Source organism: Aquibacillus rhizosphaerae (assembly GCF_030282825.1).
Taxonomy (GTDB): domain Bacteria; phylum Bacillota; class Bacilli; order Bacillales; family Amphibacillaceae; genus Aquibacillus_C; species Aquibacillus_C rhizosphaerae.
In genome coordinates this window covers 1-57,671 of the sequence record NZ_JASTZU010000037.1, presented here as the reverse complement: position 1 = coordinate 57,671, position 57,671 = coordinate 1, and the positions used below count along the sequence as shown (strand labels likewise).

Sequence of the window (57,671 nt, the reverse complement as noted above, 5' to 3'; positions counted from 1 at the left end):
GCAAGTGTTTATAGATATTGTACCAAACATTTGACAAAAAGCGACAAAAATTTCAGAAAATCGCTAAATTTTCGACAAATTAATTTGGGTTGTACATAATAAACCACAGATTTTAAGGAATGCTAAAAAGAAATCATAAAAAGAAAATAGGTGAAGAAATGGATTTTAATCTTTCTATGTATAAACCGGGAGATGTTGTCTATGTTATTATTCGAAATCCCCATGTACAGGGAACAGCGAATGTTCAGGAAGCAGCGGTAGTAAATAATCCGGATCATCCAGGGGAGTTAGCCCTCTTTGTTTATGAAACGTATTATCCGCTAACAGATGAAGTAGCCATTTATCAATCTCAAGTAGAAGCAGAAGAAGAATTTCAACAAGTATTTGGTTCTTCTGATTCAGGAGAGTGGAATTATTATGGTTAAGCCATTTGTACCACAGTTAGTTTATTTTGAACCACGTGCTTTAGAATACAAACTGGGCAAGGAACTTAAAGATAAGTTTGAAAAAATGGGATTGGATATCCGAGAAACAACTTCCCATAATCAAGTCCGTAACTTGCCTGGTGATAATGAATTTCAGAAGTATCGAAATGCAAAGTCAACATTGGTTGTAGGGATAAGGAAGACGCTAAAATTTGATACGTCCAAACCTTCTGCTGAATATGCTATTCCATTTGCAACTGGCTGCATGGGTCATTGCCACTATTGTTATTTACAAACAACGATGGGAAGTAAGCCCTATATTCGCACCTATGTAAATACAGACGAGATATTTGATGCAGCAGAAAAGTATATGAGTGAACGAGCCCCTGAAATAACAAGGTTTGAAGCATCTTGTACCTCAGATATCGTTGGTGTTGATCATTTAACCCATACATTAAAGCAAGCCATAGAGTATTTTGGAAAGTCAAAACATGGTTTACTAAGGTTTGTAACCAAATTTGCTCATGTAGATCATTTGTTAGATGCTAAACATAACGGTAGAACAAGGTTTCGCTTTAGTATTAATGATGACTATGTAATAAAGTTTTTTGAGCCAGGAACTTCTCGGTTACCAGAGAGAATCGAAGCGGCAGTAAAGATTGCGGAAGCTGGGTATCCGTTAGGTTTTATTATTGCTCCCATTTATTTGCATGAGGGTTGGAAAGAAGGTTATGGAGAAATGCTAGAGCGATTGGAGGCTGCGTTGCCAGATTTCGCAAAAAAAGATTTAACCTTTGAGTTGATCCAACATCGCTTTACACAGCCAGCTAAACGAGTTATTCAAAAAAATTATCCAATGACCAAACTTGAATTAGATGAATCCAAGAGAAAGTGGAAATGGGGAAGATATGGAATTGGAAAATATGTGTATAAAGACAATGAACAGGAAGATATGAAAGAGACAATTGGTGGATATATTAACCGTTTATTTCCTGATTCCAAGATAGAATATTTTACTTAAAGGAATTAATTGGGTATAAGTTGACAATTAAAAAATATAGTGTTTAAGTAGAGATGTAAACAATATAGGAAGTCCACTAGGGGCGCTTTTTGGCTGAGATAAGGTAACTACCTTTGTCCCTTTGAACCTGAACTGGTTAATACCAGCGTAGGAAAGTGGAGACGGGATTAGTATGGTAGAGGCATGATACTATCTAAAAACAAACCGCTCCAGTTTTCGGTAGCGGTTTTTTGCTATGCTTTAAATTAAAGTGTAGTTGTACTAAACCTGAAACTACTTTGGGCTTTCTCTAAAAAAGAGGAGGAGTTCATATGTCATTTTCAACACAATTAAGAAAAGAGTCAGATGTTATTTTTCAAGGAATCTTCAAACACCCGTTTGTGGATGGATTAGGTAAAGGAGAATTACCGAAAGAAGCGTTAATTCATTACGTGAAAGCAGATTTTGAGTATTTAAATGCTTTCATCAATATTTATGGATTAGCGATTGCGAAAAGTGACACGAGAGAAGATATGCAGTATTTCCAAGAAAAGATTGGGTTTATCTTAAATAGTGAGATACATCCACATAATAATTTATGCCAAGTAGCGGGTGTTAACTATAATGACTTAAAAGGGTTCCCATTACCACCGACAGCAGATCATTACGTAGGACATATGAAAAGCACGGCGCAACAAGGAAGTATGGGTGAATTGTTAGCGGCTTTATTACCATGTCCTTGGACATATTTAGACATTGGACACTATTTAAAGGATAGTTTTAACCCCGGTCCGGAGCATCCTTTTTATGAGTGGATTACTTTTTATGCTAAACAAGAGACTGCATCTGTTACAACGGAGCTTCGCGACAGGTTAGATCGATGGGCAGAAACAGTTGGTGAAATTGAAAAAGAAAAAGCAAAACAAGCATTTATAAAAAGTTGTCAACTAGAGTATGCTTTTTGGGAGATGGCTTACACGCAAGAAAAATGGCCGTTTACAATGGTGACGGAGGAGGTATAAGAATGGTAGAGGTCGCAAGCGCGCTGACTATTGCAGGGACAGATCCAACTGGTGGAGCAGGGATACAAGCAGACTTGAAATCCTTTCAAGAGCGAGAGGTGTATGGTATGAGTGTAGTTACATCAGTAGTAGCACAAAATACATTAGGCGTTGATGATATTTATAATCTACCAGTCTCCTTCATTGAAAAGCAATTAAACTCTGTGTTTCAGGATATTGTTCCAAATGCTGTGAAAACTGGAATGATTGCCACAGTGGAGATGATGGAGATGGTTGCGACAGTATTAAAAAAACAATCAGTGGATTATGTTATCGACCCTGTAATGATAGCTAAAAGCGGCCATTCATTAATGGAGGAGCCTTCTAGAAAGGTTATTCGTGAAGTCTTGGTTCCCCTTGCAACAGTGGTAACACCGAATGTTCCTGAGGCAGAGATATTAGTAGATTTTAAGATTACTAACACAGATGATGCCAAGCGAGCAGCTAAAGTAATTGTAACTGAATTAGGTGCAAAATCCGCTGTGGTAAAAGGTGGTCATCTTATGGGTGAAGCTATTGATGTGTTATACGATGGTGAAAACTTCCATTACTTTAAATCAGCCCGCACGGACACCAAGCATACACATGGTACGGGGTGTACATTTTCGGCGGTAATCACTGCTGAACTTGCAAAAGGAAAATCAGTAGTAGACGCAGTGGCTACCGGGAAACAATTTATAACAGATGCCATTCACTATACACTTGGTGTAGGTAAAGGGAATGGTCCTACGAATCATTGGGGTTACCGCTTAAAGGGATTACCAAACCAAATTAGAAGGAGGTAATGATAAATGAGTGAGATCCCTACATTAATAAATCAAGTTAGAAATAAACAACCATTGATTCACAATATTACCAATCAAGTCGTTGTTAATTTTACTGCAAATGGCTTATATGCAGTGGGTGCAGCGCCTGTTATGGCAAATGCAATTGAAGAAGCTGCAGATATGGCAAACAATGCTGATGCATTAGTGTTAAATATAGGAACGTTAACAACTGTTCAAGTTGATGCGATGATTATGGCAGGAAAAGCCGCGAATAAAAAAGGAATACCAGTTGTATTAGACCCAGTAGGTGTAGGTGCAACACCGTTTAGAACAGATGCGGCCGAGAAAATTATTAATAGTGTAAAGCTATCTGTTATCCGTGGAAATGCAGGAGAGATAGGTCATCTAGCAGGTTTAAAATCTGATATGCGCGGAGTCGATGCTGTGTCTCAAGCGAATAATCAAGAGGTAGCAATAGAAGCATCAAAGCGTCTTGGAATTCCGGTTATCGTGACAGGGGTTGATGATGTCATTACAGATGGACAGGAAGTATTCGTTGTTCATAATGGTCATTCCTTGTTGACTAAGGTAACTGGTGCCGGTTGCTTATTAAGCTCTGTGGTTGCCGCATTTTTAACAACAGATGGAGGGTTATTAGAAGCTAGTACTGCGGCGGTTAGTTTTTATGGAGTTGCAGCTGAGGTTGCAGCGGAACATACTAGTGGACCAGGGACTTTTCAAACAGCATTCTTAGATGCATTATACCAATTAAACAGTGATGTAGTTAAAGATACAATTAAATTGGAAACCTATACGGTTACTGCAAAGGAAGCGTAGATAAATGGAATTAAAAAACAATCTGCGTACTTATTTCATTATGGGAAGCAACAACTGCAAAGGAGATCCTTTGGATGTGTTAGAAGCAGCATTAAAAGGTGGTATCTCCCTGTTCCAATTTAGAGAAAAAGGTGAGGACGCAGAGATAGGTAAAGAAAAAAAGGATCTGGCCTTTCAAATGAAACAATTGTGTACCAAATATAATGTTCCGTTCATTGTTAATGATGATGTTTCTTTAGCATTAGATGTAGGTGCAGATGGGGTGCATGTTGGACAAGAAGACGAATCTGTATCAACAATAAAGAAATATAGTCCGGTAGACTTTATTGTCGGCGTCTCCGCAACAAATGTGGATGAAGCGATTCAAGCAGAGAAGGATGGAGCAGATTATATAGGAATTGGACCAATTTATCAAACAAGTACAAAAGCGGACGCAAAGACTCCGATTGGGTTAGATGGCATCTCGCAAATTCGAGAGTATGTTGGTGGTATTCCTTTAGTCGCTATTGGTGGTATAAAACCAGAACACGTAAGGGATATTATTGAGTCGGGAGCAGATGGCGTTTCTTTTATTACAGCTGTTAGTCAAGCTGGCTCACCTGAGAATGCAGTAATAGAAATTAAGAAATTAGTTGATAGTGTAGTCTATTAAAAATATTTTTTATAAAAACAGCGCCCATGTATTGGCGCTGTTTTTCGTATTAATGCTTACAAATCATTCGTTGCCTCTTTTAGAAACTTAATAAAAGTGATTACTTCATTTGTCTCCACTTTCGTCAATGCATAGGTACAAGATATTGGTGCATCGATTTTAATTGAGTTTAGCTTGACCAATTTTTCTCCGTTTATTTCCTCTTTAACCATAGTTAAAGGTAAATAAGAAACGCCTAGACCTTTTTCTATAAATCGTTTGGTGGCTTCTACTTGATTAACTGTCATTGTTCGGACCGCAGGATAATGCCTCTTAATATCATTTAATAGAAGATCCCAGTAATCTGGATGATTATCGATTATAAGTCTGTATTTATGTAACGCCGTTGTCTCATCAAGCTCAGTTTTTTCTTGGTGAAACTTAGGACCGACTAAAACGACAGATTCCTTATGTACTAATTCGGTTTTTATATTCGTTTGTAAAGGACGTATTCTACTTAATCCTAAATCAGCTCTGCCAGAACTTACTTCCTCTCCTATATCATAGGATTTTACTACATTTATGATAACTTCTATACTGGGATTCTTATCGATAAACTTTCGCAATAAACTAGGTAAAAATGAGGATGCAATTTGTGGAGCTGCAGAAATAATTAACTTTTGATCATATCCTTGTTTCCATGATTCAAAATTGGCCATTCCTTGTTCATACTTTTCTACAATCTCACTTGCATAGGGCAGAAACTTATAACCTGCTGTAGTGAGTGAAACAGTTTTCCCTTTCCTTTCGAATAATTCAATGTTAAGCGTCTCTTCAAGCCGTTTAATGTGTTTTGTAACAGCGGGTTGTGTTAAAAAAAGCTCTTCAGAGGTTTTTCGGAAGTTCTCATGTTTTGTTGCGATAAGAAATGTTTGAAGCCATCTAATATACACCGAATCCCCCCTAATAACAGTTTGTTATTATAATTAACTATTTTAATTAATATTAATTATATAATTTCCCCCGTATAATTCAACTAACATAATTAATTTAATGATAAGGGAGAGAGTCGTTATGAAGCTTAACAAGTTGGATAGCTGGAATGCTCATTTATATGATGAAAAACATGAATTCGTTTCTAGGTTTGGGAAAGACTTAATTGATTTGTTAGCACCGATGAAAGGGGAACGAATCCTTGATATTGGATGTGGAACTGGGGATTTGGCATATGAACTTGATAACCTTCAAATTGACATCGTGGGGGTTGATAAATCTGCAAATATGATTAATCAAGCAATAGCTAAATATCCACATATAACGTTTCAGGTAGATGACGTGACTGATTTAAAATACCAAAATGAGTTTGATGCTGTTTTCTCTAATGCAACGCTTCATTGGGTGAAGTCACCTGGCCGAGCTTTGAATTGTATTTACAATAGTCTAGATTCAGGTGGGAGATTTGTTGCAGAGCTTGGTGGTAAAGGGAATGTAAAGTTAATAACTGATGAGATTATTAAACAATTAGATATTCTGGGAACAGATTATAACCCTGGAAACTTCCCATGGTATTTTCCAAGTATAGCAGAATATTCAACTTTGATGGAAGAAGCGGGATTTAGGGTGGTTTTTGCACAACATTTTGATAGGCCAACACCTTTGGAAGGGAAAAATGGTTTAAAGACTTGGATTGAGATGTTTGCAGGTAGCATGTTTGGTGAACAGGCAGATGACACAAAAGAACTTGTAGTTACTAAGGTAGAAAATAATTTAAAAGAATTTTTATACAAAGATGGTAGTTGGTTTGCGGATTATAAAAGAGTTCGTGTAGTTGGTATAAAAGACTAAACAAGTGAGGAAGGGGAGACCCCCTTCTTGTTGCTGTCTAGCAATTATCATTCAATTGCCTGGGTTAAGGGGAGGAGAAAAAGACCTAAATGTTGAATTGTTTATTTGAGATAGGATGTGAAAGGGTGGCAGGATGGCAAATTATATAGCAGACTTAAGAAAAGATGTTGGGTCGAGACCGATTATTATGGTTGGGGCTGGAATAATGGTTTTTAATAGTCAAGGTGAATTACTTCTACAATTGCGTACAGATTCAAATGATTGGGGATTGCCAGGTGGCGCAATGGAGTTGGGAGAAAGCTTTGAGGAAACTGCTAAAAGAGAGCTGCTAGAGGAAACAGGCTTAACAACAAGTAAATTAGACTTTGTTGAGCTCTTATCTGGAGAGCATCTTTATTTTAAATATCCAAATGATGACGAAGTGTATAATGTGATTGCGCTTTTCAAAACAAATAAAGTAAGTGGAGAATTACAACTACTAGATGGTGAAAGTCATGACTTGAAGTATTTTTCTCTCAAACAATTACCTGAACCTATACATAAAGTTACAAAAATTATGATTGAAGCTTACTATCAAAGTGTCCACAATGCTAGAAAGTAGAGTTGGGCATATAAAGGGTGTTCAGAAAGGGGCGTTGTTAGCTGGAAGTGTAGTTAGATGTGAGAAAACAAAAACTTCAGATTTAGAAAAAACTTACTTTTGGTAATAACTAAAAAGGTAATTTGAAGGTCTTCTATTTCTAGGTAAGCGTAATGTTCTGTGTAAATGTGTATGTTTGTTACAATAATAGTAAGGAAGCTAAGGAGGTAAACGTATGCGTTTAAACAATAAAAAAGTAATTGCTCTAGTAGAAGATGATTTTGAGGATCTTGAGTTGTGGTATCCTATATTGCGTCTTAGAGAAGAAGGTGCAGAAGTACATCTAGTAGGAAAAGAAGCGAACAAGAAATATGTCGGTAAATACGGCGTTCCAGCTGAATCGGATTATGCATTTACAGACATTATTGCAAGTGATTATGATGCGATATTAGTACCTGGTGGATGGGCGCCGGATAAATTGAGACGTTATCCAGAAGTAATTGATTTTGTAAAGCATATGAATGATGCACAAAAACCTATTGGTCAAATTTGCCATGCAGGATGGGTTCTGATTTCTGCAGATATTCTAAAAGGTAAAAAGGTAACAAGTACACCAGGTATTAAAGATGATATGACTAATGCAGGTTCTACTTGGTATGATGAAGCGGTTGTTATCGATGGGCATATTATATCAAGTCGCCGTCCGCCTGACTTACCGCCATATGTTAAAGCCTTTGCAGATAAATTAGCTGAATAAAAATAACTTGTCCCTTTCTTTTTAAGGAAAGGGGCTTTCTCTTTGTTATGAATTAAGAAAATATAAAAAATTCAAATATGTCTAGCTCCAGCGCCGGCCTGAGTCAAACATCTATGTGGTAAAGCCCACCACATAGATGTGCGTCTTAAGTTTGTTGGGTTGACCTGCGTTTTTCTTATTTGTTATTAAAATTAGCCATTTAAATGTGTGTTGTTGACTAGGAAATTTGTAAAGTGCGACTTAACTGCTATGTTGATTTCTTGCATAGTTCGTTAGAATAGTGCCCTTCCACTTCGGTACAGCGGATTTTCTATCAGCTGCGAGGATTAAAAAGCAACAATAATTCAGGGGAAATTCTTTAAGATAAAGAAAATTAGAATTGGGTGAAACGGTGAAGCTTTCTATTTCGTATATAGTAACTAAGTTCGCAGCCGCTGGAGTAACACTTTCCCTTTTCTATGTGGTTAATTTAGTTCTGTCTGGTTGGGACTTATCTAGTGTTAATGGCATGCTATCAAATCCATACATATGGCTTGCTTTCTTTGGTTATGCTGTAGTCAGCTCTACTTTTATTGATTATTTATTGAAAAAAAGTAATGGGTCTAGGCCTTGGGTAAGGAAACCTTTGTATTATACAGTAGCAAGTATATTGATTTGGTTGGTGCTTTTTCTTCCATCCTTTACCGATTTCTTTAATTATTTATTCTTGGTTTTATATGCTAGTTTTTTTACTGTCTTGTGTGCTTGGACTTACATGTTGGTTTATGATTTCTTACAAAGAAGAAGGTTATCATTGATTTTACTAATAGTCAGTTTATCTTTCTTGCTTAGTATAGTGATTATACAACCATCGATTCAAATAGGTTGGCGAGAAACTGTTACTGATAATTCTTATCACGCAAGTTTTGAAAGGTTTAGTGGAGAAGAGAAAGAAGGCATGCAGCTTGAGGGAAACCAAACATATCTTATTTCAGTAAATTGGAATATTCAATCAGGTGGGTATGGGTGGAAGGTGAGAGATGAAAATGGCTTCGCGAACTTAGAACAAACAGATGTGGAGTATCAAACCTTACTACATACAACGTACAACGGGCCCTATTACTTTTATATTAATGGCAATGATGCAAAAGGTAGTGTTGAAGTTTTTTGGAAAGAAGTTAAATAGATGAGTCAATTTCATAATTACCTTATACAGTCATCTAAGGGCAATATATAGTTTGGAAATGGTTTTATCCAACTATATATTGTTGTAGGTGACGACAAAATTGGTATTATGAAATTGATTAAGATAATAGATTTTTTAGATTGGAGTTTGTTACATGGATTTATTGATGTGGTTGCTAATCACCGTTTGTTTTGTACTAAGCTTTGTGGGAGTAATTTTTCCGCTTGTTCCATCACCGTTAGTCCTATGGGTTGGTTTTCTTCTATATTTCTTTTTTATTAATGGAGATAATCTCTCGTGGGTATTCTGGACAGCGATGGCGTTTCTTACGATTGTATTAATCGTAGCTGATATTATAGCTAATAGTTACTTCGTTAAAAAATATGGTGGTAGTAAATGGGGAGAAAGAACAGCTGCAATAGCGGTAATCGTTGGCTCTTTTGTATTCCCTCCATTTGGTATTATTGCTATTCCGTTCATCGCGGTATTGGTAGTGGAACTGGTTCAACAAAGATCTACCGAACAGTCCTTTCAGGCGGCAATTGGTTCATTATTAGGATTCCTTGGGGGCGCATTTGCAAAAGTTTTTATTCAAGTGGTAATGATTGTTTGGTTCTTCATATCCGTATGGTGGTAGGAAAACAGGTTATTGCAGAGTTAAGCAATGACCTGTTTTTCTTGCATTGATTTTTGCAGTCTAACATCTAAGATGTAATTTCCGAACGGAATGAAGGCGACGATAATGGAGCCAACTACCCACTTCCAATGCCATCTGGTTGATAAGGTAGTATAAGCAATAACTAAAAGGTAGAGACAGAAGAATGCGCCGTGTAGGGAGCCTACTATGGTGACAACTTCTGGGTGGTTTGCTATGTATTTTATTGGCATTGCGATAAACAATAAAATAACCAGTGAAGTGCCCTCTATAAACCCGGTGATTCGGAACACATTAATTGGTGAAAGAGACATACTTGTAATTCCCCCCGTCATTAATATACTTTATAGTTTAACATGTTAGACATCAATTATTAAGTTATTCCGTATTTGAGGAACTAAATTAAATAATATGAGTTATTAAATCAAAACTAGAAAATAACAGAGAGGTGATTATGTGTCTATTCCACGTGCGCTTACAATCGCTGGCTCTGCGGCTCAAGGAAGTGCTGGTATCCAAGCGGATTTAAAGACATTTCAAGAACGTGATGTATATGGAATGGCTGCAATAACAGCTGTTGTTGCAAATAATTCAATAACAAATAAGGGGATATTTATTCATTCGCTTGAGGAGATAGAAGCCCAATTTCATGCGGCAATTGAACATGTGGGCGTTGATGCAATAAAAACAGGGATGCTCTTTTCAGAGGAGATTATTAAACTTGTGTCTAAGCTATTAAATCGTTGCTCAACGAAGAAAGTCATAGTCGATCCAGTTATGATAGGGAAAATGGGGTCACAGCTTTTGCATAATGATGCGATTGAGACAATGAAAGAACACTTATTTCCAATAGCGACAATTATAACACCGAATTTACATGAAGCTGCAAAAATACTCGGTAAAAAAGAAATTAGAACGGTAGTTGATATGAAAGATGCTGCCAAAGCCTTATATCAGTTTGGACCAAAATACGTTCTCATGAAGGGTGGAGCTTTAACTGAAGAAGCGATTGATGTATTGTATGATGGTCAATCTTTGATGGAATTTAAGACTGAACGCATTGATACCATTCATACTAGCGGTGCTGGATGTAGTTACTCAGCTGCCATCGCAGCGGAGCTTGCAAAAGGTGAAACAGTTATCGATGCAGTTAATATAGGTAAACAATATGTATATGCGGCAATTAAGTATGCACTGTCTTTTGAAAAAGGAATTGGGTCAACATACCATGCGGCATTAAGAAAGCACGAACAACAATAATCTTAAAGAACTATGTCGAAAATATAAAAAAGGACGATTGCTTAAACCAAGCAATCGTCAATAAGAAATAGGTGGGAAACACTATAAAATATTAAACTAACATTAGTAAAGGTTACCCTCCACTAATGGAGTTCATGCAATTAAGATAACTTTTTTTCAGTTGCTGCCGATAAATTATTTAATCGATCAGCTAAAGCGAGTTTTCCTTCTACAGGAGTTGTTTCATTTGTTAACAAGGTTTCTTTTAATTCATATGCATTGGAACCATGTTCGGCAAAATCCAAACCTGATATTTCTTCTTCTTCAGATACTCGGATTGGAGATACTCGAGAAATAATGAATGTAAATGCTCCTACGGTAATCATTGTCCAAGCGATGACTGCGATAACTCCAATTGCTTGTATGCCCAATTGAGTAATTCCGTTTCCGTAAAATAAACCGGAAGAAGTCGAGAATAACCCAACGGCTAGTGTGCCCCAGATACCGCAGATGCCATGAACAGTAATCGCACCTACCGGGTCATCAATCTTAAGTTTTGTATCAAGAAAACGGATACCCTCTACTAGAAGAACACCAGAAATTAAACCAACAATAATCGATCCCCCGAGAGAGATTTCAGCACAACCAGCAGTTATACCTACAAGACCACCTAAAACACCGTTAAGCGATAGGGAGGCGTCCACTCTTTTAAAACGAATCTTTGTATATAAAGCGGATGCTAATAATGCACCAGATGTCGATAGCACTGTTGTACCGATAACCATTGGTACAAGGCTAGGGTCTGCAGCTAATGTACTACCACCGTTAAAACCAAACCAACCTAACCATAGGATAAAAACCCCAAGTGCACCAATTGGAATGTTGTGCCCTGGAATGACGTTAACCTTTTTACCGCTATATTTACCAATACGAGGTCCTAAGAACAGTACAACGGTAAGTGCGCCAACTGCACCAGTCAAGTGAACCACTGTGGAACCAGCAAAGTCACTAAAACCTAATGCTGTTAACCAACCATCACCTTGCCAAATCCAATGACCAACAACAGGGTAAATGACTGCAGTCATAGCGATAACGATAAGTACGTAACTACCTAATTTCATCCTCTCAGCAACAGCGCCGGAAATTATCGTAGCACAAGTTGCAACAAACATTGCTTGGAAAATGAAGAAACCTATATCTTCAACGCCACTTAGCATAAAGCCGTCAGACCCAATAAATGACCCAGCAGAAGTACCAAACATAATTCCGTAACCTACAATAAAAAATAGAATGGCGGCTGCGCTGATTGTTATGAAGTTTTTCATCAAGATGTTAAGTGAATTTTTAGCTCTAGTGAAGCCAGACTCGACCATAGCAAAGCCGGCATGCATGAAGAATACGAGGAATGCAGCAACCATGACCCAAACGAGGTCAATGGATAATTGAAGTGATTCGGTTGTTGGTGCAGCATAAGCAGTAGATGTAAAAGATAAAACAATGATGAATAAAATTGCGCTTTTTTTCAACATGGGTTTTGTTCCTCCTTTTTAGTTGATTAAAGAACTGCTTCTTGGCCCCGTTCACCTGTACGAATTCGTATGGAATCTTCAACAGCGTAAACAAATATTTTTCCGTCACCAATATTTCCAGTGCTGCAACTTTCGATGATGAGGTCAACTATCTCATTTAATTGTGTTTCTTCAACGACCATCTCAACCTTAATTTTGGGCAGTAATTGTATTTGAAATGTAGTACCGCGGAAAATACCAGTTTGCCCTTTTTGTTTACCTGTGCCAGCAGCTTCTGTAACAGTTAATCCTCCAATCCCAATAGCTGATAGCTTATCACGTAATGTTTGGAATTTTTCTGGACGGATGATTGCCTCTATTTTTTTCATTCATATTTCCTCCTTTCATTTAAAATGTAAGGTTTGTTAACACCTTAAGTTATGTTTATTATCATAAGTTGTTGGAGTGGAAATTTCAAGTGTTTTTTCAAATTTTTTAGATAATTAAAAAGAAAGCGCTTGCAATATTGGTATAAAATCATTAGAATAAGGTATTAAGTGTAAAAATTTATTCTCTTTACAGCGAGGGTGGAATAAGATGACTCAAAAAGACAAGCCTACATTTAGTAAGGGAAGAATAACTGTTTATGTTATAGTGGTTGCAATAGCGATTTATTACTTGATATCTGCAATGATCTAGGTATGGGAGAAAACCTCCTATACCTTTTATTTTTCCTTAAACTTCCCCCTGTATGGAAAAAAATATAAAAACTTACATATTGATGAAACTTTTGATTATTTTACTGCGTATGTATATGTGGAATAAATTATAATGGAGGTGTTTTTTTGTCGAATCCCGCAATGCAACTTATTGGATTAAAAAAGACAATTCGTAATAAACCTATCATAAAAGGATTGGATTTTAATATATATCCTGGAGAGGTATTTGGTTTTCTAGGTCCTAATGGAGCTGGTAAAACAACGACGATACGGATGATGGTAGGATTAATGAAAATCACTGAAGGGGATGTATTAATAGAAGGGAAAAGTATTAAAACGGATTTTAAGGAAGCAATCAAGCACGTAGGTGCCATCGTTGAAAATCCGGAAATGTATCCTTTTATGACTGGAAGAAAGAATCTCGAACACTATGCTAGAATGATTCCTGGAATTTCTAAAGAAAGAATTAATGAAGTGATTGCACTTGTTGGTTTGGAAAAGCCAATTAATGAAAAAGTAGGTAGATATTCACTTGGGATGAGGCAACGACTTGGAATCGCTCAAGCATTACTTCATAAACCATCCATCCTTATTTTAGATGAACCGACCAATGGGTTAGACCCATCGGGAATTAGAGAGATTCGTCGTTACATAAGAGACTTAGCAGAACAAGAAAATGTGGCGGTTATTGTTTCAAGTCACTTATTATCTGAAATTGAGTTAATGTGTGATCGGATAGGTATTATAAAAAATGGAGAAATCATTGCGATAAACTCCGTAAATGATACGATGGAACAAACGGAGCTTAACGATGTGTATATCGAATTAGATAATGTGCAAATTGGAAAGCAACAATTGGAACAACAATTTGATAAAGAAGTTAGGATGGAAAAAGACAATATCATTCTATCTGCTAAGAAAGATGAAATACCACAGATTATAAAAAGTCTTGTCAGTGAAAATATAAATATTTATGGTGTTTATGTAAAACGTTCTTCATTAGAAGATAAATTCCTAGAATTGATTGGAGATAATACAATTGAGTAATTTTATCCAGTTAGTTAAAAATGAACAAATAAAGCTGTATGTAAGAAAAGCCACTTGGGTCATGTTTGCTATCCTTGCATTAATTGCTATCCTAGGAGCAGTGATTGTTAGATTTATAGATGATGGTAGTTTACAAGAATATGGAGATGACTGGAGAGAAGAACTGCAGGAAGAAAATCAACAAATAACACAACAAATGGAAGAAGCTAATAGTGATGAGATGGAATTCTCCGAGGCGATGAATCCAGCAACTCTTGAAAGAAATAACTATCACCTTGAAAATGATATCAAACCACAAGGTTATGATGCGTGGAAGTATTTATATGAGAATACATTCCTTGCCTCAGTCATAAGTTTATTTACAATTATTGTAGCAGCGGGCATCATTGCTAATGAATTTAAATGGGGTACGATTAAGTTACTGCTTATTCGTCCAGCATCACGCTTAAAGATATTAGCTTCAAAATATATTTCTATACTTGTATTTGCACTAACATTATTATTATTTTTGATAGTGGTTTCCTGGACTGTAGGTGCTATTTTATTTGGTGTTGATGGATTGAGTTCAAATGCCGTCATACTTCAACTGGATGGGACATATGAACAGATTGATTTATTCAAAGAAACAATTATTGCATATGGTTTTAAAATGGTAAACCTTGTGATGATGGCTACTTTTGCATTTATGATCTCAACTATATTTAGAAGTAGTGGAATGGCAATAGGATTAGCAATATTTTTAATGTTTGCAGGTAATGGTGTTGTCTTATTTGTTTCTCAATATGATTGGGCAAAGTACATTTTATTTGCCAATACAGACTTAAGTCAATATACAGGAGGTAGTGAACCAGCAATTGAAGGAATGACAATGGCATTTTCTATTATTGTGTTACTAGTTTACTATTGTATTTTCCTAGCTGCATCGTGGTGGGCTTTTACAAAACGAGACGTAGCTGGTCAATAATTATTGAAGGAGGAGTAATAAAATGATAAAAAGAACAGGTGAAGTAGTGTTAGGTGTTATTGGTGCCCTTTTTTATGGAATTATGGCAGGTGTAGGTGGATTTTTAGTAGCGTTACAAGGTAATGATGAAATTATGTCAGATTTCGTTGATGAGATGGTTGCCACAGACCCAAATTTAACGCAAGCTGATTTCGAAGGGTTTTTAGATGGTTTTACTAGTATTTCATGGCTAATTCTTATCTCTGCGATTCTTGCAATTGTTCTTGGTATTATAGCTATGATACTTTTAAAAGGAAATAAAAAGCCAAAAGTAGCCGGTATAATTTTAATAGTAACTGCTGTAGTAGTATCATTTAGTAGTTTAGGTTTAGGGATTTTTGCAGGTATTTTCTATCTAATTGCTGGAATAATGAGTCTTGTGCGAAAGCCTAGACAATTAATTGAGTAGAATTTGAATTTTTTATCGTCATAGATAAATGTAGGGGAGGCATTTGAGCCTTCCCTTTACAATTTATAAATATCAGGTCTTCGGTCTGAAAAAATAGGGATAGTATCTCTTACTTTATCCACTTGATTGATGTCAATCTGACCAAATAGGGTTGTTTCATCTTCCCCTGCCTCTGCAATGATTTCCCCCCAAGGTCCAATAATAACTGAATGTCCGCCAAATTCATTGTTTGGATCTGAGCCGACACGATTACAAGCAATCACGAAGCATTGATTTTCGATCGCCCTGCTTAATAGAAGTGCGCGCCAATGATCAATCCGCGGTTTTGGCCACTCGGCTACAACAAATAACATTTTTGTATTATCAAGCATATGTGTGCGTATCCATTCAGGGAAACGGATATCATAACAGATTACCCCTGCGCTCTTATGGCCTTCAAGTTCAAATAACCCATTTTCATTACCTTCAATTAAATGTTTTTCCTCATTCATTAGCCGGAATAAATGCGCTTTGCTATATTCCTTTATTAACTGACCTTCCCGGTTAAATATTAGCATTGTATTCGTTACATGTGAGTCCACTTGCTTAGCAACTGATCCAGCAATGATATTTACCTGATATTTTTGAGCGAGTTCAGCAAGGAATGAGGTTGCTTGCTTGCCTTCTGGGTCAGCAATGTCATCTAACCTTGTTAAATCATAGCCGGTTGTCCACAATTCAGGTAGGACTACTACGTCCGTATTCTTATCGATGGATTCTTTGAAGTACTGCTCGACCTTTAGAAAATTGTCTTCTGGGTTACCAAATGCAATATCTATCTGCGTTAAAGCTATATTTAAATTCATTGAATAGTTCCTCCTTTTAGAGTTTGATAGACAATTTTTGAGTGAGGAGATGGCTTTTTTTACTTCCTAGGCATTATAATAAGAATTATTATTTATATATTCTGACATTATCACATTGGCTTATTTTTATGTCAATTTTATTATTATTTACTTGGATTGAAAGGATGAATAAAGTGCGAAAATTTGAGCAATCAGATACGTTAAGGCGATTACCAGAACAGTTTTTTGCAAGTCTAGTGCATAAAGTCCAAAGCTTAAAAAATCAAGGTTATGACATTATTAATTTGGGACAAGGTAATCCGGATTTACCAACACCTGCTCACATTGTGGAGGAATTAAAAGAAGCTGCGGCTAATCCTTTTTATCATAAATACTCACCCTTTCAGGGGCATTCATTTTTAAAGGAAGCGGCCACGGAATTTTATAAGCAAGAATATAATGTTGATTTAGATCCAAATGAAGAGGTGGCTATTTTATTTGGTGCCAAGACTGGTTTGGTAGAAATTAGTCAATGTCTACTTAATCCAGGGGACCTTGCTTTATTACCGGATCCAGGATATCCAGATTACATGTCTGGAATTGCATTAGCGGATGCTAAGACTGCGCTGATGCCACTGTACCCAGAGAATGACTTCTTGCCAGATTATTCAAATGTATCTCAAGAAGATTTGCATCAAGCAAAACTTATGTTTCTAAATTATCCTAACAACCCAACTTCAGCGACCGCTAACAAGTTCTTTTTTGATGAGACGGTAAAGGTCGCAAAGGAACACAATATATGTGTAGTACATGATTTTGCCTATGGCTCGTTAGGGTTTGATGGAGAAAAACCACAAAGCTTTTTGCAATCAGAAGGTGCAAAGGATATTGGGGTGGAAATATACACGCTTTCAAAGACTTACAATATGGCTGGCTGGAGGGTGGCGTTTGCGGTTGGTAACAAATCAGTAATCGAAAACATAAACTTAATTCAGGATCATGTGTATGTTAGTTTATTTGGGGCAATTCAACATGCAGCGGCCAAAGCGCTGACAGAAGATCAAAAAGCAGCCCAGGAACTGGTGTCGGTATATGAAAGGCGTCGTGATATATTTGTAGGTAAATTAAGAGAAATTGGCTGGGAAATTGATTCACCTAAAGGTACCTTTTTTGTTTGGTTACCTGTGCCTGATGGTTATAGTTCCAATCAGTTTAGTGATTTGCTTTTAGAACAAGCACATGTTGCTGTTGCGCCTGGAAATGGGTTTGGAGAAACTGGTGAAGGATACATAAGGGTAGGGCTTTTGGATGATGAGAATCGGTTAATAGAAGCGGTTGAACGAATAGATAGACTAAAGCTATTTAATTAAAAATTATTATTAGAATAGTAAAATATTGAATAATATCGGGAGACATAGGGCGGCCGCGCTGGTAAAGTGTTTGGTTCGCTTTATGAATTTATTAGAAAGACCCTGGATGACTAAATAATAGCATTAAAATTACGAAGAGTGCCTGTAATGGGGTGCTCTTTTTTGTGAATTCAATCATTGAAGAGGTGAATTGATATTAATAAATGTGATATGCCCGTTCAATCTCCATATTTGCTCCTTCCATCTATATATATCTACTTTCGTTGATGAGATATGCTCATTCCTCCATAATATATCTACTTTCTAGCGATAAATATGCTTATTCAGCTAAAGTTTTCCATTTGTTGTTGATTTATTGTGTTTATGTGTATATATTGTATATATAATATATATACAATAATTCAAATGATAAGGAGATTTCGATGAATATTCTTCTATCTACAACGAGTAAGGAACCACTTTTCCAGCAAATCAAAGAGCAGATTAAACAACAAATATACACGGGCGAGTTAACGGAAGGTGAAGCACTTCCTTCGATGAGGGTACTTGCCAAACAATTAAAAGTGAGTGTAATTACTTCAAAACGTGCTTATGAAGACCTTGAGAAAGAAGGGTTTTTGGTGTCGTCTGTTGGAAAAGGAACGTTTGTAGCTGGCCAGCAACCCCATTTTTTAAGAGAGTGGCAAGTCAGAGAGTTAGAAAATGACTTTGAACAGTTAATTGCAGATGCAAAACGACTAGGGTTAACAAAACGAGATTTGCTAGAGAGATTAGAGATTTTTTTTGAGGGAGATGAGTCGTAATGAATACAGTGGAGCTAAATCATGTTAGTAAGGAATTAAAAGGTTTTTCACTAAAGGACCTATCGATTAAAGTGCCTCAAGGTTATATTACTGGATTTATTGGTCCGAATGGTAGTGGGAAAAGCACAACGATTCATATGATTATGGACATATTAAAGCCCGATCAGGGGGAGATAAAATTATTTGATTCTCCAAATACAGAAGCTCAGCTAAAGCAGAAAATTGGCTTTGTTTATGATGAATTATATATGTATGAAAATTTTACTATTAAAAAAATGAAAGCTTTTATTGCGCCACTATATGACGGGTGGGATGATCAGTTATTTAACAAGTATTTACATGAATTTGATTTACCATTTAGAAAGAAGCTGAAACATTTCTCTAAAGGAATGAAAATGAAATGTTCCTTATTATTCGCGCTCGCACACAACCCCGAATTTATCATCATGGATGAGCCGACCGCTGGACTTGACCCTATTTTTCGTAGAGAACTTATCGACCTATTGCAAGAATTAATGGTAGATGAAAAGCGAACCATCTTTTTCTCCACCCATACTACAACAGACTTAGATCATATTGCTGATTACATTGTGTTTATTAATAAAGGGGAAATTGTCATGCAAAAGAGTATGGCAGACATACAAGAGTATTTTCATATCATTAAAGGTAGGTCAGACATGCTTGATCAAGATATGCGCAGTCTATTTTTAGGTGTTCGTGAAACGGCACAAGGATTTACTGCATTGTTAGAAGGTGATAGCTCCTTGTTTGACGAGTTTAAGAATGATGTGATTATTGAAAAGGCTACATTAGAGGATATTATGTATTTCAAGACGAAGGGGAGTAACTGATGCTACCACTAGTAAAACGTGATTTTTTGCTAAGTAGAGCGACAATAGTTAGCCTCACTATTATATTTGTTAGTGCTTATTTAGTTAGTTTTTTTATAGATACGTCACAATACACATTGTTTATTTATTTGTATCTAATACCAATTTTCTCTTTATTCACATTAGATTACAGAGGTAAAATTAATTGTTATGTAATTAGTTTACCCATAAAGAGATCAACGATTGTTAAAGCTAGATATTTATTTAGTTTTTGTTACACTGTTTTTCTAATTTTGCTACTCTGGATAGTTGATTTAGTTGTAGGCAGTATTCCGAATATACAAATGGAATCCATAATTATGTCAAACAGGATAGTTCTTTTTTCTGTACTAATTGCTCTTCTAGCTATCTTGTTATTGATCCATTATTTAATTCTTTATCTTCTTATAACTGCTTTTGTAAGCTTTGTCACTCTCTTTACATTAATGGTTTGTGGGATAATTGCTACTGCGATGGGATGGCTTGATTGGTTTTACGCTTTATCTAATCACCTTTATTTTTCAACAATTGTGTTGATCTTGGCTACACTCTTATTTTATTTATCAATGAAAGCATCTGAGAAGTTGTTTTCCCAGAGGGAGATATATTAACAAGGCGAGTATATCAAGTTGGTGATGTTTTAACTACTGTTCGATTAAATATAATAAGGTGGTATGTATCATGTTGTTTTTGCTAAAACGAGACGTCTTTTTATATAGTTGGTCGCTTTTGTTTCTTTTTATTGTTTTGCCACTGTTAGCAATGTTTCAACCGGAAACAGGTATTTTAGCTCTGGTAATTGGCTTTGCTATTCATTTGTTTTATTATGATGGTAAATCGTCAGTAAATAGGTATATCGTCAGTTTACCAATAAAGAAAAGTACTGTTATAAGAGGTAGATATTTATTTATATTAATCATTACAATAGTATTAATGTCAGTTCAATGGTTCGTACACTTTTTATTTGTTTATACTAATTCAATAATAGAACCTTATCTTTTTCAGTGGCAGGATATGGTTATATTACTTTCAATTTCACTTATTCTTTTTGCATTAGCTATTCCAATGTATTATCTTTTTCGCTCCTTTATGGTAGTAGTAACTGTGCAATTTGTTATATTTGGAGTTGGAGCTATGGCTTTTTCAAATTTATTGTTAGAAAGTAAGTTTGGAGATAGTATGGGGTTTTATATTGATAATAAAACGATGTTTTTAGCATCGTGGTTAGAAAACACGATTACTATTCAACCCTATATGTTAGTTTCTGTTGGAGCCTTTGTCTGTTACTTTCTTTCCATGAAGTTATCCGAGTGGATTCTGATAAGAAAAGTAAGCTAGTCTTATATGTAAAGGTATTTTTCTAAAAGTTATTGTTTATGACTAATTAATATAGAGTTTGGACTAATTTCCTTTTCTATCTAAGATGAGTGCTAAATCCAGTGCTACGGGAAAATACTCCCTTTCCGGGGGCAGCACCTTAGCCTCCTCGCTCACAAGAACGCTTCTTTGAAAAAGAACAACAATTTTTCTGCGTGCGATGTCATTTCACAGGAGCTTTCCTTACTCTGTGGGGTTTTCGGAAGCTGCTCTTCCCCCAGGAGTGTCGCATTTTTCCTTCGCTAGGTAAACTTGTCCTTTGAGTAAAGATAGTACAACAAATATTAATAACTATCTATCTCTAGGAGAACTCTTAAAAGTGAAGCCGTGCCCGTGGAAAGCGGAGTATTCTGCCGGAACGGAGTATTACCACCCAAAACTCAAAAGAAGTTCATACATTTTAGAATACTAAGTACAAACTTTACATCAACTTCGTAGGTTATAAAACAATATAACTTACGAAATTGAGCAATTAAAAAAACAATTTTTTCTCAAAACAAGCCTTAATATGGTATCTTAAAGTAGGAATTGATTTATTTATGTGAGAGGAAGAGATTTAATGACTAAAGCAAAAGTTGGAATTATTTTTGGTGGTAAATCTGCAGAGCATGAAGTGTCACTACAGTCTGCTAAAAATATCGTTGATGCAATTGATAAAGATAAATATGATGTTGTCTTACTTGGAATCGATAAAGATGGAAAATGGCATTTGAATGATCAGTCTTCCTATTTATTAAATGAAGAAAATCCTAAATTAATTCAATTAAATAAAACAAATAAAGGTGTAGCTATTGTACCAGGAGAGGTAACCGATCAACTTGTTAATTTATCAGGGTCTGAGGCACTCGGGCAGTTAGATGTCGTATTCCCGATTTTGCACGGTACACTTGGAGAAGATGGTAGCATTCAAGGAATGTTGCGTTTAGCAAACTTACCATTCGTTGGTACAGGAGTTTTAGGATCGGCAGTAAGTATGGATAAAGATATTGCAAAAAGATTATTAAAAGAAGCAGGAATATCGGTAGCTAAATCAGTAACCCTGACTAAAAATAAACGCGATCAAATTAACTATGAAGAAGTTAAGACTAAGCTTGGATTGCCAATGTTCATTAAACCTGCAAATCAAGGGTCTTCTGTTGGTGTGAGCAAAGTCAGAAATGAACAAGAATTCAACGCTGGTATTAATGACGCATTTTTATATGATCATAAGCTATTGATTGAAGAAACTGTTATTGGACGTGAAGTGGAGTGTGCAGTGCTAGGGAATGAGAATCCAATTGCTTCGTTACCTGGAGAAATTCTGCCACAAACAGACTTCTATTCCTATGAGTCAAAATACATTGATGAAAAGGGTGCTGACTTAGCGATTCCTGCAGATTTAACGGATGAATTGACGAAGAAAGTACAAGAAGCTGCTGTTGAAGTATTTCAATCACTTAATTGTGAAGGGTTAGCACGTGTTGACTTTTTCTTAAAAGACGATGGTGAATTAGTGGTAAATGAAGTGAATACATTACCTGGTTTCACGAGAATTAGTATGTATCCAAAGCTTTGGGATATAAGTGGTATTAGCTATCCGGAATTAATTAATAAGTTAATCGAATTAGCTATCGAGCGTCATCAGCGTGACCTGCAGCTAAAAAATGCTGTATATGAGGATTAAGGGTTTTAAGTAAGCACATAAGCTGATAAGCGTTCATATTACGCGACGCGATGAGCATAATCCATGTTTCAATAGTCATATTTTCTGTTCGAACGAGTATATCCTCCACTTCAGGAAATAAGAAATTCCTAAACTTTACAGGTGTAGGGATGGTTAATATGGCACAGATTAATGAATGAACAGCAAGAATCTGTTCATTATCCCACAAGGAGTGATCACGCATGGCTAATAACAATAAATTGTTAGTACCAGGTGCAGAGAATGCGATGAACAATATGAAAGAAGAAATCGCTAACGAATTTGGTGTTGAGCTAGGTGCTGATACCACTGCACGCGCAAACGGATCCGTGGGTGGCGAAATGGTCAAACGAATGATCCAGGTCGCCGAACAAAGTCTAGAAAATAAAAACCAATAGCTAGACAAGGAGAAGGAGAACTCATTATGAGTTCTCCTTCTTTGCTATTTCTTGTTTTCTTCTTTTCCATATAATGCGAAATACAAATAGACCGATTAAAGCAAAAAGTAATAGAACAGGTAAATTACCAACAAAAAATACAATTAGCCCTGAAATTGCAGTGAGAAGAAAGTTAATACTCTCCATAAACTGTTGCTTTGTTTTCTCCCATGTATTTAAATCTTCATCATTCACGTTTGGGATATTGACTCTGTTTTCATGAATTTGAATGGTCACTGTAGCGAGAGAGGACTGATTTTCAAGATAATTCATCTTTCCAGTAATTTGTTCGATCTCTTCTTGAACCTTAGCTAAATCACCGGATATGGTTAATAAGTCTTCTGTTTTTTCAGCTTGTTCCATAAAAGATAATAGCCGTTCTTCGACCACTCTTTTAGATTTTAATCGTGATTCGAGATCGACATATTGTTCTGTTACATCTTCACCTGAAACATTTCTTTCGAGAACCTTTACGCTCCCCTCTTCAATAACATCAATAAACGATTGAAATTGTTGTTGTGGTATCCTGACTCTCATCATCCCTGCTGAAAATTCATCCTCTGAACCACCGTAAGTGTTTGATTCTACAATATAACCACCGTTTTCTTGAACTTTAGCTTCGATGGTATTGACTGTTGTTGTATAGTCTTTAACTTCGATATTTAATGTAGCGTTATAAATTACTTTCCGTTCTGTTTGTTCCGGTATGTCTGGAGTTGAATTTTCCTCTGCATTATCGTCTTCCTCTGCATTTTCACCTTCAGCGAAGTTTTCGTTTGCCATACTCATTTCATCTTTTGACTCTTCTCCGTTCATAGTAGCACCAGAGTCCTCTGTTGTTGCTGTGTCAGAGGATTCTTGAGCACTCTCGCCTCCACTACATGCAACGAGTATAATGCTGATAGCGATAATGAAAGTTCCTATCATCAATTTTTTCATTAGACCCACCCTTTTCTTATCTTTTAAATATAGACGTTCAATCAGTTTTTTAGTTACATGATTGTAAAAATAAGATAAAGATGTTTGTATGCCATTGCATAAATGATCAGGATTTATACAAAATATCGAATATTGATTATTGTGAAACTCTAATCTTGATGAAAAATACAGCTATTATAGAAGAAATTTGAATCAATTTATGGTAGTTGAATTGTTGTATTCATAATAAGTGATGTTACAGTTGGGTTCTTTATGTTTGTAACATTGTCCTGGGTTCTTCATAAATTAGTTGAGGAATGTTCTTTAATTAAGGTAATACAAAGAGTTAGCTATCTATTTTTTATAAGAAGTGAAGTACGTTCTATTCCAAGTGATTTATAGTTATTAAAAAAATAATAAAAAAAATTAAAAAGTTATGACTTTACTGTTGAATTAATATACTTAATAGTGCATAATAATTCATACACAATAAATAAATAATGAATCAATAAAATATAAACAAAAATGTTAGGGGAGATTTACAAATGAGTAAAGAAAAAATCGTATTAGCATACTCCGGAGGGCTTGATACTTCTGTAGCAATTAAGTGGTTACAGGACGAATATAATTATGATGTCATTGCAGTAGGACTTGATGTAGGAGAAGGAAAAGATTTAGAATTTGTTAAAAACAAAGCACTTGATGTTGGAGCAATTAAATCTTACACAGTAGATGCCAAAGCATTGTATGCAGAAGAATACGTACTACCTGCATTAAAAGCAAACCTTCTTTATGAAGGGAAATATCCTTTAGTATCTGCACTGTCTCGTCCGCTCATCGCTAAAGTATTAGTAGATATTGCTGAGAAAGAAGGAGCAGTTGCCGTAGGGCACGGATGTACAGGTAAAGGGAATGATCAAGTTCGTTTCGATGTTGCGTTTACAGCATTAAATCCAAACTTGAAAATTGTTGCTCCTGTACGTGAATGGAAAATGACAAGAGATGAAGAGATTGCTTATGCAGAGAAAAATGGCATTCCGGTTCCTGTTAACCTAGATAATCCATATAGTGTTGACCAAAACTTATGGGGACGTAGTAATGAGTGCGGTATATTAGAAGACCCTTGGGCAGAAGCTCCCAAAGAAGCTTTTGATTTAACGACTGATCCATTAGATGCACCTGATCAACCGGAGACAATTCAAATTACATTTGAACAAGGTAAGCCGGTTTCACTAGATGGTAAAAAGTTACCTTTAGACGAATTAATTCTTAAACTTAATGATATTGCTGGAAAACATGGTGTAGGAAGAATTGATCATGTGGAAAACCGTCTTGTTGGTATTAAGTCTCGTGAAATTTATGAGTGTCCAGCAGCAGTAACATTGATTGCCGCCCACCAAGAGCTTGAAGCTCTTACACTACCAAGAGAGGTAGCGGCATTTAAGCCAACGATTGAACAAAAGTTGGCACAAACAATTTATGATGGTCTTTGGTATTCACAGTTAACAGAGTCACTTAAAGCGTTTATTGAACAAACACAAGAATTCGTTTCTGGAACAGTAAAGGTTAAATTATATAAAGGTCTTGCACAGGTAGTTGGGCGTGAGTCTGCTCATTCTCTTTACGATTTTGATCTTGCAACATATAACAAAGGTGATGCATTTGACCATGAAGCAGCACTTGGTTTCATTAAACTGTGGGGTCTGCCAACACAAGTTCATTCTTCTGTTACAAATATGCATGGAAAGAAAGATGCTTCCATTGAGAAAGCTGTAGTTGATATAAAGGAAGCCGTAAAGCAATGAAGTTATGGGGCGGACGATTTACAAAACCAACCAATGAATTAGTTGATGAATATACGGCGTCGATCCGTTTTGATCAAAAACTAGCGCAATTTGATATCCAAGGAAGTCTGGCCCATGTTGACATGCTTGCTAAATGTAAAATCATCCCGGAAAATGACGCTATTAAGATCGCAGAAGGTTTAAAAATAGTAGCTGACAAAATCAAATCTGGCGAAGCGGAATTGACTGAGGCTAACGAAGATATTCACATGAATATAGAGAAGTTGTTAATAGATGAAATTGGTCCTGTCGGTGGTAAATTACACACTGGCAGGAGCCGTAATGATCAAGTGGCACTGGATATGCGTTTATACTTACGTGAAGCCCTTGTAACGATTAGCCAGTTGCTTGTCGACGTACAGCAATCTTTATACAATCAGGCTAAACAAAATTTGGATACGGTTTTACCTGGATATACGCACCTTCAACGTGCGCAACCAGTTTTATTTGCACACCACATGATGGCATATGTGTTTATGTTTCAACGAGACGTAGAGCGTTTAGCTGATAGCTTTAAGCGAGTGAATCAATCACCACTTGGAGCAGGAGCGCTTGCTGGAACGTCGTTTCCAATTGACCGCCATTATGTTGCTGAAAAGCTAAATTTTGATGGTATTTGTGAGAATAGTTTGGATGCCGTTAGTGATCGTGACTTTGTTGTTGAATTTTTATCAAATGCGTCACTTGTATCTATGCACTTATCTCGTTTGTGTGAAGAGTTAGTACAATGGTCGAGTGCAGAATTTAATTTTGTTGAGTTGGATGATGCTTTCTGTACAGGTAGTAGTATGATGCCACAGAAGAAAAATCCGGATGTAGCTGAATTAGTACGTGGAAAAACTGGTCGTGTATATGGACATTTAATTGGAATGTTGACGACATTAAAAGGCTTACCACTCGCTTACAACAAAGATATGCAAGAAGATAAAGAAGGCATGTTTGATACGGTAGAAACGTTAAAAGGTGCGCTTGCTTTATTTGCACCTATGATTGAAACAATGGATGTTAAAAAAGAAAATATGTATGAAGCGGTGGCTAAAGATTACTCCAATGCTACTGATTTAGCTGATTACCTAGTTGGAAAAGATTTACCATTTAGAGAAGCGCATGCAGTAGTTGGTCAGGTTGTCTTACACTGTATAAACGAGAATAAATATTTGCTTGATTTATCAATAGAAGAATTCCAACAGTTTTCGTCGTTAATTGAAACAGATATTTATGATGTGCTTTCACCAAAAGCGGTTGTAAATGCTCGTAATGTTGCTGGAGGAACTGCAAAAAATCGTGTGGAAGACCAAATTGCAAAAGCAGAACAATTATTTGAATCTAGTGCAGATTGGATTGAAAAACACGCAAAACAAATTGAAGCGATGTCTACTCACCAGTAGATATCCATAATAGTTGAAAATAGAACTAAGTCTCTGCCTCAAAGAGAGGCTTAGTTCTTCTTTTATACTCATTTATCAAATCCTATTTCATTAGAAAACTTTAGCTCATAAAAAGAGACTTTATAAGCTAAGGTTTTCTAATACAACAACTTGTATAATTATTAGTTTACCGGTATAAATATTAAAAATACAAAAATGAAGGTTAAATTGATATAGATTTTGGGGAGGGCTAAAGCGTGAAAGAACAAACAGGTTATCTAGTATTAAATACAGGGGATATTCTTGAAGGTGTATGGTTAGGCTCCGCAGTACCTGCAGAAGGTGAAATGGTTTTCAACACAGCTATGACTGGTTATCAAGAAGTGATGACAGATCCATCGTATGCCGGTCAAATAGTGACAATGACATATCCGCTAATCGGTAATTATGGGTTTAATGATATCGATTCAGAAAGTATTCAGCCCTCACTTGCAGGTTTAATTATTTCTAATCCGTGTCATACGCCTGAACACTACCAATCTACTTATTCCATTTTAGATACCGTTCAACATTATCATATTCCAACTTTATATGGCATTGATACACGTGCACTAACACGTATTATTCGTGAACATGGAGAAGTGTACGGAAAGATTACTACGGACAAAAAAGATTTACCTAAAAAGAACCAAGTAGACTCGAATATTGTTGAACAAGTATCTGTGACAAAAGTGAAGAATTTTAAAACAAACAAAACTCGCGCTACTGCGCCGCATGTCGTCGTAATGGATTTTGGTTATAAACATTCGATTACACACTCCTTACTAGATTTAGGCTGTGATGTAACGGTAGTTCCATTTAATACAACTTTGGAACAAATTCAAGAAATTGATCCAGATGGTGTTCTGTTGTCAAACGGGCCTGGAGATCCTCAATCCTTGAACTATTTAGCAGCGAATATAAAGGGGATTTCTGAGTCTTATCCGACGTTAGGGATTTGCCTCGGGCATCAACTTGTAGCTCTAGCATATGGTGCCAAGACAAAGAAACTTCCATATGGCCATCGAGGTAGTAATCATCCAGTGAAAGATTTGTTAACAGGAAAAGTACTAATCACTTCACAAAATCATGGCTATGTTGTCGATATGGCTTCTGTGAAAGAGAGTGAGTGGGACGTTTCTCATATCAATGTAAATGATAAATCGGTGGAAGGTTTAATGCATAAAACAAACAATGTAATGACCGTTCAATTTCACCCAGAGGCTCATCCAGGACCAATTGACACACATAACATCTTTGTTAACTTTGCAAACCAGTTAATTACTAAGGGAGAGAAACAGCATGCCTAAGTTAAATCATATAAAGAGCGTATTGGTTATCGGTTCAGGCCCAATTGTAATCGGGCAAGCAGCTGAGTTTGATTATGCCGGTACACAGGCTTGCTTAGCGTTAAAAGAAGAAGGCGTAGAAGTAATCCTTGTAAACAATAATCCTGCAACCATTATGACAGATGAAAATATTGCAGATAAAGTATATTTAGAGCCATTAACATTGGAATCATTAACAAAAATTATTGAGAAGGAACAACCCGATGGTTTATTGCCGACACTTGGTGGCCAAACAGGCTTAAACTTAGCAGTATTGTTAACCAATGCAGGTGTATTGGCAGACAACAATGTTGAGTTGCTAGGAACTCCGTTAGATACCATCCAAAAAGGTGAAGACCGTGAAATTTTCAAGTCGATGATGAAATCGATTGATGAACCAGTAGCTGAAAGTAAGTCTACGAGTTCCATTGACGAAGCTGTGACTTTTGCTGCAACGGTTGGTTATCCACTAATCGTTCGCCCTGCCTACACACTTGGTGGTGCAGGTGGAGGAATAGCTAAGGACGAACAGCAGTTAAGAAAGATTGTGAAAAATGGTATCTACGCTAGTCCAATTAAACAGGTTCTTATTGAACAAAGTGTTAAGGGTTGGAAAGAGATTGAATACGAAGTAATGAGAGATGCGAATGATACGTGCATCATTGTTTGTAATATGGAAAATTTTGATCCTGTTGGTGTTCATACGGGAGATAGTATTGTAGTTGCCCCATCACAAACATTAAACGATCGCCAATACCAGATGTTACGAACTTCTTCGTGTCGGGTTATTCGTGAGTTAGGTGTTATTGGAGGGTGTAATATACAATTCGCTTTAGATCCTGACAGTAATGATTATGTGATTATTGAAGTAAACCCTCGAGTAAGTCGTTCAAGTGCCCTAGCATCAAAGGCTACAGGCTATCCAATTGCAAGAATTGCAGCAAAATTAGCTCTAGGCTATCATCTTGATGAAGTGCTTAATCCAATTACTGGTGATACGTATGCAAGTTTTGAACCTGCAATAGATTACATCGCATTGAAGATACCACGTTGGCCATTTGATAAGTTTGCAAAGGCTGACCGGTTACTCGGAACGCAAATGAAAGCAACTGGAGAAGTAATGGCACTGGCACGAAACTTTCCAGCGGCATTAAATAAAGCTATTCGTTCATTGGAAATTGGTATCGATCATTTACATTTACCACACTTGGCACAACTAACGAATGAACAAATAAATAACGAATTGGTAGAGGCAACAGATGATCGTCTTTTTGTTGTTGGCGAAGCATTAAGACGTGGATATACAATCAATGATATTCATGGCTTAACGGCGATTAATAAGTACTTTTTACATGAAGTTGCACTTATTATTGGATTAGAGTCAGAGCTGAAGCAAATAAAGTGGCCAGATGTTACTATTAAGAATTTGAAGAAGGCAAAACTATTTGGCTTTACAGATGATACAATAGCGAGTCTTTTTGATATAAAAACAATAGAAGTTCGCGATAAACTTCAAGAATTAAATCTGTCACCAGCATATAAAATGGTAGATACATGCGCTGCAGAATTTTCAGCGGAAACACCATATTTTTATAGCTCTTGGAATGAAATGGATGAAGTTGAGCCTTTACAAAAGAATAAGCGTATCGTTGTTCTAGGATCAGGTCCAATTCGGATTGGTCAAGGGGTTGAATTTGATTATTGTTCGGTACATGCTGCAATGTCATTAAAAGAACAGAAAATCGATGCTGTTGTTATTAACAATAACCCTGAAACAGTTAGTACAGATTTTAATACAGCAGATCACTTATATTTCGAACCACTAACTGAAGAAGATGTATTGCATGTAGTCAAAAAAGAACAAGCTGACGGTGTACTTGTCCAATTTGGTGGTCAAACAGCCATTAATCTGGCAGATGGATTAAGAAAAGCAGGAGTAAATATTGCAGGAACAGCTTTACAATCGATTGAAGCAGTTGAAGACCGTGATCAGTTTTATCAACTCTTGAAAAAGTTAAACATCCCTCATATTCCAGGAGAAACGGTGATGGATACAGAGGATGCGCTAGAAATCGCTAATCGAATTGGCTACCCTGTCTTGATTCGACCATCCTACGTTATCGGTGGAAGAGGTATGGTTGTTGTTCGAAATCAATCACAATTAGAGGCATATCTTGATAATTTAACCGAAAGTACGCCAAATTCTCGAATATTCCCACTATTGATTGATAGTTTTATATCGGGTTCAGAGGTGGAAATCGATGCAGTTTGTGACGGGGAAGATGTTTTAATCCCTGGAATATTTGAACACGTAGAACGCGCAGGGGTTCACTCTGGTGATAGTGTAGCCATTTTTCCAGCTCCAAGTTTATCGGAGGATCAAAAACAACAAATTGCTGTATTTACACAAAAGATATCAGCTGAGTTAAACGTAAAAGGAATTATGAATATTCAATTTGTTATTAGTCCTGATCAAAAAACAATTTATGTTTTAGAAGTAAATCCTCGTGCTTCTCGAACTGTACCAATTGCTAGCAAAGTCACTGGTGTACCAATGGTTGATTTAGCTACACGTGTACAAATGGGTGAAGCTTTAGCTGATCAAGAATGGCAACTAGGATTGCATAAAGAAATTCCATTTTACGCTGTCAAGATGCCTGTTTTCTCCACGAATAAACTTCCGGGTGTAGACCCAGTGCTTGGGCCTGAGATGAAGTCTACCGGAGAAGCTATTGGACTAGGCACGACTGTAGAAACAGCTATGGCTAAAGCATTCGGATGGAAAGAAAATATGCTAATGCCGTTGACAAAAGAGGATACCATTTTCTTATCATTAAAAGAAGTAGATGAAGAGCTAATGGAACAGATTGCTAAGCTGGATGTAAAAATAGCTGCAGATCCTGCTACATCAACAATTTTGAAAGAACATAGCGTTGATATCGATCAACAATTAACTTTAACGGAAGCACAAGACATATGTTTAGAAAATGAATTCCAATTTATTTGTAGTACAAATAATAATGGTGACTATGACGAGCACGTTAAGCTAAGGGAAGACGCTCTTGTATCGAATACGTTATGTCTAACATCGAAAGAAACGTTAATTGCTTTCTTGAAAGCAACCCGTCAAGTTCAAGAAAAGCCAATCTCGATTAATGAGCATACAAAAGCTCATAATCAAATCAATCAAAAGGAGCGTGTGTTACGATGACAACTGGCGTGAAACCAAAAGATTTACAAAAACAGTTAGCGGGTCGTGATTTGTTAACTCTTGCAGATTACTCAAGTGAAGAAATTGCTTACTTACTTGATTTAGCAACTGATTTGAAAATAAAGCATAAAAATGGTGAATTAGTTCAACCGTTAAAAGGTAAAATCCTAGGAATGATTTTTGAAAAATCTTCCACTCGTACACGCGTATCCTTTGAATCTGGAATCTATCAACTCGGAGGAACGGGACTGTTCCTTAGCTCTAAAGACATTCAACTAGGTAGAGGGGAACCAATTTCAGATACTGCTAAAGTGTTGTCGGGTTACTTGGACGGTATTATGATTCGTACTTACTCTCAAAAAGATGTAGAAGAACTTGCAGCAAATTCTAGCATTCCTGTTATTAATGGATTAACCGATCTTTATCATCCTTGTCAGGTACTTGCTGATTTGCAAACAATTAAGGAAGTTAAAGGTAGCCTTAAAAAGAAAAAGATTGCTTATATTGGTGATGGCAATAATATGGCCCACTCTTTAATGATCGGAGCTGCGAAAATGGGAATGGATATAAGTATTGCTGCACCAGAAGAATACCAACCTGATCCAGCAGTAACTGAGAAAGCTAAAGAGTTTGCCGATGGAACTGAAGTCGTAATAACTGCGAATCCAATTGAAGCAGTGACAGATGCAGATGTGATTTATACAGATGTATGGGCGAGTATGGGGCAAGAAAGTGAGCAGGCAAATCGTGAAAAAGCCTTTTCAGAGTTCCAAGTCAATAAACAACTACTAAGCCATGCCAATTCGGATGTTACGTTTATGCACTGTTTACCAGCACATCGTGGTGAAGAAGTATCTGCGGAAGTTATTGACGGTAAGCATTCCGTTGTATTTCAACAGGCAGAAAATCGCCTACATGCACAAAAAGCATTGATGGTCGCATTGATGGGATAAATAATAAAAAAGTCTAGACCTGGTAGTGGGTCTAGACTTTTTTGCTTCAAAACAGAAAAAAGTACGATTGTCCGAGGACATTTTTTTAACCTTCACATGGATACCATTCTTTTCATATTTATAAACTAGAGCCTAATCTTTGTTGATGTTAAGCTATTCCAACTGCTATAATTTAGAGATGAGTTTATTATTTAGTCGGTAGAACTAAACCGGCCATTAAAGGGATGATTTTGAGTGAGTATTTACCATCATATATATCAAGAATTATTAACCATTACAACGGAAGAAAATGTGATGGTGGATGAACAACTGAAAAATCATACGTACACTCGTTTAGGTGGGAAAGCAGATTTATTTGTAACACCAGCTAGTATAGACGAAGTACAAAAAATTGTGAAACTAGCAAAACGTGAAACTGTTCCATTTACGTTATTAGGAAATGGATCAAACTTAATCGTACGGGATGGCGGTATTCGTGGCATTGTCATGAGTCCGAAACAATTTACAACAATTAAAAGACATGGTAATAGTATTATTGCTGAAAGTGGTGCGCGAATTATAGATGCTTCTAGAGCAGCATTAAAAGAAGAGTTAACAGGCTTAGAATTTGCTTGTGGTATTCCTGGTACAGTAGGTGGGGCACTATTTATGAATGCTGGTGCTTATGGTGGTGAAGTGAAAGACTGTTTGCACCATGCTGTCGTTGTTGATCCGGATGGCGAGCTACTAACTTTATCTGCAGCAGACCTTGATTTAGATTATCGAACGAGTAATATTCCTGATAAAGGCTATATTGTGGTAGAAGCAAGATTCGATTTAGAACAAGGTGAATATAGTAAAATAAAGGCTACGATGGATGACCTCACATACAAACGAGAATCCAAACAACCTTTGGAATATCCTTCGTGTGGTAGTGTCTTTAAACGACCGCCTGGTTATTTTGCGGGTAAGCTAATTCAAGATAGTAATTTACAAGGTAAAGGAATTGGTGGAGCAGAGGTATCTACAAAACATGCTGGTTTTATTGTTAATAAAAAGAATGCAACGGCTACAGATTATATTGCTGTAATAGAAATGGTGCAAGCGACCGTAAAGGATAAGTTTGGTGTGGACTTAGAACGAGAAGTTAAAATAATTGGCGAAAATCAGTAGTAGGAAAAAGCTATGATTTATCATAGCTTTTTGTCATCTTCCAGGAATTTATAATGTTTTCTAGATATGGATAACATGGAGGAACAGACACGTCTAGTTATTTTAAATTATATTCAATAATTCACAATATATCCAAGTTTGATAAGTGCAAACAAAATGAAAACATGGTATAGTAAGATTAATCGAATAAAGGATTCCTTTGGGGCAGGGTGAAATTCCCGACCGACGGTGATAGGTGAAAAATGCACTCGTATTTTCTTCTACCTTCAGTCCGTGACCCGGAGCACTAATTTGTGCGAAGGTGGATTTGGTGAAATTCCAAAGCCGACAGTAAAGTCTGGATGAGAAAAGGATAACCTACGTACTTGATGTACGTTTTTTTGCTATAATTCTAGCCCCAGAATGCGATGTTCTGGGGCTTTTCTTGTTTCTCCTTCCACAAATAATAGGAAGGGGAGTGATACGATGACACATGATGATTACATGAAGGTAGCACTTTCTGTTGCTGAAGCAACAGTTGGGCAAACTAGTCCCAATCCCTCCGTTGGCGCAGTAGTTGTGAAAAATAGAAAGATACTAGGGATTGGCAGCCATTTAGAGCCAGGAAAAGAACATGCAGAAGTACATGCACTAAAACAAGCGGGGTCGAGTGCTGAAGGTGCAGATATTTATGTAACGCTTGAACCTTGTTCACATTATGGAAAGACACCACCATGTGCAGACTTGATTATCGAACACAAACTAAGGAAGGTATATGTTGCTTGTTTAGATCCTAATCCAGCAGTGGCGGGCAAAGGGGTTGAAAAACTAAGACAAGCAGGTATAGAGGTTGAAGTAGGCCTTCAAGAAACAAGAGCAACAGAATTAAATAGCAAATTCTTTCATTTTATCCAATCAAAAAGACCGTATGTTACGTTAAAGGTAGCAATGACCCTTGATGGGAAGACAGCTACTTCAACAGGTGATAGTCGTTGGATTACATCAGAAAAAGCGAGGATTGACGTCCATAAACAACGTCATATCCATGATGCCATCTTGGTCGGTGTCAATACGGTTTTAAAAGATAACCCTCATTTAACTACCAGGTTGCCCCAAGGTGGTAAAAATCCCATTCGTGTTATTTTAGATACGCATTTAAAGATTCAAGAGCATGCATTTGTATTAAATGATGATGCACCAACAAAGATTATATGTGGTTCAAATCCGGATATAGAGTCCTTTAAGTTAAAACATCCAAATGTACAAGTAATACAGCTAACTACTGATGATATAACGACTGAAGATGTATTGGACATACTTGGCGAGCAGGGTATTCAATCTCTCTATGTTGAGGGAGGAAGTACGGTTCATGCAACATTTATAGAAAGAAGATTATTTAATGAATGTCATTGGTATATTGCACCAAAATTACTCGGTGGTGCCGATGCAATTTCTGCCGTTGGTGGAAAATCTCCAACATTTATGAAAGAAGCAGCCTTATTAGAATTTACTTCTGTAGAACAATTAGGACAGGATATAAAACTAATTGTCCGCCCAAACAAGGAGGGAGAGTAGTGTTTACTGGAATTGTTGAAGAAAAAGGTAAAATAAAACAAATAGATAAAAATAAGAGTTCTTTAACTTTGAAGATAGAAGGAAACACAGTTACATCTGACGTATCCGTTGGTGATAGTATATCAGTAAATGGAGTATGCCTAACTGTCACTAGCTATGGGTCTGGATGGTTCACGGTAGATGTGATTCCAGAAACTTTTCGTGGTACGTCGCTTGCAACTACCTCGGTTGGGTCTGAAGTGAATTTAGAAAGAGCAATGAGCGCTGGTGGTCGATTCGGTGGCCACTTTGTTTCCGGTCACGTTGATACAGTAGGAAAGATTAGAAGGATATGGATGGAAGATAATGCTGCGTATATCCATATTGCTATCGAACTAGAAGGATTACCATTTATCGCATTAAAAGGATCGGTCACAGTTGATGGTACGTCATTAACGATTTTTGGATTAAAGGATGACGGTTTTATCATCTCTCTAATACCTGAAACACGGCGAGCTACTGTTTTGGGCGATAAAAAACAAGGTGATATTGTCAATGTAGAGTATGACGTACTAGCGAAGTATATGGAACGTATGCTTACTGTCAAAAAAACACAAGGGCGAGAAAGTAACACGATAACAACAGATAAATTACAACAGTATGGATTTTTAGACTAGGAGGTGGATGATATGTTCCAAACAATAGATAAGGCTATAAAAGAACTACAAGCAGGTAAAATGATTATTGTAGTCGATGATGAAAATCGCGAAAATGAAGGTGATTTTGTATTATTAGCTGAACATGCTACACCAGAAGCTGTTAATTTTATGGCAACGGAAGGCAAGGGGCTTATATGTACACCTATGTCAGGAGAATTAGCTAGTAAGTTTGAATTAAATGCTATGGTCTCAAATAATACCGACGCACATGGAACAGCTTTTACGGTAAGTGTTGATCATAAATCGACTGATACAGGTATTAGTGCTTACGAGCGTGCTTTAACGATTCAAAAATTTTTAGACCCTGACTCAAAACCAACCGACTTTAAAAGACCAGGCCATGTATTTCCATTACTCGCGAAAGAAGCCGGGGTTCTGGAAAGACCAGGCCATACAGAAGCGGCTGTTGATTTAGCGAGATTAGCTGGGTCTGAGCCAATAGGAGTCATTTGTGAAATTATGAATCCAGATGGGACGATGGCACGATTGCCAGAGCTCGAGAAACTTGCCGAAAAACATGATATGGCATTAGTTACTATTCAAGACCTAATTTCATATAGAAAAAAACAAGATAAGCTAGTAGAAAAAGAAATTGAAATAAACCTTCCGACAGAGTACGGTGATTTTAAGCTTGCTGCCTTTACAGAAAAATTCACTGGTAAGGAGCATCTAGCTTTATTTAAAGGTGAATTTACAGAAGATGAACCAGTATTAGTCCGGATTCATTCGGAATGTTTAACAGGTGATGTATTTGGGTCACATCGTTGTGATTGCGGTCCTCAATTGGAAAAAGCTATGCTTGAGATTGAAAAAGCTGGTAAAGGTGTGCTTGTTTATATGAGACAAGAAGGCCGAGGAATAGGGTTATTAAATAAATTAAAAGCATATAAACTTCAAGAAAAAGGCTTCGATACAGTGGAAGCCAATCATCAACTAGGTTTTCCTGATGATATGCGTGACTATGCTGTAAGTGCTCAAATTCTGAAGAACTTAGGAATTAAAAAGCTAAACCTATTAACGAACAACCCAAGAAAGATATCAAGTATGGCTGATTATGGATTGGAAGTAGTTGAAAGAAAAGAGATCCAAATACCAGCCAATAAGGATAATGAAATTTATTTGAAAACAAAAGTAGCAAAATTAGATCATTTACTTAAACTCTAGGAGGAGAATAAACATGTCTAACATATTTGAGGGAAATTTAGTTGGTACAGATTTAAAAGTAGGTATTGTTGTAGCAAGATTTAATGAGTTTATTACGAGTAAATTATTAGGTGGAGCAGAAGATACGTTAAGAAGACATGGTGTAAAAGAGGAAGATATTTCAGTTGCATGGGTTCCTGGTGCATTTGAAATACCTTTAGTGGCTAAAAAAATGGCTGCTTCAGGAAAATATGATGCAGTTATTACATTGGGTACGGTGATTCGCGGATCAACGCCACATTTCGATTATGTATGCAGCGAAGTATCTAAAGGTGTTGCAAATGTAGCAATGCAGGAAAATATGCCCGTTATATTCGGAGTGCTTACAACAGAATCAATTGAACAAGCAATAGAACGTGCTGGCACAAAAGCAGGTAACAAAGGCGCAGAAGCTGCTGTTTCTGCTGTGGAAATGGCTAATTTAATGCGTGAGATAGGATAAATCATATTAGAGAAAAATAATAAGTAGAAAAAGCATACCATATTATATTTGGTATGCTTTTTCTACTTATTATTTAGCTGGGCTTTAAAGTGAATGGTTCTAGAACGGAATGTCATCGACCATAGACCATCAATGAGTAAGGCAAAGAGCCAAACGGTTTTTAAATTAGTAAGATGATAATTGGAGAAAGGCAAAAGTATAACCTGGAAAAATACAAATAAAAGCAGATGGATATAAAATTTCTTTCTTAGCATTGTTGAATAGTAGTTAATAAAGTCACTTGTATGTGTAGAACGAATTATGGTAGATCCTCGATAAGGAGTTTGGTTTTTCCACTTTTCAGTAATCTTTTGTATGTAATGATCTAAATGGAGCATATCTTTTGGGCCCCGTAAAATGGCGTATCCATAAATAAAAAGAACAATGAAGTGAAAAAGAGAAGCATGTCCAGTATAAATATAGTCAAGTGCTGCAAGTGGTATATTTAGAAATTGATTGACGATTGATAAGCCAAGGAAAAATAGCTGTATTCTTGAATTATACCAATATCTGAGAATTAGGAATATTATAAAGGACAACCAAAAAAGTATTTCAGAGATGACAAGAATGAGCCATTTGTGTTCAAGTATAAAATCAATCATCATGATTCACCTTTCAATTAAACACGACTATATAAGTTAAGTATATTTTAATAAATGAGAAAGTATTACAAATATTGGTTATTTTAAAAGTTTCTCTTCTTTTTGTTATACTAAATTTTAAAGTGGTTTTTTTCTTAAACGTTGTTGCTTATTTAATCGTCGCATTCGATAGAGCATCCCGACGTAACTTTTACAAATTGTGCTGTGATTCAGTACTACGGAATTAACATGACAGTTACTTAGGGTTTTATAGACTTTTTAAAGATTAGAGCACAATCTTTAAGAACATAGCAAAATTAATATTTTGATTTGTAAGGGGGTACACCATAATGTTTGTAGAAGAGAAAAATAAACTAGAGGAAGATATAGTTGCGATATCATGCCTATATCGTGAGGCTTTTGGGGATGATGAATACACCGAGAAGGATTTAAATATAATACAAAAGAGAATTGAGAAACATAGTAAATATCAAGGTTTCAAGTTAGTAAAGTGTGTCAACGATGTCAACGATGTGATTGGGTTTGCTTATGGTTACACCTCTTCTGTAGGGCAGTTTTATCGTTCATTGCTAGAATTACATCTTAATGAAGAAGAAAAGAACAAATGGTTAAGTGATTGCTTTGAGGTAGTTGAACTTGCTGTTAGCCCGACGTATAGACGAAAAGGAATTGGAACTGAAGTACATGATAACTTGTTAACAGGACTTTCACATGAAACTGCTATACTCACTACCCAGATTGATAATTATAAAGCTAGGTCATTATATATGAAGATGGGTTGGAGAACGATTAAAGAAGCTTTAGATTTGATGGTTCGTGCCCCAACAATGACACTTTACGGTAAACATTTGCACAATTAAGAAAAGCGCCTTAATTTATCCCAGACTTGGGTAGGTGCTGAAGCTAGACATCTATGAATTTTTGTATTTTATTAGCTCTAAATAAAAGACAACCTATAGTAGGTCGTCTTTTATTAGTTTTATGCGTTTGTTTCATTCTCTAGTTCAATACGTTTAAGTCTAGTTTCAATTTCTTCTTCAGATAAGTTATGTTCCTCCACATACATATTTCTCGGAGAAACTCGACAATCGTGAGAGCATCCACGCATATATTTATGCTCATTTTCTTCGGAACAAAGCATCTGTCTATTGCATTCGGGATTTGCACAGTTAACATAACGTTCACATGGCTGCCCATCAAAATAATCTTTTCCTACAATCACATGTTCTTTGCGATTAACAGGTACTGCAATACGCTCGTCAAATACATAAAGCTGTCCATCCCAAAGTTGTCCTTGCACTTCTTCATCTTTTCCATAAGTGACGATTCCACCATGTAACTGGCCAACATCTTCAAAGCCTTCTTTTACAAGCCAACCGGAGAATTTTTCACAACGAATACCACCAGTACAATAAGTTAGGATTCTCTTTCCTTCAATCTTTTCTTTATTTTCTTTAACCCATTTGGGTAAATCGCGAAAGGTTTCTATATCTGGGCGAATAGCTCCTCTGAAATGACCAAGATCATATTCATAATCATTTCTTGCATCTAGTACAACCGTATCTTCATCTTGCATTGCTTCATAAAACTCTTGCGGACTTAGATATTGTCCAGTTGTTTCTTTTGGATTTACATCATCTTCTAGACGTAGTGTAACAAGTTCAGGACGTGGACGGACGTGCATTTTTTTGAAGGCATGACCATCTGCTTCATCAATTTTAAAAACCATATCTGCAAACATTGGATCGTTATGCATAGCTTCCATATACTTGTTTGTTTGCTCTACTGTACCCGATACAGTACCGTTCATCCCTTCATGTGCAACTAAGATACGTCCCTTTAACTCAAGTTCATTACAGAACTGTAAATGTTCTGCGGCAAAAGTTTCTGGATCTTCAATGTGGACATAGTTGTAATAAAGTAATACTTGGTATTTTTCTGTTGTTTTCATTTGGATTACCACCTATCAATTCATATTTGCAAGATATAAATGTGTTTAGGTTGGATATATTCTTTAACATTGTCTCTTGCAAGCATTTATTTTACCAAAAAAGTGATATAAAAATCAATGTCGAAATTTTGGGATGAAAATGGTTTCATAACTACTTGCTTTTCATTTTGAAACATAGTAAGGTTAAATAACAATAGGAAATTGAAAGTGAATATTTCTTTACGGTCTCTTTAACAATAAGTGGTGTAAAGGTAATATTAAGATTCAATTACTTTGTACTTTATTGTAAGGAGGTCATTTATATGACAGGAAAAGTAAAATGGTTTAATGCAGACAAAGGTTTTGGTTTTATCGAGCGTGAAGATGGAGACGATGTATTCGTACACTTCTCAGCTATTCAAACTGAAGGATTCAAAACACTTGACGAAGGTCAAGAAGTTGAATTTGAAATTGTTGAAGGAAACCGTGGACCACAAGCGTCTAACGTTAATCGTCTGTAATCATTAATTAATACAAACGAACAAAGGGTGTATCTCCTAGGAGGTACACCCTTTTTAATACGGGGGTTAGAAAATGGATGGTAAAGAAGTAGAAAAAAGAGTAATTGAACAATATAAACAGGATGAAAATATGATGATTCTTGTATTTGCACAATGGTGTGTCAATCATGATTTAGATCCCGAGGCGCTTTACCTTGAAGCGTATCCTAAACAACAAGGTAATCTCGCTTTACAAAAGACATTAGAGCTGACCGTTACGAAAGAAGAGTCAGAAGAAATTCCTCATCATTCTGTTTTAGGCGTGTTACAGTTATTTGGGAATGATGATTTAGCTTTTATCGTTTCGCAACAAATAGATAGAATGCAACAAAAAGGAGATTCCCTTGATTAGGAGATCTCCTTTTCTATTTGAGTGAATTGTAGTTTAAAAGAAGACTTTAGTGAGAGAACAATAGCAAATAAGACTGGAATGAGTAAAAGTAAATATACATACTGAACGCCATAATGGGATGCAAACCAACCTATTATTGGTCCGCTAATAACCACAGAACCTTGGTTGCACAGCATACGATAGCTGGCCATTCTACCGTGATAAGTTTTTTTCGTAACAATTTGTTGAGCAGATTGTAATAAAATGCGTATCCAAGTTGTTCCTAACCCAATTAAAAGAACCCCTAAAAAAGCAAAAGTAGAAAAAGGAGCAAGTCCAACAAATAGTAGACCAAAACAAACGATGCACAAAGCATTAGTTGATAATCGATCATGGTTTATTTTCCACCACCATGTTCCGAATAATCCAGCTATGATGCCACCTATGGAAAGAGTTGCATCCAAAAGACCGTAAGTAAGCGAGGTCTTATGAAGAAAATCAATCGTATAAATAGATAGAAACCCCATACTAGTATGAAAAACTAATTGGCCAACAAACATAATTCCAAACAAATTAAATAGAAACGGGTTTGATTTTAAATAAAGAAACCCGTCCGCTAATTCAAATAGTACAGAGTGTTTTGTGGAAGGGGTTATAGGTTGTTTGGATGAAATCATTCCTAGTAATAATGAACCTAGAAAATAACTACAAACAACGATAAACATAGGAGTGATTGCTGTTGTAACTCCAATAATAAGACCACCCATGGTTGCCCCGATAAGACTCCCAGATATTCCAGCTGCACTTGAATTAGAGAATATTCTTGGCAACAGTTTTGTTGGGAAGGTTTCAGCTGTCAAAGCTTGTATAGAGGGTCGGAATAAGGACCCCATCAATTGCAAAATAGCATGTGCAATGAGAATAATTACTGGGTGAATAACATTCGTTAGAATAGTAACAAGTAAAACCGTCATTGTAATGGTGCTAGTGAGTAATGCGATAACTGATAGATATTTACGATTTAACCTGTCTACTATAACCCCGATGAATAAGTTAAGTATCATTCCTGGGATAAAACCAGTACCTATTAAAATACCTGTGTATAATGGATCATTAGTCATTTGGTATAACATCCATGAGATAACAATGAAATACATTGCTCTACCAAATTCTCCAAGAAAAAGGCAACCAATAATAGGGTAATAGCTTTTTCCCAATAGATAGACACGATTTTTCATCTTCAACACTCCAGTTCCTATTATGTTCTTCATAATGTTATTATAAATAATAAAAGTTAATAAGAATAATAGAGTTATTTTATGGAATAACATAAGCAAAACTTATATCGGGGTGTATGAATGAGAATCGATGATTACCAACTTCTACTAGCAATAAGAATGGGCAAAACAATTAGGAAAGCGGCTGAGCAGCTATTTATATCACAACCGGCCGTCAGTCAGCGGCTTAAAAGTATTGAGGAGCAGTGGGATAAACAGTTGTTCATAAGGACTCATAAACAACTAATTATTACACCAGTAGGTGAAAAGGTCCTTGCATTCGCCGAGGAAATGGTAAAAAAGGAAGCGGAGTTACAAGATGAAATCACATCGATTTCAGACAAAGTAATCGGAAAACTATCTCTCGGTGTGTCGTCGATGATTGGGCAATATGTTTTACCTAAGGTGTTACAAGCATACATGGAAAGATATCCCGAGGTGACTATTAAGCTTGAGACGGGATTGAGTAATCATATAGTGAAAGCTGATTATCATGTATCTATTGTTCGTGGACGGAGGGTTATGGATAAGCAATGTGTACCGCTTTTTGCAGACCAATTATTACTTATAGATAAAAAGATGGAAGGGAATAAACTGCAAAGGCCATTAATAGAATTTCAAAGTGATCAAGAGTTTCATTCGATGGTGAACGATTGGTTTATCAAACAAGGAGATAGCAAACCACCACAAATTATAAAAGTTGATCAAATTGAAACGTGTAAGCAATTGATGTTACATGGGATTGGAATGGCTGTTTTACCTGAAAGTGCGATTGCAGATGTTGATAAAGATAATTATCATATAACACCCTTATATGTTGAGAATCAGCCAATGGTACGTCACACGTGGCTATGTTATTCGGAGGTTGCTAAACAGTTACCTCAAGTTAAGGCATTTATCGAGTTGGTCGAAAAATACTTAAAAGAATCATAACTCCTCTCACTTGAAAAGAAAACCATACTGAGCGAAGGCAAAATGCGAGACTCCTCGAAAATAAAGAGCCATTTTCTTCGTGTGGGGTAAATTCATGGATGTCATTTCAAAGTCCTATGGGAAAGGAACAGTCTGAAGGCCCCACAGGGAGTGGTTTATGCTCCCGAGGAGACTGAAGCGTTCCCCATGGAAAGCGAGTATTTTTCCGTAGCGCCAATTTACCACTGTACTAGGAAAGTATAGTAGAAAAGTTAAGAATATTTAGTGCATACTTTATATTTTATCTGGCATTAACAACAAACTTTTAGAAAACAACCCTATTTAGTTTGAAAATAACTTTATTAATGCTTGTGTCCCACTGTCTTCCTCGCCACTCTCTGCTAACTGTTTATATAAGGATAAGGAGAGCTCTAATCCAGGAGTACTTAAGCCAATTTCTTTTGCTGAATCAAGTGCGATCGTCATATCTTTTATAAAATGTTTTACGTAAAAACCTGGGTCATAGTCACCTGAAATCATCCGCGGGGCCAGATTAGTAAGAGACCAACTGCCTGCAGCGCCTGTAGTAATGGTGTCTAATACTCGTTCTGGGTTCAATCCGGCTTTTTGTGCATACATAATGGCTTCACACACGCCTATCATCGTGGAGGCGATAGTTATTTGATTACACATTTTTGTATGTTGACCAGCCCCAGCATCACCTTGGAGGACAATGTTTTCCCCCATCACCTTAAAAATGGGAAGTATAACATCAAATGCTTTTTGATTTCCGCCAACCATAATGGCAAGTTTACCATTTTTTGCTCCAATATCTCCCCCAGAAACGGGAGCATCTAACGTATTAATATTTTGCTCTTTTGCTATACGAGATATTTTCTCCGCAAGTTTTGGACTTGATGTTGTCATATCAATGGCAATCGTTCCGGATTTAGCATTTTTTATAATACCATTGTCACCTAAATATACCTCTTCAACATCGTTTGGATAGCCAACAATAGTAATGATTACATCAGAGCCAACAGTCAAATCTGCAACGGAGTCTTTCCAAACAGCCCCATGTTCAAGAAGTAGATTGGCTTTTGATTTTGTGCGTGTATAAATGTTGACCTTATAACCTGCTAATAATAAATTGCTAGCCATACTTTTACCCATTACCCCAGTACCAATAAATCCGATCGTTGGTTTTACTGCATTTTTCAATATTATCATCCTCTCGTTACTTTTATTATAATAGTTAGTATAAGCAGCTTGCTAACATACTGCATATTTTGTTGCTTAAATATTTTTTGAAAAAACTATTATTTCTAAAACTATACTCGCTAAAATGTGTTTGTTTTTTATCTTACTATTTACTAGAGGTAGCTACTTTTTTGATACTAAAATAGTTCATAACAAACTATTAGTTTATTTGTCTATAGGAAAAAATATGCATTGCAAGATAAAATTTTTTATGGTAAATTCTATATATTGTTAATATAAATTAATTTAATACTACATCTTGTTATTTTTCAAGTTTAGGTGACATTAGTCTTAAAAGGGAATCCGGTGAGAATTTGGAACTGTCCCCGCAACTGTAATTGTGTACGAACGAGAAATTCCACTGAATTATCTATCTTCGTGGTGATAATTTGGGAAGGAACTCTAGTAGGTTGAAACATAAGTCAGTAGACCTGCCTGTACTTGTCGGTGTTTCTTTTCTTCGGGGGTTGGGACTAAGAAACGATAGAGTAAACAGGTAACCTGTTACTTTGTGGTAATCCTTTTTACTGCGAAAAGTAATAGTAAATAGTAATCTGCTATTATTTTTCTGTAGTGGATATTATGTTACTGATTTTCTGTCGTTTTTTGTCCGCTCATGTCATGCATGAGCGGTTTTTTTGTCAAAAAAGCTGAAAAGAATGCCGCTTTTAACACGAAATAGGGAGGAAGTTAAAAATGATAGAAACACAAACAAAGACAGAGGAATGGAAATTACATGTTAAAAAGATGTTGTCAGAAAATATAAGTGGATTAGATGTTCAGCCATTGCTGGATTATGGTGATAAATTAATCGAACAAAAACCTTGGATAGACGAGAAAGAGTGGGTTCATCAATTAATTCTAGAAGCCTTAGCATTTATGGATGAGAATAATCCAAATTGGACGTATGTTGCTTCAGCTTTATATTTAGAAATACTTTACTTTGAGGCATCAACAAGTAGAGGTTTTCATTTTAAAGATAAATATGGATCATTTGGCAATCTAGTTCAGTCACTTACTGATATTGGTATATACGATAAATCACTAATGGAGTCCTATAGTCAATCTGAAATAACGGAATTAGGAAACATAATTGATCCGAAAAAAGACACATTATTTACATACATAGGACTTCGGACATTAGCAGACAGATATATTGCAAAAGACTATAAGAAGCGTGTCTTCGAATTACCTCAAGAGCGTTTTATGATTATTGCAATGACATTGCTACGAGATGAAGTGAAGACAAATCGATTAAGCCTAGTGAAAGAAGCATATTGGGCATTAAGTAATCTTTATATGACAGTTGCTACACCGACACTTTCTAATGCTGGTAAAAGTTATGGGCAATTATCTAGCTGCTTCATTGACACAATCGATGACAGCCTTCAAGGTATTTTTGATAGTAATACAGACATCGCCAATCTCTCTAAAAATGGCGGCGGAATTGGTGTTTACTTAGGGAAAATTAGAAGCCGAGGAAGTGCAATAAAAGGATTTAAAGGGGCTTCCTCTGGTGTTCTTCCATGGATGAAGCAACTGAATAATACAGCAGTTAGTGTTGACCAACTTGGACAACGAAAAGGTGCTATTTGCGTTTACTTAGACATATGGCATCAAGATATTTCTTCATTTTTAGATGCTAAATTAAATAATGGTGATGAACGTTATCGCACACACGATTTGTTTACAGGTATTTGTTTACCAGATTTATTTATGGAACAAGTAGATGCGAGGGGGAATTGGTATTTATTTGATCCTCATGAAGTTAGAACTGTTATGGGATATTCTCTAGAGGATTATTTTGATGAACGTAAGGGGCAAGGAATGTTCCGTGAAAAATACTGGGAATGTGTAAATCACCCTGATTTAACTAAAAAAGAGATTCCAGCTATTGATATCATGAAGCGGATTCTGAAAAGTCAATTAGAAACTGGTGGTCCGTTCATGTTTTATCGTGATGAAGTAAATCGTCAAAACCCTAATAGCCATTTAGGGATGATTTACTCAAGTAACTTATGTACTGAAATTACGCAGAACCAAAGTGCAACGTATGTTACAGAGCAAATGACTGTCGATGGAAAAATAGTTATTAACAAACAACCTGGTGATTTTGTTGTGTGTAACCTTTCCTCCATTCATCTTGGTAGAGCAGTAACTGAAGGTGTTCTTGAGCGCTTAATTCCTATTCAAGTTAGGATGCTAGATAATGTAATTGATTTAAATACAATTCCTGTTTTACAAGCTCAATTGACAAACCAAAAGTACCGTGCAATCGGATTAGGTACGTTTGGATGGCATCACCTACTTGCCTTGAAAAAAATCAAGTGGGAAAGCGAAGAAGCTGTACAGTATGCCGATGAATTATATGAAAAAATAGCATTTTTAACAATTGAATCGAGCATGAAGTTGGCAGAAGAAAAAGGTGCTTGTAAAGCATTTTCTGGATCAGATTGGGAAACAGGTAGATACTTTGAAAACAAAGGCTATACATCAAATGAAAGTTCAACGTTGCCGTGGACTGAGTTGAGTCAAGATGTGAAAACGAATGGAATTAGAAATAGTTATTTAATGGCTGTTGCACCTAATTCATCAACATCATTAATTGCTGGAAGTACTGCAAGTATTGATCCAATCTTCCAAAAGTTTTATTCCGAAGAGAAAAAGGACTATAAAATCCCTGTTACTGCACCTAATTTAAATGCAGAAACAACTTGGTACTATAAATCTGCCTATTTCATTGATCAACACTGGAGTATTAGACAAAATGCTGCACGTCAAAAGCATATAGATCAAGGTATTTCATTTAACATGTACGTTCCTAATACTGTCCAAGCAAAGGAGTTATTAAACCTACACATAGATGCTTGGAAATCAGGTTTGAAAACAACGTACTATTTACGATCAACTTCTTCAGATTTGATTGAATGTGAATCATGTTCCAGCTAAAGGAAGGGAGATAACAAGAAATGTCTACGGAGATAAATAAACGTGTATTAATGGATAAAACTGCTCCTAATAAATCAACAAGTATTATCAATGGGCGAAGTTCAAATATTTTAAATTGGGATGATGTACGTTTTGCGTGGGCCTATCCTAAATATAAAAAAATGCTATCTAATTTTTGGACGCCCTTTGAGATTAACATGTCCCAGGATATGCATCAATTTCCTGATTTATCCGAAGATGAAGAAGATGCCTTTTTAAAAATTATAGGTCTACTTGCTCTTTTGGATAGTATCCAAACAGATTATGCAGGTAAAGTGGCAGATTATCTTACTGATTCAAGTGTTAATGCTTTGATGATTATTCTGGCACAGCAAGAAGTTATTCATAATCATTCCTATTCTTATATCCTATCTACACTTGTTTCGAAGCAAAAACAAGATGAAGTATTTGACTTCTGGAGAACAGAACCGATCTTGCAGAAACGAAATGATTTTGTTACGGATGGTTACAGTGAGTTTGCTGAGAATCCAACAGTTGATAGTATGTTAAAGTCAATTGTATATGACGTTATCCTTGAAGGCTTATTCTTTTATTCGGGTTTTGCGTTTTTCTATCACTTGGCTCGCAATCAAAAAATGGTTGGTACATCCACAATGATTAATTACATTAATCGAGATGAACAAATCCATGTTGATTTGTTTGTAAGAATATATAAAGAAGTTCTAAGTGAATATCCTGAATACAATAACAAAGAATTAGAAGTATTTGTATACGAGACGTTTAAAAAAGCGGTTGAGTTAGAAATAGACTGGGCACGTTACATCATTGGTAATAAAATTGATGGAATACTCCTGGAAGACGTGGAAGATTATATTATGTTTACAGCGAATACCCGTTGTAAACAACTAGGATATGAAAAACTATATCCTGAAATAACAAAAAATCCATTACGCTGGATAACTGCATATGAGGAAATAGATTTAGGCAAATCTGATTTCTTTGAACAAAAATCTCGCCAATATACAAAAGTGAATTATACAGACAATGGTTTTGATGACCTTTAAAAAAATGAGCTCCTAAGATTGACTTAGGAGCTTATTTTGTGTACTTTATCTGAACCTACACAAATAAATAACGGTATATTGTTTTTAATTACCAAACAGGCATTGTCATCAATGCCATAACCTAATTTAATGTTGGTTTCTTTTAAACCAACCTGTAAGTTTTTTGCATCATTCCATTTGGAGTAATGGACACTAAGAAGTAAGTCATTAACTAATCCTAGGCCATCTAAAATCACTGCTTCTTCGCTATCGGTATCCATAGGTGATAAAAGAACTGTCTGGGGGATAATCAGCGCACCAGCAGAGTTTCCAGCTATCGGTATTCCAGATTTATATTGCTCTTTTATCAGGCTTTTAAAGGGTTCATTTGTATAAATAGCATGGTATGTTTGTGAATGACCACCACCAATAAATATACCTGTTGCAGAGTTAATCGCTCTTTTTGCAAACTTAAAATCAATACTGCCATCTTTTTCTGGGATTATAATAGTTATATTATCTTCTTGGAGTCCTGACTCTATCCAATGAGAGGTATAACGATGTACGTATTCTTCCCACCCATCACGCGATAAACAATTAAAAGTACGATGTTAGCCTTCACACCACCGGAATTTTCTAAAAAAGATAAAGATGCTTCTTTTTAAGAAGGATTTCCTCCAAACAAAAACACGTACTGGTCCCTTTGCATCAACGAACACTCCTCCTAAACAGCTAAGCATAAATATTTTCAAGATCAATTAAATTCTTTATTATAATAGTAATTTTATAATAGCAAAACATACTAAAGGAGACCAACTATGCAGTGGCAACTGAAAACATTTAAGGAATTAACAACAGAAGAATTATATAAAATTTTAAAGGCTAGAGTTGATGTATTTGTAGTAGAACAAAATTGTCCTTATCCAGAAATTGATAACTTTGACCAAGCATCATCTCATTTATTTCTAGAGGAAGACAACCAGATTATTGCTTATGCTCGCTTAATACCAGAAAAGGTCATGTACGACCAAGCGTCGATCGGACGCGTTTTAGTTGATAAAAACCAACGAGGGCAAGGGTATGCTCAGTTGTTAATGGAAAAATCTTTACAAATTATTGTTCAGCAATGGGGAGTAAGAGAAATTAAACTTCATGGACAGGAATATTTACGCCATTTTTATGGGTCTTTTGGTTTCAAAGAAATAACAGAGGTGTACTTAGAAGATAACATTCCACATGTTGATATGGTATTACATACGAGTTAGAAAACATCTGTATTTCCTCTACTTCCAAAAACTAATTCGGTTGTGTTTGGAAATACGGATATACTAATAATGCCCCATTTAGACACACTTTGTCAGGAGGCGATTAATAGTGATAAATAGTCAACAATTAAACCATTGCAAACAAGAGCTGTTGGAGTGGAAACAAGAGGTAAGTGAGATGTTAGAAGACCATTTTGGTTTAAATCACGAGTTGATAAAAGAATCGATGGGTGAATTATCAAATTATGATAATCATCCGGGGGATCATGGTACGGAACTTTATGAACGTGAAAAGGATGTTGCTTTAAACGAACATGCAGAAGAAGAGCTTAAAGATATTAATACGGCACTAGCAGCAATTGAAAAGGGAACGTATGCTACGTGTGAAGTATGTGGGGAAGAAATATCTTTTGAAAGGCTGGAGGCTATACCAACAACATTGCGTTGTAAACAACATGCTGCTGATCAAGAGGTACCCGTAAACCGTCCAGTTGAAGAAGATGTCATCCATCCAAGTATAAATGAGATGGAATCCTCTGTAGATGAGGAAGAATCAACTATTTTTGATGCTGAGGATTCATGGCAACGTGTAGAAAAATTTGGTTCTTCTGATGGTCCGTCGGATTTTTATGATACCGAAAAAGACTATCAAGACATGTTTTTTAATTCAGACGAGTTAGTGGGAAGTGCAGAGGAAATTGAAGGCTTCTTATTAACGGATATGGATGGTAATTATATTGGTGTAAACGGAAACCATGAAGATTATGAAGCATATTTAGATGAAAATGATGTTCGTTCGATTTTAGAGTAACAAAGGATGAGTTCGATTTAATAATTATTATTAGGGGTGGCTAGACTTTTACCAAAGTTTAGTCACCCTTACATAATTTTTTAAAATGAATGAAACCAAAGTTTTATCGTTATCGTAAAAAATAATATAAATTAAAGGGGGCAGGTAACATGTCTGGAAAAGAAGGATGTATTAAGTGTGGAAGTACAAATGCAGCACAAAAAGAAGTAGCGATGACTGGAACGGGCCTATCAAAAATGTTTGATATTCAAAATAATCAATTTATCGTAGTGTATTGTAAAGATTGTGGTTACTCTGAGTTCTACAATAAACAAAGCTCTACAGGTAGTAATATAATGGATTTATTTTTCGGATAACACTACCGACCACTCATCTTATAAAGACAGTAGGACCGACCATAAAGTCATGAATGATTAGGGTCTATTTCAAGTTATTAAAACAACAAAAACAATTAAAAAACAACCACCACCTTGAAGTCAAAGTGGTGGTTTTATCTATATCAAATTCTCAAACGCAAAAGGGGGGAGGCCATTTGAGAATTAATTAGTTTGTTGACTAGACTCCTCTTGATTACTTAGATTTAAAGAAGTTGTTTGTTCTTGACCATCGCGATAATAAGTAATGGTTATTTCTTCTCCAATTTCAGTTTCATTGTACAAGTATTGTTTTAAGTCAATCATAGAAGTGATTTCTTTATCATTAATTTTTGTTATAACATCATATTGTTCAAGTCCAGCTGTATCGGCAGGAGTACCAGCTCCTGTATCTGCAACGACAATCCCTTCCGTTACATTTTGATCAAGGTTTAATGTACGTTGTTTATGAACATCTGGAACGGTATTTAAAGCGACTGCACTTATGCCAATAAACGGTCTTGCTACATTTCCACTTGTTTCAAGCTGGTCAATTATTGGTTTAGCTGAATCAATTGGGATGGCAAATCCGATCCCTTCGACCGCTTCTTGGGCAATTTTCATCGAGTTAATACCAATTAATTCACCTTGACTATTAATTAAAGCACCACCACTATTACCTGGATTAATTGCTGCATCTGTTTGAATTACTTCTGTTGTCCAATCTGCTTGACCGTCAGAATTTAAATCCATCTCAACCGATCTTTCAAGTCCGCTAATTATTCCTTTTGTTACAGACCCGGCGAATTCAGTACCTAGTGGATTTCCAATTGCAATTGCAGTTTCGCCAACACCAAGGTTTGCTGATGACCCAAGTGTAGCAACTTGAGTAACCTTGCTATCATCTATTTTTAATACTGCTAAATCTGTTAACTCATCTACTCCTAATACTTCTGCTTCAACTTGATCACCGTTTGTTAAAATTACCTCAACCGAATTTCCTCCTTCTACTACGTGGTTATTAGTAACAACATAAGCACTGCCGTTTTCTTGTTTATAGATGACGCCAGATCCAGTTCCTCCGGCTTCTGATTGTGACCATAAATCAGTTTGTTGAATATTAGATACTCCGACAACAGCATCAGATACTCTAGAAAGTGCTTCACTCAATGAGCCGTCATCATTCGTTGCGGACGTTGGGATTACGTCGTTAGAAGTATCATTTTCTATTATTGAACTCGGAGTTTCGGTCGTTTCAGTCACCTCATTAGTACTATCAGGTTGTTGTAATACGCCAGTACCTAATAAGACTGCACCAGTAACGGCTACTACAAGACCTCCTGACAATCCGCTAACAAACATAGACCATTTACCTTTAGGTTTGGACCTTTTAACGCTCTCAGTTTGAGAATTGTTAACTGTAGTTGTAATAAGCTCTGAATTTTCTTCAGAATTGTTTGTTTCATCTAATTCTGGTTGTCGTCTATAAAATTCTTGTGAAGTGTTGTTTTCTTGATGATTTCTATTTTGTTCTTCCTGAAATGTCTCATCAATACTACTTTGATAAAGTTCTTTATTGTAATTGCGATCATCATGATTTGTCATATGATATCACGCCTTTCTTTTTTATTATGTTTCGTGTACATTTTTATTGTAAGCAACAGGTTTGGCAACTCTTCGGTATAATTGTGGAAAAAGTATGGAATAGCACAGAAGAAGTTCCATTTTTATAAAAGTATGCGAAAATAGTGCTAAGAATGGAGGCGGACGAATGAAAAATAAAATTTTTGTAGTGGAAGATGATCCGAATATTCGCGATATAGTCGTTGCTTATTTAAAAAAAGAAGGTTATGAAGTGCAAATGGCGGATAACGCAGAAGATGCGTGGGAAATGACAAACAAAGAACAACCAGATATGTGGGTACTGGACATTATGCTTCCGGGAATGGACGGTTATGAACTATGTAAAAAAATCAGGCAAATCAGTGAAGTGCCAATAATTATTATTTCTGCCAAAGACGATGAAGTTGATAAAATTCTTGGCTTAGAGCTAGGAAGTGATGATTATTTAACGAAACCTTTTAGCCCTAGAGAATTAGTAGCAAGAGTAAAAAGGATATTTAAAAGAGTGGATGTATCATCAAATAGTGTAACGGACACAAGTCATGAAGTTAAATTAGGTGATTTAACAATTAATACGGATGATCGAAGAGTATTTTGGGAAGGTAAAGAAGTAGAGGTAACTGCGAAAGAGTTTGACATGCTCAATATTTTAATTCGAAATCAAAACAGGGCTTTTGCAAGGGACGAACTCTTAGAACTTATCTGGGGAGAAGACTATTTTGGAAGTGATCGTGCTGTCGATGATTTAATCAAACGCTTAAGGAAGAAGCTTGATGGATTGCCAGTAGAAACTGTATGGGGTTATGGATATCGGATGCGCAGCCATTTAGAGGAAAATCAATGAAACTACAATATCAATTAACTTTAGCGTTCACTACGTTATTAGCCATTATCATGTCTGTTGTCGCAATAACCATTTACTCTTTAATCTTGAATTTATTAATCCAAGATGAACAAAGGCAATTAGAAGATAATGGACAGCTTATTGTTAGATTTTTGGTATCTCAGGATTTGAATAACTCTTCTAATATGCAACAATTATTACAATACCTTGAGGAGTATGATTTGCAAGTGTTCGCCTATGATAGTGATTCAAATGATATTATTTTTTCTTCTATTACTAATATTCGTAGGATTGAGAATTGGATTGGAACTTATGATTTGAGTGAAGAAGACCAGCCGCTATGGAAAGCTGGAAATGAACGTTATGTTGTATCTATCATTCCTATCTATCCTCAACTTTCAGATGAGGAGTTAGTCTTATTAACACCTTTAGATGATCTCCAAGAAGTTCAACAAACATTTTTTAAAACGCTATTATTAGTTTTTATAATTGGTATTGGTATTGCAGTTATCCTAAGCTATTTTTTAACTAAACGATTAGTTACACCACTAACTAAGTTAAAGTATCAACTAAAAAAGATAGAAAAACGTCAATTTGATGAAGTGGAAGAAATACAAGCAAGTGGTGAAATAAAAGAAGTAGAACAAAGTGTATTAGATATGGCTTATGAGCTTAGGCGCTATATTCAATCACAAAGACAATTCTTTCAAAACGCTAGTCATGAATTAAAGACACCGCTGATGACAATTCAGGGTTATGCAGAGGGAATTAGAGATGGTGTTTTTGTGAAAAAGGAATCAGAACGTGGATTAGATGTAATGGTTGCAGAAATAAATCGTCTAAAAAAAATAATAAATGAAATGATTTTATTAGCTAAACTTGATAGTGAAGAAAATATTTACCGAGAAGAATTAATAAAAGTTGAAGAATTAATTAAACTAACAACAGAGAGAGCGTTACCTTTAGCGAATGACCAACAGGTAAAGATTCAACACAATACTCCAAGTGGGATATCCTTGTACGTAGATAATGAAAAAATGCTTCAAGCAATGATGAATATTGTTACCAATGCGATACGACACGCTTCATCTCAGGTAGAAATTACAGCGACAAGGTCAGAGGAATCGATAACGATTTCTATTGCGGATGATGGAAAGGGAATATCTGAGGATCTAATGCCTCAACTTTTTCACCGGTTTGTAAAAGGTGAAGGAGGGGAAACGGGTCTAGGACTGGCAATTTCACGAGCAATTGTTGAACGATCAGGAGGAAGTATCTCGGTTGGTAAATCAAACCTTGGAGGTGCGTTATTCACGATAAACTTTCGAGTCTGAGAATAACTATACTTATCTATATACAATGTGATATAATAGATAAGTTGTAATTTGACGGTACTCGTTACTAAAGAGGAGAGAATGTAGATTATGCAATTAAGAGAAGACATTCGTAATATTGCTATTATTGCTCACGTAGACCATGGTAAAACAACGCTAGTTGACCAATTACTTCGTTATTCAGGAACTTTTCGTGAAAATGAACAGGTAGACGACAGAGCGATGGACTCAAACGATCTTGAGAAAGAACGTGGAATCACTATTCTAGCCAAAAACACAGCCATTAACTATAAAGACACTCACATAAATATTATGGATACACCAGGACACGCTGACTTTGGTGGAGAAGTAGAACGTATCATGAAAATGGTAGACGGTGTACTTCTTGTTGTTGACGCTTATGAAGGGTGTATGCCGCAAACGCGTTTCGTATTGAAAAAAGCATTAGAACAAAAGTTAAACCCAGTAGTTGTACTTAACAAAATCGATCGTCCAAGTGCTCGTCCTAGCTACGTCATAGACGAAGTACTAGATTTATTTATCGAGCTTGGTGCTGACGATGATCAGTTGGAATTCCCAGTAGTGTATGCTTCTGCATTGAACGGAACATCAGGTAATGAGCCGGATGAACAAGAAGAGTCGATGGAAGCAGTTTTTGAAACGATTATAGAAAACATTCCAGCACCTGTTGATAATACGGAAGAACCCCTACAATTCCAAATAACTTTACTTGATTATAATGAGTATCTTGGTCGTGTTGGGATTGGAAGAATATTCCGAGGTGCAATCAAAGTTGGTCAACAGGTAGCATTAATGAAAAAGGATGGTTCTGTAAAGAACTTCCGTATTTCCAAGTTATTTGGTTTTATTGGTTTAAAACGAATTGAAATTCAAGAAGCTAAAGCTGGTGACATCATTGCTTTAGCAGGTTTGGAAGATATCAACGTAGGAGAAACTGTATGTCCTACTGACCATCAAGAGGCACTACCAATTCTTAGAATTGATGAGCCTACACTTCAAATGACTTTTGTTGTTAACAATAGTCCATTTGCAGGTAAAGAAGGTAAGTATATTACTTCAAGAAGAATCGAAGAACGTTTATTAACACAGTTAGAAACTGATGTGAGTTTACGTGTAGATCCAACTAGTTCACCTGATGCATGGACTGTATCTGGTAGAGGGGAATTGCATCTTTCTATCTTAGTAGAGAACATGAGACGTGAGGGATATGAAATACAGTTATCTAAACCACAGGTAATCATCAAGGAAATTGATGGTGTACGTTGTGAACCAGTTGAGCGTGTACAAGTCGATGTACCTGATGAGCATACTGGTGCTGTAATGGAATCTCTTGGAGCGCGTAAAGGTGAAATGATTGATATGGTCAACCAAGGGAATGGACAAGTTCGTATGGAATTTAAAGTCCCATCTCGTGGATTAATTGGTTATTCTACTGAGTTTATGACTCAGACTAGAGGATTTGGTATAATCAACCATACGTTTGATAAGTATGAGCCACTTGTTAAAGGTCAAGTAGGTGGAAGACAACGTGGTGTGCTTGTTGCTTTAGAAAATGGAAAAGCATCAACTTACGGTATTATGGGTCTTGAAGATCGCGGTACAATCTTTGTTGAACCAGGTACAGAAGTTTACGCAGGAATGATTGTAGGAGAGCATAACCGTGAGAACGACTTAACTGTTAACATTACGAAAGAAAAGCATCTTACAAACGTTCGTTCAGCGAACAAGGACCAAACATCGACGATTAGAAAAACACGTACACTAACATTAGAAGAAGCAATAGAGTATTTAAATGATGATGAGTATTGCGAAGTTACACCAGAGTCAATTAGACTTCGTAAAAAGATTCTTAATAAGAACGAACGTGAAAAAGCATCTAAAAAGAAATCTGTATAAATTCCAAAACCAGTGAAAATATTCACTGGTTTTTTCTTGCTCTAAATAGGTTATATTGGGCTCTATACTGAATGTGGTGGTGTCCTCAGTCCTATCAAGGGACAAAACAAAAACAAAAAAATACACTCATTCCCCTCTCTTTTGTTAACCTAAAGTTGTTGAGACAAAAGGAAAAAGGAGAGGGAAAGAGTGCAAAATCATTTTATCATAGAAATGTTAGGGATTAAAGACAAGCATGTTGATGTATGGGATTTCAGTGATCAATCCGACTATTTGTTGGTGGAATTGCGGACAAAAGTCAAAAAACAGAAGTGTCCGTTTTGTAGTACGAAAACGAAACGTGTTCATGGTTATCGCAACCAGAAAATCCAGGGATCAATTATGTCTAATAGATCCTTGAAAATTTCCTTATGCAAAAGACGATACCTCTGTGTGAATTGTAACCATACCTTTTACGAAAAACTACAGATGGTGGATCGCTATCAGCGGTGTACAAATGTGGTGCAGACGACTGCGTTAACTTATACGGCTGTTGGTTCTTTTACTACTGCAGCTCAGTTAACAGGGATGACGACAAATCGATTATTGCGCTTATTTAATCGACATAAAATCGAAACTACAAAAGTTCTTCCGCGAGCTATATCTATTGACGAATTCAAGGGTGATGCAGGTGGGGAAAAGTTTCAAACCGTCATCGCAGATGTAGAGAATAAAGAAATTGTGGATGTGTTATCCGATAGAAAAGTAGACACAATACAGTCCTATTTACAGTCCTGTGATACCAGTAAGACGGAGATTGTGGTGATGGATTTGTCAAAGTCTTTCAAGCAAGCTGTACGTAAGGCATTGGGTAATCCATTAATTATTGCTGACCGGTTTCACTTCATGCGCCAAGTGTATTGG

At 36.2% G+C, this 57,671-nt stretch carries 56 protein-coding genes, 1 pseudogene and 3 riboswitches; of the genes and pseudogenes, 45 read left to right on the top strand and 12 right to left on the bottom strand.

The window, feature by feature from the left end:
* Nucleotides 1–119: 119 nt before the first annotated feature.
* From QQS35_RS11705 to thiE, 6 genes are all read left to right on the top strand, one after another.
* Nucleotides 120–425: a transcriptional regulator SplA domain-containing protein gene (locus tag QQS35_RS11705; protein ID WP_285932326.1), complete on the top strand. Its 306-nt coding sequence runs from the start codon at nucleotides 120–122 to the stop codon at nucleotides 423–425.
* Entirely contained in the window at nucleotides 418–1,446 is a 1,029-nt protein-coding gene (gene splB / locus QQS35_RS11700) for a spore photoproduct lyase (RefSeq protein ID WP_285932324.1), read from the top strand. Before QQS35_RS11705 ends, splB begins: the two co-directional genes overlap by 8 nt.
* Before the next feature lie 68 nt (nucleotides 1,447–1,514).
* Nucleotides 1,515–1,617, top strand: a riboswitch (TPP riboswitch).
* Nucleotides 1,618–1,757: 140 nt separating this feature from the next.
* Complete coding sequence (gene tenA, locus QQS35_RS11695; protein WP_285932323.1) at nucleotides 1,758–2,447, top strand: thiaminase II; 690 nt, start codon at nucleotides 1,758–1,760, stop codon at nucleotides 2,445–2,447.
* A gap of 2 nt (nucleotides 2,448–2,449) precedes the next feature.
* Nucleotides 2,450–3,271 (top strand): bifunctional hydroxymethylpyrimidine kinase/phosphomethylpyrimidine kinase, encoded by an 822-nt coding sequence (thiD, locus tag QQS35_RS11690; protein ID WP_285932321.1) that lies wholly within the window; start codon nucleotides 2,450–2,452, stop codon nucleotides 3,269–3,271.
* A gap of 6 nt (nucleotides 3,272–3,277) precedes the next feature.
* The gene (gene thiM, locus QQS35_RS11685; protein WP_285932320.1) at nucleotides 3,278–4,090 is read left to right on the top strand and encodes a hydroxyethylthiazole kinase; all 813 of its coding nucleotides are present in this window, start codon (nucleotides 3,278–3,280) and stop codon (nucleotides 4,088–4,090) included.
* 4 nt (nucleotides 4,091–4,094) lie between these two features.
* The gene (gene thiE / locus QQS35_RS11680; RefSeq protein WP_285932318.1) at nucleotides 4,095–4,742 is read left to right on the top strand and encodes a thiamine phosphate synthase; all 648 of its coding nucleotides are present in this window, start codon (nucleotides 4,095–4,097) and stop codon (nucleotides 4,740–4,742) included.
* Nucleotides 4,743–4,798: 56 nt separating this feature from the next.
* On the opposite strand, the gene QQS35_RS11675 is transcribed toward thiE, so the two are convergent.
* Complete coding sequence (locus tag QQS35_RS11675) at nucleotides 4,799–5,674, bottom strand: LysR family transcriptional regulator (RefSeq protein ID WP_285932317.1); 876 nt, start codon at nucleotides 5,672–5,674, stop codon at nucleotides 4,799–4,801.
* Between the two features lie 121 nt (nucleotides 5,675–5,795).
* Here QQS35_RS11675 and QQS35_RS11670 point away from each other — a divergent pair, with 121 nt between their 5' ends.
* From QQS35_RS11670 to QQS35_RS11650, 5 genes are all read left to right on the top strand, one after another.
* On the top strand, nucleotides 5,796–6,566 hold the full coding sequence (locus QQS35_RS11670; RefSeq protein WP_285932315.1) for a class I SAM-dependent methyltransferase: 771 nt from the start codon (nucleotides 5,796–5,798) through the stop codon (nucleotides 6,564–6,566).
* Between the two features lie 133 nt (nucleotides 6,567–6,699).
* Complete coding sequence (locus QQS35_RS11665) at nucleotides 6,700–7,167, top strand: NUDIX hydrolase (RefSeq protein ID WP_285932314.1); 468 nt, start codon at nucleotides 6,700–6,702, stop codon at nucleotides 7,165–7,167.
* 214 nt (nucleotides 7,168–7,381) lie between these two features.
* Nucleotides 7,382–7,903: a type 1 glutamine amidotransferase domain-containing protein gene (locus QQS35_RS11660; RefSeq protein WP_285932313.1), complete on the top strand. Its 522-nt coding sequence runs from the start codon at nucleotides 7,382–7,384 to the stop codon at nucleotides 7,901–7,903.
* Between the two features lie 391 nt (nucleotides 7,904–8,294).
* Nucleotides 8,295–9,068, top strand: a complete 774-nt coding sequence (locus tag QQS35_RS11655) for a hypothetical protein (protein WP_285932312.1) — start codon at nucleotides 8,295–8,297, stop codon at nucleotides 9,066–9,068.
* A gap of 154 nt (nucleotides 9,069–9,222) precedes the next feature.
* Nucleotides 9,223–9,705: a DUF456 domain-containing protein gene (locus tag QQS35_RS11650; protein ID WP_285932311.1), complete on the top strand. Its 483-nt coding sequence runs from the start codon at nucleotides 9,223–9,225 to the stop codon at nucleotides 9,703–9,705.
* Between the two features lie 20 nt (nucleotides 9,706–9,725).
* On the opposite strand, the gene QQS35_RS11645 is transcribed toward QQS35_RS11650, so the two are convergent.
* A complete protein-coding gene (locus QQS35_RS11645; RefSeq protein ID WP_285932310.1) occupies nucleotides 9,726–10,037 on the bottom strand; it encodes a DUF3817 domain-containing protein in 312 nt (103 codons plus the stop codon).
* 142 nt (nucleotides 10,038–10,179) lie between these two features.
* Between QQS35_RS11645 and thiD (QQS35_RS11640) the strand changes: the two genes are divergently transcribed.
* The gene (gene thiD / locus QQS35_RS11640; protein WP_285932309.1) at nucleotides 10,180–10,983 is read left to right on the top strand and encodes a bifunctional hydroxymethylpyrimidine kinase/phosphomethylpyrimidine kinase; all 804 of its coding nucleotides are present in this window, start codon (nucleotides 10,180–10,182) and stop codon (nucleotides 10,981–10,983) included.
* A gap of 140 nt (nucleotides 10,984–11,123) precedes the next feature.
* On the opposite strand, the gene QQS35_RS11635 is transcribed toward thiD (QQS35_RS11640), so the two are convergent.
* On the bottom strand, nucleotides 11,124–12,491 hold the full coding sequence (locus QQS35_RS11635) for an ammonium transporter (protein ID WP_285932307.1): 1,368 nt from the start codon (nucleotides 12,489–12,491) through the stop codon (nucleotides 11,124–11,126).
* A 26-nt stretch (nucleotides 12,492–12,517) separates the two neighbouring features.
* Nucleotides 12,518–12,859 carry a P-II family nitrogen regulator gene (locus QQS35_RS11630; protein WP_285932306.1) on the bottom strand — a complete coding sequence of 114 codons (342 nt, stop codon included), beginning with the start codon at nucleotides 12,857–12,859 and terminating at the stop codon, nucleotides 12,518–12,520.
* A gap of 456 nt (nucleotides 12,860–13,315) precedes the next feature.
* Here QQS35_RS11630 and QQS35_RS11625 point away from each other — a divergent pair, with 456 nt between their 5' ends.
* The 3 genes from QQS35_RS11625 to QQS35_RS11615 are packed head-to-tail and all read left to right on the top strand — an operon-like array spanning nucleotide 13,316 to nucleotide 15,648.
* Complete coding sequence (locus QQS35_RS11625) at nucleotides 13,316–14,236, top strand: ABC transporter ATP-binding protein (RefSeq protein ID WP_285932305.1); 921 nt, start codon at nucleotides 13,316–13,318, stop codon at nucleotides 14,234–14,236.
* Entirely contained in the window at nucleotides 14,229–15,200 is a 972-nt protein-coding gene (locus tag QQS35_RS11620; protein ID WP_285932304.1) for an ABC transporter permease, read from the top strand. Before QQS35_RS11625 ends, QQS35_RS11620 begins: the two co-directional genes overlap by 8 nt.
* 22 nt (nucleotides 15,201–15,222) lie before the next feature.
* Nucleotides 15,223–15,648: a DUF4064 domain-containing protein gene (locus tag QQS35_RS11615; RefSeq protein ID WP_285932303.1), complete on the top strand. Its 426-nt coding sequence runs from the start codon at nucleotides 15,223–15,225 to the stop codon at nucleotides 15,646–15,648.
* A 56-nt stretch (nucleotides 15,649–15,704) separates the two neighbouring features.
* Here QQS35_RS11615 and QQS35_RS11610 read toward each other — a convergent pair whose 3' ends face one another.
* Nucleotides 15,705–16,493: a carbon-nitrogen family hydrolase gene (locus QQS35_RS11610; protein ID WP_285932301.1), complete on the bottom strand. Its 789-nt coding sequence runs from the start codon at nucleotides 16,491–16,493 to the stop codon at nucleotides 15,705–15,707.
* Nucleotides 16,494–16,666: 173 nt separating this feature from the next.
* Here QQS35_RS11610 and QQS35_RS11605 point away from each other — a divergent pair, with 173 nt between their 5' ends.
* The 7 genes from QQS35_RS11605 to QQS35_RS11575 all read left to right on the top strand — a co-directional run bounded on the left by QQS35_RS11605 (nucleotide 16,667) and on the right by QQS35_RS11575 (nucleotide 22,970).
* On the top strand, nucleotides 16,667–17,842 hold the full coding sequence (locus QQS35_RS11605; protein WP_285932299.1) for a pyridoxal phosphate-dependent aminotransferase: 1,176 nt from the start codon (nucleotides 16,667–16,669) through the stop codon (nucleotides 17,840–17,842).
* Between the two features lie 422 nt (nucleotides 17,843–18,264).
* Complete coding sequence (locus QQS35_RS11600; protein ID WP_285932298.1) at nucleotides 18,265–18,645, top strand: GntR family transcriptional regulator; 381 nt, start codon at nucleotides 18,265–18,267, stop codon at nucleotides 18,643–18,645.
* Nucleotides 18,645–19,496, top strand: a complete 852-nt coding sequence (locus QQS35_RS11595; RefSeq protein ID WP_285932297.1) for an ABC transporter ATP-binding protein — start codon at nucleotides 18,645–18,647, stop codon at nucleotides 19,494–19,496. The genes QQS35_RS11600 and QQS35_RS11595 overlap by 1 nt, the downstream gene beginning before the upstream one ends.
* Complete coding sequence (locus tag QQS35_RS11590; protein WP_285932296.1) at nucleotides 19,496–20,125, top strand: ABC-2 transporter permease; 630 nt, start codon at nucleotides 19,496–19,498, stop codon at nucleotides 20,123–20,125. Before QQS35_RS11595 ends, QQS35_RS11590 begins: the two co-directional genes overlap by 1 nt.
* Nucleotides 20,126–20,195: 70 nt before the next feature.
* Complete coding sequence (locus QQS35_RS11585) at nucleotides 20,196–20,852, top strand: ABC-2 transporter permease (RefSeq protein ID WP_285932295.1); 657 nt, start codon at nucleotides 20,196–20,198, stop codon at nucleotides 20,850–20,852.
* 598 nt (nucleotides 20,853–21,450) lie between these two features.
* A complete protein-coding gene (gene ddlA / locus QQS35_RS11580) occupies nucleotides 21,451–22,554 on the top strand; it encodes a D-alanine--D-alanine ligase (protein ID WP_285932294.1) in 1,104 nt (367 codons plus the stop codon).
* Between the two features lie 221 nt (nucleotides 22,555–22,775).
* On the top strand, nucleotides 22,776–22,970 hold the full coding sequence (locus QQS35_RS11575; protein WP_285932293.1) for an alpha/beta-type small acid-soluble spore protein: 195 nt from the start codon (nucleotides 22,776–22,778) through the stop codon (nucleotides 22,968–22,970).
* A 24-nt stretch (nucleotides 22,971–22,994) separates the two neighbouring features.
* On the opposite strand, the gene QQS35_RS11570 is transcribed toward QQS35_RS11575, so the two are convergent.
* The gene (locus QQS35_RS11570) at nucleotides 22,995–23,948 is read right to left on the bottom strand and encodes a DUF4349 domain-containing protein (protein ID WP_285932292.1); all 954 of its coding nucleotides are present in this window, start codon (nucleotides 23,946–23,948) and stop codon (nucleotides 22,995–22,997) included.
* A 524-nt stretch (nucleotides 23,949–24,472) separates the two neighbouring features.
* Between QQS35_RS11570 and QQS35_RS11565 the strand changes: the two genes are divergently transcribed.
* The 10 genes from QQS35_RS11565 (at nucleotide 24,473) to ribH (ending at nucleotide 37,718) form a co-directional block, all read left to right on the top strand.
* On the top strand, nucleotides 24,473–25,732 hold the full coding sequence (locus QQS35_RS11565; protein WP_285932290.1) for an argininosuccinate synthase: 1,260 nt from the start codon (nucleotides 24,473–24,475) through the stop codon (nucleotides 25,730–25,732).
* Entirely contained in the window at nucleotides 25,729–27,159 is a 1,431-nt protein-coding gene (gene argH / locus QQS35_RS11560) for an argininosuccinate lyase (RefSeq protein WP_285932288.1), read from the top strand. Before QQS35_RS11565 ends, argH begins: the two co-directional genes overlap by 4 nt.
* Before the next feature lie 236 nt (nucleotides 27,160–27,395).
* A complete protein-coding gene (locus QQS35_RS11555) occupies nucleotides 27,396–28,487 on the top strand; it encodes a carbamoyl phosphate synthase small subunit (protein ID WP_285932287.1) in 1,092 nt (363 codons plus the stop codon).
* On the top strand, nucleotides 28,480–31,716 hold the full coding sequence (carB, locus tag QQS35_RS11550; protein WP_285932286.1) for a carbamoyl-phosphate synthase (glutamine-hydrolyzing) large subunit: 3,237 nt from the start codon (nucleotides 28,480–28,482) through the stop codon (nucleotides 31,714–31,716). The genes QQS35_RS11555 and carB overlap by 8 nt, the downstream gene beginning before the upstream one ends.
* Nucleotides 31,713–32,669, top strand: a complete 957-nt coding sequence (argF, locus tag QQS35_RS11545) for an ornithine carbamoyltransferase (RefSeq protein WP_285932285.1) — start codon at nucleotides 31,713–31,715, stop codon at nucleotides 32,667–32,669. Before carB ends, argF begins: the two co-directional genes overlap by 4 nt.
* A 234-nt stretch (nucleotides 32,670–32,903) precedes the next feature.
* Nucleotides 32,904–33,821 (top strand): UDP-N-acetylmuramate dehydrogenase, encoded by a 918-nt coding sequence (gene murB / locus QQS35_RS11540; RefSeq protein ID WP_285932284.1) that lies wholly within the window; start codon nucleotides 32,904–32,906, stop codon nucleotides 33,819–33,821.
* 191 nt (nucleotides 33,822–34,012) lie between these two features.
* Nucleotides 34,013–34,178, top strand: a riboswitch (FMN riboswitch).
* 108 nt (nucleotides 34,179–34,286) lie between these two features.
* Nucleotides 34,287–35,375: a bifunctional diaminohydroxyphosphoribosylaminopyrimidine deaminase/5-amino-6-(5-phosphoribosylamino)uracil reductase RibD gene (gene ribD / locus QQS35_RS11535; RefSeq protein WP_285932283.1), complete on the top strand. Its 1,089-nt coding sequence runs from the start codon at nucleotides 34,287–34,289 to the stop codon at nucleotides 35,373–35,375.
* On the top strand, nucleotides 35,375–36,031 hold the full coding sequence (gene ribE / locus QQS35_RS11530) for a riboflavin synthase (RefSeq protein ID WP_285932282.1): 657 nt from the start codon (nucleotides 35,375–35,377) through the stop codon (nucleotides 36,029–36,031). The genes ribD and ribE overlap by 1 nt, the downstream gene beginning before the upstream one ends.
* Nucleotides 36,032–36,043: 12 nt before the next feature.
* Nucleotides 36,044–37,237, top strand: a complete 1,194-nt coding sequence (locus QQS35_RS11525) for a bifunctional 3,4-dihydroxy-2-butanone-4-phosphate synthase/GTP cyclohydrolase II (protein WP_285932281.1) — start codon at nucleotides 36,044–36,046, stop codon at nucleotides 37,235–37,237.
* A 13-nt stretch (nucleotides 37,238–37,250) separates the two neighbouring features.
* Entirely contained in the window at nucleotides 37,251–37,718 is a 468-nt protein-coding gene (ribH, locus tag QQS35_RS11520) for a 6,7-dimethyl-8-ribityllumazine synthase (protein WP_285932280.1), read from the top strand.
* A 62-nt stretch (nucleotides 37,719–37,780) separates the two neighbouring features.
* On the opposite strand, the gene QQS35_RS11515 is transcribed toward ribH, so the two are convergent.
* Nucleotides 37,781–38,359: a hypothetical protein gene (locus tag QQS35_RS11515; protein WP_285932279.1), complete on the bottom strand. Its 579-nt coding sequence runs from the start codon at nucleotides 38,357–38,359 to the stop codon at nucleotides 37,781–37,783.
* Between the two features lie 329 nt (nucleotides 38,360–38,688).
* On the opposite strand from QQS35_RS11515, the gene QQS35_RS11510 reads away from it, so the two are divergent.
* Complete coding sequence (locus tag QQS35_RS11510; protein ID WP_285932278.1) at nucleotides 38,689–39,219, top strand: GNAT family N-acetyltransferase; 531 nt, start codon at nucleotides 38,689–38,691, stop codon at nucleotides 39,217–39,219.
* A gap of 119 nt (nucleotides 39,220–39,338) precedes the next feature.
* Here the strand turns inward: QQS35_RS11510 and trhO are convergent, their stop codons facing one another.
* Complete coding sequence (gene trhO / locus QQS35_RS11505) at nucleotides 39,339–40,310, bottom strand: oxygen-dependent tRNA uridine(34) hydroxylase TrhO (RefSeq protein WP_285932277.1); 972 nt, start codon at nucleotides 40,308–40,310, stop codon at nucleotides 39,339–39,341.
* Nucleotides 40,311–40,612: 302 nt separating this feature from the next.
* Between trhO and QQS35_RS11500 the strand changes: the two genes are divergently transcribed.
* Nucleotides 40,613–40,810, top strand: a complete 198-nt coding sequence (locus QQS35_RS11500) for a cold shock domain-containing protein (RefSeq protein WP_285932276.1) — start codon at nucleotides 40,613–40,615, stop codon at nucleotides 40,808–40,810.
* Nucleotides 40,811–40,883: 73 nt separating this feature from the next.
* Nucleotides 40,884–41,201, top strand: coding sequence for a hypothetical protein (locus QQS35_RS11495; RefSeq protein ID WP_285932275.1), 318 nt, complete (start codon nucleotides 40,884–40,886; stop codon nucleotides 41,199–41,201).
* On the opposite strand, the gene QQS35_RS11490 is transcribed toward QQS35_RS11495, so the two are convergent.
* The gene (locus QQS35_RS11490) at nucleotides 41,198–42,418 is read right to left on the bottom strand and encodes an MFS transporter (RefSeq protein WP_285932274.1); all 1,221 of its coding nucleotides are present in this window, start codon (nucleotides 42,416–42,418) and stop codon (nucleotides 41,198–41,200) included. The genes QQS35_RS11495 and QQS35_RS11490 overlap by 4 nt on opposite strands.
* Before the next feature lie 120 nt (nucleotides 42,419–42,538).
* Here QQS35_RS11490 and QQS35_RS11485 point away from each other — a divergent pair, with 120 nt between their 5' ends.
* Complete coding sequence (locus tag QQS35_RS11485; RefSeq protein ID WP_285932273.1) at nucleotides 42,539–43,390, top strand: LysR family transcriptional regulator; 852 nt, start codon at nucleotides 42,539–42,541, stop codon at nucleotides 43,388–43,390.
* A 321-nt stretch (nucleotides 43,391–43,711) separates the two neighbouring features.
* Here the strand turns inward: QQS35_RS11485 and QQS35_RS11480 are convergent, their stop codons facing one another.
* On the bottom strand, nucleotides 43,712–44,590 hold the full coding sequence (locus QQS35_RS11480; protein ID WP_407933961.1) for an NAD(P)-dependent oxidoreductase: 879 nt from the start codon (nucleotides 44,588–44,590) through the stop codon (nucleotides 43,712–43,714).
* A gap of 299 nt (nucleotides 44,591–44,889) precedes the next feature.
* A riboswitch (cobalamin riboswitch) is annotated at nucleotides 44,890–45,082 on the top strand.
* 243 nt (nucleotides 45,083–45,325) lie between these two features.
* Between QQS35_RS11480 and QQS35_RS11475 the strand changes: the two genes are divergently transcribed.
* Both QQS35_RS11475 and QQS35_RS11470 read left to right on the top strand, forming a co-directional pair.
* Nucleotides 45,326–47,578, top strand: a complete 2,253-nt coding sequence (locus QQS35_RS11475) for a ribonucleoside-diphosphate reductase subunit alpha (protein ID WP_285932270.1) — start codon at nucleotides 45,326–45,328, stop codon at nucleotides 47,576–47,578.
* Nucleotides 47,579–47,598: 20 nt separating this feature from the next.
* Nucleotides 47,599–48,642, top strand: coding sequence for a ribonucleotide-diphosphate reductase subunit beta (locus QQS35_RS11470; protein WP_285932269.1), 1,044 nt, complete (start codon nucleotides 47,599–47,601; stop codon nucleotides 48,640–48,642).
* A gap of 23 nt (nucleotides 48,643–48,665) precedes the next feature.
* Here QQS35_RS11470 and QQS35_RS11465 read toward each other — a convergent pair.
* Nucleotides 48,666–49,184: pseudogene (locus tag QQS35_RS11465) on the bottom strand (Type 1 glutamine amidotransferase-like domain-containing protein); the annotation flags it as partial.
* A 255-nt stretch (nucleotides 49,185–49,439) separates the two neighbouring features.
* On the opposite strand from QQS35_RS11465, the gene QQS35_RS11460 reads away from it, so the two are divergent.
* The 3 genes from QQS35_RS11460 to QQS35_RS11450 all read left to right on the top strand — a co-directional run bounded on the left by QQS35_RS11460 (nucleotide 49,440) and on the right by QQS35_RS11450 (nucleotide 51,053).
* Nucleotides 49,440–49,886, top strand: a complete 447-nt coding sequence (locus QQS35_RS11460; RefSeq protein ID WP_285932268.1) for a GNAT family N-acetyltransferase — start codon at nucleotides 49,440–49,442, stop codon at nucleotides 49,884–49,886.
* A gap of 109 nt (nucleotides 49,887–49,995) precedes the next feature.
* Nucleotides 49,996–50,697, top strand: coding sequence for a TraR/DksA C4-type zinc finger protein (locus tag QQS35_RS11455; protein WP_285932267.1), 702 nt, complete (start codon nucleotides 49,996–49,998; stop codon nucleotides 50,695–50,697).
* A 149-nt stretch (nucleotides 50,698–50,846) separates the two neighbouring features.
* Entirely contained in the window at nucleotides 50,847–51,053 is a 207-nt protein-coding gene (locus QQS35_RS11450; protein ID WP_285932266.1) for a zinc ribbon domain-containing protein, read from the top strand.
* A gap of 183 nt (nucleotides 51,054–51,236) precedes the next feature.
* Here the strand turns inward: QQS35_RS11450 and QQS35_RS11445 are convergent, their stop codons facing one another.
* Nucleotides 51,237–52,655, bottom strand: a complete 1,419-nt coding sequence (locus QQS35_RS11445) for a S1C family serine protease (protein WP_285932265.1) — start codon at nucleotides 52,653–52,655, stop codon at nucleotides 51,237–51,239.
* A 166-nt stretch (nucleotides 52,656–52,821) separates the two neighbouring features.
* On the opposite strand from QQS35_RS11445, the gene QQS35_RS11440 reads away from it, so the two are divergent.
* From QQS35_RS11440 to QQS35_RS11425, 4 genes are all read left to right on the top strand, one after another.
* Entirely contained in the window at nucleotides 52,822–53,517 is a 696-nt protein-coding gene (locus QQS35_RS11440; protein WP_285932264.1) for a response regulator transcription factor, read from the top strand.
* Nucleotides 53,514–54,851 (top strand): sensor histidine kinase, encoded by a 1,338-nt coding sequence (locus QQS35_RS11435; RefSeq protein WP_285932263.1) that lies wholly within the window; start codon nucleotides 53,514–53,516, stop codon nucleotides 54,849–54,851. Before QQS35_RS11440 ends, QQS35_RS11435 begins: the two co-directional genes overlap by 4 nt.
* Nucleotides 54,852–54,941: 90 nt before the next feature.
* Nucleotides 54,942–56,768: a translational GTPase TypA gene (gene typA, locus QQS35_RS11430; protein WP_285932261.1), complete on the top strand. Its 1,827-nt coding sequence runs from the start codon at nucleotides 54,942–54,944 to the stop codon at nucleotides 56,766–56,768.
* Nucleotides 56,769–56,957: 189 nt separating this feature from the next.
* Nucleotides 56,958–57,671, top strand: a 714-nt coding sequence (locus QQS35_RS11425; RefSeq protein WP_285930212.1) for a transposase, incomplete at its 3' end; no start/stop codon positions are given.

Bases quoted from the DNA above. Each gene is read 5' to 3' on its own strand.
- QQS35_RS11495 (WP_285932275.1), top strand. From the start codon at position 40,884: ATGGATGGTAAAGAAGTAGAAAAAAGAGTAATTGAACAATATAAACAG.
- QQS35_RS11435 (WP_285932263.1), top strand. From the start codon at position 53,514: ATGAAACTACAATATCAATTAACTTTAGCGTTCACTACGTTATTAGCC.
- splB (WP_285932324.1), top strand. From the start codon at position 418: ATGGTTAAGCCATTTGTACCACAGTTAGTTTATTTTGAACCACGTGCT.
- QQS35_RS11515 (WP_285932279.1), bottom strand. From the start codon at position 38,359: ATGATTGATTTTATACTTGAACACAAATGGCTCATTCTTGTCATCTCT.
- QQS35_RS11705 (WP_285932326.1), top strand. From the start codon at position 120: ATGCTAAAAAGAAATCATAAAAAGAAAATAGGTGAAGAAATGGATTTT.
- QQS35_RS11575 (WP_285932293.1), top strand. From the start codon at position 22,776: ATGGCTAATAACAATAAATTGTTAGTACCAGGTGCAGAGAATGCGATG.
- QQS35_RS11600 (WP_285932298.1), top strand. From the start codon at position 18,265: ATGAATATTCTTCTATCTACAACGAGTAAGGAACCACTTTTCCAGCAA.
- QQS35_RS11485 (WP_285932273.1), top strand. From the start codon at position 42,539: ATGAGAATCGATGATTACCAACTTCTACTAGCAATAAGAATGGGCAAA.
- QQS35_RS11450 (WP_285932266.1), top strand. From the start codon at position 50,847: ATGTCTGGAAAAGAAGGATGTATTAAGTGTGGAAGTACAAATGCAGCA.
- QQS35_RS11665 (WP_285932314.1), top strand. From the start codon at position 6,700: ATGGCAAATTATATAGCAGACTTAAGAAAAGATGTTGGGTCGAGACCG.
- QQS35_RS11475 (WP_285932270.1), top strand. From the start codon at position 45,326: ATGATAGAAACACAAACAAAGACAGAGGAATGGAAATTACATGTTAAA.
- QQS35_RS11510 (WP_285932278.1), top strand. From the start codon at position 38,689: ATGTTTGTAGAAGAGAAAAATAAACTAGAGGAAGATATAGTTGCGATA.
- QQS35_RS11525 (WP_285932281.1), top strand. From the start codon at position 36,044: ATGTTCCAAACAATAGATAAGGCTATAAAAGAACTACAAGCAGGTAAA.
- ribD (WP_285932283.1), top strand. From the start codon at position 34,287: ATGACACATGATGATTACATGAAGGTAGCACTTTCTGTTGCTGAAGCA.
- QQS35_RS11650 (WP_285932311.1), top strand. From the start codon at position 9,223: ATGGATTTATTGATGTGGTTGCTAATCACCGTTTGTTTTGTACTAAGC.
- typA (WP_285932261.1), top strand. From the start codon at position 54,942: ATGCAATTAAGAGAAGACATTCGTAATATTGCTATTATTGCTCACGTA.
- carB (WP_285932286.1), top strand. From the start codon at position 28,480: ATGCCTAAGTTAAATCATATAAAGAGCGTATTGGTTATCGGTTCAGGC.
- QQS35_RS11595 (WP_285932297.1), top strand. From the start codon at position 18,645: ATGAATACAGTGGAGCTAAATCATGTTAGTAAGGAATTAAAAGGTTTT.
- QQS35_RS11615 (WP_285932303.1), top strand. From the start codon at position 15,223: ATGATAAAAAGAACAGGTGAAGTAGTGTTAGGTGTTATTGGTGCCCTT.
- QQS35_RS11460 (WP_285932268.1), top strand. From the start codon at position 49,440: ATGCAGTGGCAACTGAAAACATTTAAGGAATTAACAACAGAAGAATTA.
- QQS35_RS11610 (WP_285932301.1), bottom strand. From the start codon at position 16,493: ATGAATTTAAATATAGCTTTAACGCAGATAGATATTGCATTTGGTAAC.
- thiE (WP_285932318.1), top strand. From the start codon at position 4,095: ATGGAATTAAAAAACAATCTGCGTACTTATTTCATTATGGGAAGCAAC.
- thiD (WP_285932321.1), top strand. From the start codon at position 2,450: ATGGTAGAGGTCGCAAGCGCGCTGACTATTGCAGGGACAGATCCAACT.
- QQS35_RS11565 (WP_285932290.1), top strand. From the start codon at position 24,473: ATGAGTAAAGAAAAAATCGTATTAGCATACTCCGGAGGGCTTGATACT.
- thiM (WP_285932320.1), top strand. From the start codon at position 3,278: ATGAGTGAGATCCCTACATTAATAAATCAAGTTAGAAATAAACAACCA.
- trhO (WP_285932277.1), bottom strand. From the start codon at position 40,310: ATGAAAACAACAGAAAAATACCAAGTATTACTTTATTACAACTATGTC.
- QQS35_RS11670 (WP_285932315.1), top strand. From the start codon at position 5,796: ATGAAGCTTAACAAGTTGGATAGCTGGAATGCTCATTTATATGATGAA.
- tenA (WP_285932323.1), top strand. From the start codon at position 1,758: ATGTCATTTTCAACACAATTAAGAAAAGAGTCAGATGTTATTTTTCAA.
- QQS35_RS11445 (WP_285932265.1), bottom strand. From the start codon at position 52,655: ATGACAAATCATGATGATCGCAATTACAATAAAGAACTTTATCAAAGT.
- argF (WP_285932285.1), top strand. From the start codon at position 31,713: ATGACAACTGGCGTGAAACCAAAAGATTTACAAAAACAGTTAGCGGGT.
- QQS35_RS11585 (WP_285932295.1), top strand. From the start codon at position 20,196: ATGTTGTTTTTGCTAAAACGAGACGTCTTTTTATATAGTTGGTCGCTT.
- QQS35_RS11645 (WP_285932310.1), bottom strand. From the start codon at position 10,037: ATGTCTCTTTCACCAATTAATGTGTTCCGAATCACCGGGTTTATAGAG.
- ddlA (WP_285932294.1), top strand. From the start codon at position 21,451: ATGACTAAAGCAAAAGTTGGAATTATTTTTGGTGGTAAATCTGCAGAG.
- QQS35_RS11500 (WP_285932276.1), top strand. From the start codon at position 40,613: ATGACAGGAAAAGTAAAATGGTTTAATGCAGACAAAGGTTTTGGTTTT.
- argH (WP_285932288.1), top strand. From the start codon at position 25,729: ATGAAGTTATGGGGCGGACGATTTACAAAACCAACCAATGAATTAGTT.
- QQS35_RS11635 (WP_285932307.1), bottom strand. From the start codon at position 12,491: ATGTTGAAAAAAAGCGCAATTTTATTCATCATTGTTTTATCTTTTACA.
- QQS35_RS11570 (WP_285932292.1), bottom strand. From the start codon at position 23,948: ATGAAAAAATTGATGATAGGAACTTTCATTATCGCTATCAGCATTATA.
- QQS35_RS11490 (WP_285932274.1), bottom strand. From the start codon at position 42,418: ATGAAAAATCGTGTCTATCTATTGGGAAAAAGCTATTACCCTATTATT.
- QQS35_RS11440 (WP_285932264.1), top strand. From the start codon at position 52,822: ATGAAAAATAAAATTTTTGTAGTGGAAGATGATCCGAATATTCGCGAT.
- QQS35_RS11470 (WP_285932269.1), top strand. From the start codon at position 47,599: ATGTCTACGGAGATAAATAAACGTGTATTAATGGATAAAACTGCTCCT.
- QQS35_RS11630 (WP_285932306.1), bottom strand. From the start codon at position 12,859: ATGAAAAAAATAGAGGCAATCATCCGTCCAGAAAAATTCCAAACATTA.
- ribH (WP_285932280.1), top strand. From the start codon at position 37,251: ATGTCTAACATATTTGAGGGAAATTTAGTTGGTACAGATTTAAAAGTA.
- QQS35_RS11660 (WP_285932313.1), top strand. From the start codon at position 7,382: ATGCGTTTAAACAATAAAAAAGTAATTGCTCTAGTAGAAGATGATTTT.
- QQS35_RS11590 (WP_285932296.1), top strand. From the start codon at position 19,496: ATGCTACCACTAGTAAAACGTGATTTTTTGCTAAGTAGAGCGACAATA.